The following is a 57,671-nucleotide window of genomic DNA, read 5'->3' as shown; positions in this document are numbered from 1 at the left end:
CCGTATTGCCGTACATGTACAGATTGATGGCGGCACTCTTGATCTCCCACAACAGCAATATACGGTATTTTTTTCATTTGTGCTTCTCTGATTTTATAGCCGAGTTTTTCATCGCGCTGATCGAGCTCAGCCCGGATACCCGCTTTCTTCATTTGCAGGTGCACCTGTTCTGCGCAGTCCCGGTGTGCGGTGTTTGATACTGGGATGATTTTTGCCTGTACCGGTGCAAGCCATAAAGGGAACGCTCCCCCGAAATGTTCTGTAATGATTCCGAGAAATCTGTCGAGAGATCCGAATACCGCTCGGTGGATGACAACAGGACGGACTTTTTGGTTTTTTTCATCAATATATGTTAAATCAAATTTCTCCGGCATTTGAAAATCCAGTTGGACAGTGGCGCATTGATGGCTCCGGTTCAGCGCATCTTTTATATGAATATCAATTTTCGGTCCGTAAAATGCGCCATCTCCCCGATTAAACCGAAAACGATATCCCTGTTCTTTTAATACTTTTTCTAATGCGCTCTCAGCCCTGTCCCACAAGCGTTCGCTTCCCATGTAATCTTCCGGTCTTGTTGACAGCTCAATATCATAGGAAAAACCAAATGCGGTGTACACCTCGTGAATCAGCTGCAGTGCCGAAGCGATCTCACTCTCGATCTGATCCTGCGTTACAAAAATGTGTGCGTCATCTTGGCAAAAAGATCTGACGCGGAGCAGGCCATTAAGCGCCCCGCTGAATTCGTGACGGTGCACCTGACCGAACTCAGCCATCCGAATCGGAAGATCACGATAAGAACGAAGCTTTTCTTTAAATATGAGCATGTGGCCGGGGCAGTTCATCGGCTTTAACGCGAAGCGCTGATGATCGGCTTCTGAGAAATACATATTCTCTTTATAATGATCCCAGTGGCCGGATTGCTCCCAAAGACGCTGGTTCATCATCATAGGGGTACGCACTTCCTGATAATGATAGGCATCCTGCTTTGAACGCAGAAATGATTCAAGCGTGTTTCGGATAAACTGACCGTTCGGCAGATAAAAAGGCATACCCGGCGCCTCTTCCGAAAACATAAAAAGTTGTAACTCCGCTCCCAATTTCCGATGATTTCTCATCTCCGCCTCTTTCAACAGCTGAAAATGTCTGTTCAGCTCCTTTTCTGAGGAAAATGCTTTCCCATAGATGCGCTGGAGCATTTTTTGGTTGCTGTCGCCGCGCCAATAAGCCCCTGATACATGAGTGAGCGAAAAAGCTTTTATCTGTCCGGCAGACGCCAAGTGCGGACCCCGGCATAAATCAATGAATTCGCTCTGGCGGTATATACTGATTGTATCAGTCTGCGGAATACCCGCTAAGAGCTCAAGCTTCAGCGGTTCATGAGCAAACAGCTGCTCTGCCTCTTCTCTGGGGATTTCTTCTCTGATAATTTCCGGATTTTCCGAAATGATTCGGTTCATCTCTTTTTCAATGACGGCCAGGTCTTTTTCAGTAATCGTTTCATCCATATCAAAGTCATAATAAAAGCCATTGTCAATAACGGGTCCGATCCCTAAACAAACCTTCGGATACAGACGTTTTACCGCTTGCGCCAATACGTGTGCTGCTGTGTGTCTCATCACTTCCAGTCCTGCTTCAGACTGAAAACTGCACAGTTCAATCGCCGCATCCTTATGAATGCTTCTTCTAAGGTCATATAACGATCCGTTTACCTTTCCGGCGGCAGACGCCTTTTTCAGACTCGGACTGATTGATTGAGCGATCTCTTCTAACGTAACGCCTTTCCGGTATTTTTTTTGTTTTCCATCAGGAAAAGTAATCACAATGTGTGGCTTCTTCACGGTCTGATCTCTCCTTTATTTTTAATAAAATAAAAAACACACTCATCCCAAAGAAAGGGACGAGTGTGTGTCAGACCCGCGGTTCCACCCAAATTCCCGCCACTTTAAGTGACGGCTCATTTTTGCCGTAACGCGGCTATACGGTATCGGCTGCTTTCGTTCACCGATACAGCTCAAAAGGCGGTAAGCTCATTCTTCGTGCCGGGAAGGTCTCAGCCGCGCCTCCCCTCTCTGTATGGCCGGTTAAAATGTCTCATGTCCTTTATCATTGCCATTTTTCTTATATAAACATAAAAACACACTCATCCCAAAAAAGGGACGAGTGTGTGTCAGACCCGCGGTTCCACCCAAATTCCCGCCACTTCAAGTGACGGCTCATTTTTGCCGTAACGCGGCTATACGGTATCGGCTGCTTTCGTTCACCGATACAGCTCAAAAGGCGGTAAGCTCATTCTTCGTGCCGGGAAGGTCTCAGCCGCGCCCTCCCTCTCTGTATGGCCGGTTAAAATGTCTCATGTCCTTATCATTGCAGATACTTTATCCGAAAAACTTTCTTTTATTATACATAAATTTTCCGAAAAAGAAAGTTTTTTTAAGAAAAACCAGAACGAAAAAAATTGGCGTACACAGCTGTCCTGTTTTCTCATCTTCCGTTCGGTAATGCTTTTAATCCATTCAGCAGTTCTTCAAACGCCGATGTCAAAAATAAATCACTCCGGTAGATGAATGATATATTCATATTCCGAAAATGTTCAGGGAGCTCATGAAGAAAAAGATTTTTCCTGTTTTGAAAATAACGGACGGCTGATGCAGGCAGAAAGGAAACCCCCATCCCCGCCTGCACCGCCCCAATAATGGCTTCCAACGTACCGAATTCAATGATTTTATGTGCGGGCACTGCCTCTTCTTTCAGTATGTTTTTTATTTTGCGGCGGTGCGAACAGCCCGCGGCAAAATAAAGAATCGGCTCTCGCAACAAGTCTTGCAAACTGCCTTCCCGCTCATTTGAGACCAAGACCAATTCTTCTTGAAATACAGCGACTTGCTCAAGATCTTCGTATTCGACCGGTCCATAAACAAAAGCGCCGTCCAGCTCATAATGTAAGACGCGCTGCACTAAGGTATGTGTATCACCGGTTGACAGAGACAGCTGTACTTTCGGGTAACGGCTGCAATACTCCGTGAAAAATTGAGGGAGATGGACGGCTGCCGCCGTTTCAAGAGAACCGATTCGAAGCGGGCCGTTCGGATCGCCTGCCTCTTGCGCCGTTTTTTGCGCCTCATGCAGCAATTGAAGGATTCTGTCTGCGTCTTTCAATAAGTTTTCACCTGCGGGCGTCAGCGTCATCCCCCGATTTGTGCGGTAAAAAAGCTGTGTTTGCAATTGCCGTTCCAGCTGCTGAATCCGGTTTGTCACATTTGATTGAACATAATGCAGGCTTTCTGCCGCCTTTGAAATACTTCCTTTGCGGGCGACAGCCTGAAAAATCTTTAAGTCTCCGCTTTCCATGTAAGGACACCTTCTTGTTATGATTTTTATTGATAGCCGGCTATCAATTTTCATTTATTTACTGCAGCTGATACAGCCTGTAAAATCTTTCTCATCAATTATAAAGGAGAGAAGAATGATGAATGCCCTTATCATACACGAAAATGGCTTTGATTTCAGGCAGGCACCTGACAAACGGCCGGGAAACGGCGAAGTAAAAATAAAGCTGAAAACAGCCGGATTAAACCATCGCGATTTGTTTTTAATGAAAAAACACAAAACCGGAAACCATGAATTTACTCTCGGTTCAGACGGCGCGGGAATCGTAACCGAAATAGGACACGGCGTCCGGTCTCATTTACTGCATGCAGAAGTCATCATCAACCCGGTGCTGAATTGGAAGACTGTTGAGGACGTACCAGCCGTCCCTGATATTTTAGGTGGTCCGAGCGACGGAACATTTTCACCTTATGTCATCGTTCCTGAGGAAAATGCCGTTTTAAAACCCGAACACCTGACTTGGGAGGAAGCGGGCGTGCTGCCGTTATCAGCATTAACCGCTTATCGCGCCTTATTTACAAAAGGACAATTAAAAAAAGGCGAACACCTTATCCTTCCGGGCATCGGAAGCGGCGTGGCAACATATGCCTTATTAATGGCAAAAGCTATCGGAGCGACAGTCAGCGTCACTTCCCGCAGCGAAAACAAAAAACAAACCGCACTGTCATACGGTGCAGACCGGGCAATTGACAGCTACGGTGACTGGAATGAGGCGCTGAATGGCGAAAAAGCAGATATCATACTTGACGGTGTAGGCCCCGCCTTGTTTCAACACTATCTTGACATTATGAAACCGAATGGCCGGATCGTAACATTTGGCGCCAGTTCAGGCGATCAGCTCGGATTTCCTATTCGCTCGCTGTTTTTTCCGCAGATTCATATTCTCGGTACATCAATGGGAAGCAATGAGGAATTCGCGGATATGCTGGAATTGATAAACCGCTGCGGCATCCGTCCCATTATCGACCGCATGTACCCTCTCAGTGAAGCAGCTGCCGCTTTTAACAGAATGCGGGAAGGACGGCAGTTCGGCAATATCGGCTTTCGTTTGGATGTCTAAAAAAGAGGAGCGGACCCGTCCGTTTCCTTATGTGTTTATAAGCGTTTCCGCTTGAAATTCAATATGTTTTTCTTCATCAATTAAAATCTGCCCGCAAATCGACTGCAGACATACAGAGCCCGTCACGTTTTTTAAGGCGTCACAATAAACGGCTCAAGGCTTGCAAATCGTCTCAGTTTGCGGAAGAAAACAATCTCTCCACTCTGTAAAACAAAAATCCATATGTTATCTTCCATGTTACCCTTATATGACCAATACAGGAAGAAGGAGGTTTCATTTCAATACGAAAAACCGGCTGATCCCAGCCGGTTTTATAAATAAACCCCTTTATTTACGGTAAAACAGTGCTCCCCATTAAATAACTGTCGACTTCGCGCGCTGCTTCCCGGCCTTCATTAATCGCCCATACAATCAGGCTTTGGCCCCTTCTCGCATCCCCTGCGGCGAAAACACCGTCAACATTCGTTTTATAATCCCCATATGCCGCCTGAATTTTATGATTTGCCGAATCGACACCGAACTGTTTCAATAATGGCTGTTCTGTCCCTTCAAAACCGATGGCGATGAACACCAGCTGAGCAGGCCATACTTTTTCTGTACCGGGCAGTTCATGAAATTCATACTTTCCGAATTCGTTTCTGACTTTTTCCATTTGAATGGTGTGAATCTCTTGTAAGCGGCCCTGCTTATCGGCCACCATTTTTGTCGTCTGAATTGAATATTCTCTAGGGTCTTTGCCGAACTTTGCCTGCGCTTCTTCATAGGCGTATTCAAGGGTAAAGACGTGCGGCTGTTCAGGCCACATATTGTCGTTCGTGCGCGTTTGAGGAAGTTTAGGATGTTTCCCGAACTGATGCACGCTGCGCGCTTTTTGACGCAGCGCGGTTGCCACGCAATCAGCTCCTGTGTCTCCTCCGCCGATTACGATGACGTCTTTCCCTTTAGCGTCTATAAATTGTTTGTCTTTGAAGTTGGAATCTAAATAGCTTTTCGTCGCCAGTGTTAAATAGTCCATCGCATAATGGACGCCTTTTGCTTCCCGGCCTTCAATCAGCAGATTGCGCTGCTTTTGGGCGCCTGTGCACAAAATGACGGCATCAAATTGTTCTTTCAGCTCATCTGCTGTTATGTCAACGCCGATTTCGGTATTTGTCACAAAATCTATACCTTCCTGCGTCAAAAGCTTTATACGGCGTTCGACGACATTTTTCTCAAGCTTCATGCTCGGAATGCCGTACATCAGCAGGCCGCCGGCTCTGTCGGCACGCTCATAGACTGTTACGGAATGACCGGCTTGATTCAGCTGATCAGCGCTTGCCAAACCTGCCGGGCCTGAACCGACGACAGCGACTTTTTTACCTGTGCGTTTCGCTGGAATTCTCGGCTGAATCCATCCGTTTTCAAACCCTTTGTCAATGATCGTCCGCTCGATGTTTTTAATTGAAACAGCCGGATCTGAAATGGCCAGCGTACAAGATCCTTCACAAGGAGCGGGACAGACCCGCCCTGTGAATTCAGGAAAGTTATTCGTTTTCAGAAGGCGCTCCAAGGCTTCTTTCCAGCGCCCCCGATAGACGAGGTCATTCCACTCCGGTATCAGATTATAAATCGGGCAGCCGGAGGTAAAACCGTTGATATCAGCGCCGATTTGGCAAAACGGTGTGCCGCAATCCATACACCGCGCCCCCTGCCGCTTTGACGCTTCATCTGAAAATGGAGCCGAATACTCTTTCCAATCCTTTAAGCGAGTGAGAGGGTCCCGCTCAGCCGGTTTTTCTCGTTTTTCTTCCATGAATCCAGTTGGTTTCCCCATGTTCCTCTCCCCTTTCTTACTGTACTACCGCTTGTTTATGGTCTTTGGCAGGCGTTTGGTGAACCTTTGTATTGGCTTCAAAAGCATACATAATTGCGTCTTCTTCTGATAAACCCGCCGCTTTTTGTTCTTCGATGCTGAGGAGCATTTGTTTATAGTTTTTCGGAATGACTTTGATAAAGGTTTCTGCGGCTTTTTCCCAATTGTCCAGGAGATCTGCGGCTTTTTTGCTGTTTGTCAGCGCCGCGTGCCGTTTGACCATTTCTTGCACTTCTTTGATCTCAGCCTCATCCGTCAGCTTTTCAAATGAAATCATTTCCATGTTGCATTTGCGTTTAAATGCTTTGGCATCATCACTCAGGACGTATGCGATACCGCCTGACATTCCCGCCCCGAAGTTTTTGCCGACTTCGCCGAGGACGACAACCCGGCCGCCTGTCATGTATTCACAGCCGTGGTCTCCGATACCTTCTACAACGACATTGACTCCGCTGTTACGGACTGCAAAACGTTCACCGGCGCGCCCGTTAATGTACGCTTCCCCGCTTGTTGCTCCGTAAAATGCGACGTTCCCGATAATAACGTTATCGTGTGTTTCACAATTGAAGGCATCAGGCGCTTTCACGATGATTTTTCCGCCTGAAAGCCCTTTGCCTACGTAGTCATTTGAATCGCCGTTCAAATGAAGCGTCATCCCTTTAGGGACAAATGCTCCGAAACTCTGTCCGGCTGATCCGGTAAAATGAAGTCTGATTGTATCATCCGGCAGGCCTTCAGCTCCGTAGCGTTTAGAAATTTCACTTCCCGTCACGGTTCCGGCTACACGATTTGTATTATTGATCTTGATTTCAGCTTCCGCTTCCTGACCGGCTTCAATTGCAGCCTGCACCGCCGGAAGAATAACCGTCATATCAAGCGACTCGTCGATTTTATGGTTTTGCGCCGTACGGAAAGTACGTACGCCTTCAGGCTGGTACAGCAGTGTGGATAAATCAAGCTGGCCCGCTTTCCAATGCGCTTTTGCACGTTCACTGACATGAAGAACGTCTGTCCGTCCGATCATTTCATCAAGCGTCTTAAAGCCTAATTGCGCCATATATTCACGCACTTCTTCTGCGACAAACAGCATGTAATTTACGATATGGTCAGGATCGCCCATGAATTTCTTGCGGAGCTCCGGATTTTGCGTCGCGACACCTACAGGACATGTATCTAAATGGCAGGCGCGCATCATGACACAGCCGAGAACGACAAGCGGCGCTGTAGCAAAGCCGAATTCCTCCGCACCGAGCAAGGCGGCCATCACGACATCTCGGCCTGTCATCAGCTTACCGTCCGTTTCCAATACCACGCGATCCCGTAAACCGTTCAGCATCAGCGTTTGGTGAGCTTCTGCAAGACCAAGCTCCCACGGAAGACCCGTATGTTTAATACTTGTTTTCGGCGACGCGCCCGTTCCGCCATCGTAGCCGCTGATGACGATGACATCCGCAGTGCCTTTTGCCACACCGGCCGCAATCGTGCCGACACCGGCTTTTGACACGAGCTTGACGCTGATTCGCGCGCTTCGATTTGCATTTTTCAAATCATGAATCAGCTGCGCCAAATCTTCAATTGAATAAATATCATGGTGAGGAGGCGGTGAGATCAGCCCTACACCTGGTGTAGAACCGCGGACATCCGCGACCCAAGGATATACCTTGTTGCCCGGAAGCTGACCGCCTTCTCCCGGCTTCGCCCCTTGCGCCATTTTGATCTGCAATTCATCCGCATTGACGAGATAATGGCTCTTTACACCGAAACGGCCGGAAGCGATCTGTTTAATCGCACTTCTTCTGTCGTCGCCATTTTCATCCGGAACGAAACGTTTCGGGTCCTCGCCGCCTTCTCCGCTGTTGCTTTTTCCGCCAAGCCTGTTCATCGCTATCGCTAAAGCCTCATGGGCTTCCTTGCTTAATGAACCGAATGACATCGCTCCTGTTTTAAAACGTTTCACAATGGACGCAGCTGATTCAACTTCCTCTAATTTTAAAGGCTTGCGGTCTTCTTTGAAGGCGAACAGATTGCGTAAAAATCCGATTCGTTCTTCATCCGCTGCATGAGAATACTGCTTAAACAGGCTGTAATCATTTTTGCGGCAGGCCCATTGCAGGGTATGGATGGTTTTCGGGTTGAAAGCGTGGTGCTCTCCCCCGTTCCGCCATTGGAATTCACTTCCCGGATCAAGAGTTTGGCTGTAATCATCCTTGTACGCCGCTTGATGGCGCTTCTTCGCTTCTTGCGCAATCGTCTCGATATCGATTCCGCCAAGCTGAGATGCAGTACCGGTAAAGTATTTGGCGATAACGTCTTCACCGATGCCGACCGCTTCAAAAATTTGGGCGCCCCTGTAACTTTGCACAGTTGAAATTCCCATTTTTGACATCACTTTCACGACGCCTTCTGTTACGCTCTTTCCGTATTTGCTGACAGCTTCTTCATACGGAATATCAAGCCGGCCTTCATCGATTTCCTGCTTATACGTAGCGTAAGTCAAATACGGATTGACAGCATCGGCACCATATCCGATGAGAGCCGCAAAGTGATGAACTTCACGCGCTTCCCCGGATTCAACGATAATGCTTGCTTTTGTTCGCAGACCTTGGCGGATCAAATGCTGATGCAGCGCACTGACGGCCAAAAGCGGCGGAATCGGCGTCAACTCTTTACTCATTGCCCTGTCAGATAAAATTAACAGAGATACACCTTCCTTGATCGCTTTTTCCGCCTGCTGAAACAAATCCTTCAGGCCTTTTTCCAGGTCATCGGAAAACAGCGTGCGGATGTTCTGGCTCTTAATGTCAGGGTGCACAAGTGTTTTCAGCGCATAAAACTGTTCGTTTGATAATACAGGAGTATACAATTTTATGCGGCGTGCATTTCTTTCACTCGGATGCAGCAGATCGCCTTCAGCTCCAAGCCATGTCACCGTAGAGGTCACAAGCTGCTCGCGGATCGCGTCAATCGGCGGGTTTGTGACTTGCGCAAACAGCTGTTTAAAGTAATGAAACAGTGATTGGGCGCGATCGGATAAAACGGCGAGCGGCGAATCATTCCCCATAGAGCCGAGCGGGTCCTTGCCTTCTTTAATAACAGGAATTAAATACTTCTGAATATCTTCATACGTATAGCCAAACGCTTTTTGACGGACGAGAAGATCATCGAATTGTTCCTCTTCCCGGATTTCCGGGTCAGGATTCACTTGAACCAATTCTTCTTCAAGCCATTTTTGATAAGGGAATTCATTGGCAATTTCTGTTTTCACTTCTTCATCTGAAATAATCCGGCCTTCCTCTAAGTCAATGAGCAGCATTTTTCCGGGCTCCAGACGTTTTTTATGAAGAATGTTCTCCTGCTCTACTTCAATAACGCCGACCTCAGATGAGAAAATAATATGCTCATCTTTTGTCACATAGTAACGTGCCGGACGCAGACCGTTACGGTCAAGGATGGCACCGATTTGTTTTCCGTCCGTAAACGAAATGGCGGTCGGCCCGTCCCACGGCTCCATTAAAGAGCTGTGATATTCATAAAAAGCCCGTTTCGCTTTAGACATGTGAGTGTTTTCTGTCCATGGTTCCGGAATCAGCATCATTGCCGTATGTGCCGGTTTCCGCCCCGCCATCACGAAAAATTCAAACGCATTATCAAGAATGGATGAGTCACTGCCCTCATCATTTAAAATCGGCAGTACTTTGTGAAGATCGTCTCCGAAGCTTTCTGAAACGAACTGCTGCTCCCTCGCTCTCATCCAATTGATGTTGCCCCGGAGCGTATTGATTTCTCCGTTATGAATCAGATAGCGGTTCGGATGGGCACGTTCCCAAGTAGGAAAGGTATTTGTGCTGAATCTTGAATGCACGAGTGAAAATGCAGATACGAAGGTTTCATCCTGCAAATCCAAATAAAAAGCGTCAACCTGCTCAGGCGTTAACAATCCTTTATAAACAATAGTCTGGTTTGACAAGCTTGCGAAGTAAAAATCAAGCTGTTCTTGAACGCCCCAATTTTCCGCCTGCTTCCGGATGACATACAGTTTGCGTTCAAAAGCAAGGCTGTCTTTCAAATCGTTTGCGGCGCCGATGAATACTTGACGCACATACGGGCAAGTGCTTTGTGCCACTGTTCCGATTTTTCCGACATTTACAGGGACGGTTCTCCAGCCGAGAACGATCTGTCCTTCCTGCTCAATGAATGCATTCACCTGTTTTTCGATCTTTTTTCTTTCCTCTTCATTTTGCGAGAAAAAGACCATTCCTACCCCGTAACGGCCTTTTTCCGGCAGTCTCATTTCTCCGCACTCTTTCTTAAAAAAAGCATCAGGGATCTGAACCATCAGGCCGGCGCCGTCACCCGTATTCGGATCACTGCCCTGTCCTCCTCTGTGATCCAGCTGGCAAAGCATCTTCAGTCCTTTTTTGACAATGTCATGTGAAGGTTTCCCTTTTAAATGGGCATACAAGCCGATTCCGCATGCATCGTGCTCAAATTCCGGACGGTAGAGACCTTGTGCTTTCGGCATTTGATTGTAAGTCATAATTCCTCTCCCCCGATCAGTTTCCGTTAATTATCGGTCATAAAATCTGACAACTTTAAATTAATTGTAAGTTTTCAAAACAATATAAACAATATATAATTTAGATCAAATACATCTCAAAATGAGATAGATGGGTGTGAACGCAATGGAATTACGCCAGCTTCGGTATTTTATGGAGGTAGCAGAACGGGAACATGTGTCAGAAGCGGCTGATCATCTGCATGTCGCACAATCCGCCATCAGCAGGCAGATTGCAAATCTTGAAGAAGAGCTGAAAGTCACTTTATTTGAACGGGAAGGCAGAAATATTAAATTAACGCCGATCGGCAAGCAATTTTTAGAACATGTTAAAACGGCGATGAAAGCAATTGATTACGCGAAGGAACAAATTGATGAATATCTTGATCCGAATCGCGGAACCGTCAAAATAGGATTTCCGACGAGCCTTGCAAGCCAGCTTTTGCCGACGGTGATTTCGGCATTTAAAGAGGAATACCCGAACGTTGAGTTTTTGCTCCGTCAGGGGTCTTATAAGTTTTTAATTGAAGCCGTAAGAAACAGGGATATAGATGCGGCGCTGCTCGGCCCCGTTCCGACGGAATTCCCCGACATAACAGGTCATATCTTATTCACGGAAAAGATTTACGCGCTTGTTCCGCTGCATCATCCGCTTGCCAAACAGAAAAATATTCATTTAATTGATCTGCGCGGCGACCAATTCGTTTTATTTCCTGAAGGGTTTATTCTCCGAAACATGGCGATTGACGCTTGCAGACAGGCCGGCTTTGCGCCGCTAGTATCGACGGAGGGCGAGGATTTAGATGCCATTAAAGGGTTAGTCTCCGCGGGGATGGGAGTGACTTTATTACCTGAAAGCACCTTTGCAGAAACCACACCCCGGTTCACGGTCAAAATTCCGATTGAATTTCCTCAAGTGAAGCGCACCGTAGGCATTATTAAACCAAAAGGAAGGGAACTGGCTCCGTCTGCAAATGATTTCTATCATTTTGTCATTCAATTTTTCTCCAAACTTGAACAATATCAATAAAAAACAAACCCGAGCTTCAAAACGAAGCCTCGGGCTTTTTCATATTTTTATAGATCTTTCTCAGCCGATCGGAATGGATAGTTCAACGTGGCAGACAAATGCTTCCGGATCAATGACTGATTGATCGCCCTGTTTATGCGGCGTTTCTTTAAATGTCTTCAGCTGGGCTGAGGAATAGTTGACGATGCCGAGTCCGAGCTCTTCTCCCTGCTGATCAAGCAGCCTGACAACCGCTCCGCTGCTGAATCTGCCCTTAATCTGCTCGATGTCCTGCGGTGACAGCTCCATATTTCCGTTCGCGACATCGCGGCTGCTTTCTTTTTCCATCACAATTTCACCTTCGGGGCCGGAATTAAATGCAAGCCATTGTTCTTTGTGGTTTAACGGCAGGGTTCCTTCCGCTTCAAAATAAGTTCCTTCAGCCGCCTCATCTACCGCTTGAAGCAGAATGTCCGGAATGTTAGCCTGCCCGAGAAAGCCTTTAATACCGGAGGCCATCACAATTTTAAAAGCATCCAGTTTCGAACGCATTCCGCCGGTTCCCATTTCACTCCCGGCATCTCCCGCGCTTGCTTCTATTTCCGGAGTGATGTCACTTACATGTCTGATTCTTTTCGCCTTCGGGTTGCTGCGCGGATTATCATCATATAAACCGTCAATGTCTGATAAAATCACAAGCATGTCGGCATCAATTAAACCTGCCACCTTCGCTGCGAGTGTATCGTTATCTCCGAATTTCAGCCGGTTGACTGTGACCGTGTCATTTTCATTAATAATCGGAATAATGCCCCGTTCCAAAAGGACGTTCATCGTATTGCGCACATTATGGTAGCGGTATTCATCGGAAAAGTCGCTTCTTGTAATTAAAATTTGTGATGCGACATAACCGTGCGCTAAAAACAGCTTTGAATAAGCCTCCATTAATAATCCCTGCCCGATGGAAGCGGAAGCCTGTTTTTCAGGGAGGCTTTCCGGTTTCTGAATAAATCCGAGCTTCCTATAACCTGCCGCCACTGCGCCGGAAGATACTAAAATCACTTCATAGCCGCTGTCTTTCAGCTGTGCGATTTGATCCACCAATGCTTCCAGCTTTCTTCTGCTGATTTCCCCGTGCAGGCTCGTCAGTGAGCTGCTGCCGATTTTCACCGCGACTCTTTTGATCTTCGTCCGAGACGTCACTGTATCACTCCTGTTTTTTAACGATTATAGTGCTGCCGTTTTTTCAATTGTTTTGCTGATCTCAATAGAACGTTCGGTCGCGTGTTTAATGGCTTTGGCAATGGCTTCTCCGCCGCCTTCTGACCTGAGCGCATCGAGGCCGGCTTCCGTCGTGCCGTTTGGAGAGGTGATGTTTTCCCGAAGCACATCCGGTTTTTCACCCGTTTCCATCAGCATTTTAGCTGCGCCCAATAACGTTTGCGCGCCGATTTTGCGGGACAGTCGTTTGTCTAAGCCGGCTTCTTCACCTGCTTTTTCAATAAACTCCATTAAATAATAAAAGTACGCCGGTCCGCTGCCTGCGATGCCGGTGAAAATGTCCATCTGATCTTCCTTGATCACGTATACTTCCCCGAGGCATTCCAAAAGGGATACCGCGGTTTTTGCTGAACCGTAAGAGACATGGTCTCCGAAAGCCGCAGCTGTTGCCGATTCGCCGATCATGCTGGATGTGTTCGGCATCACTCTTACAACCGGCTGACGGTCATGTAATGATTGTTGTATAAATGAGGTTGTTATGCCTGCCAGAACAGACAGGATGATTTGATGAGGTTGAATACGCCGTTTCAGCGTAGCAAGAGCGATTTCAGCATCCTTCGGTTTCATGGCTAAAATAAAGACATCAATGTCTTCGGTTTTCATGCTGTCAAAAGCAATGCCTTGAATTCCGTATTGATGTTCCAATTCAGCGAGTCGCTCTGTATTGCGGCGGTTTGTCACGCAGATGTTTTGGTTGGGAATTTTTTTTGCGCGGACCATGCCTGATATCATTCCTTCAGCCATTGATCCTGCTCCGATAAAAGTAATTTTCTTTTGATCTAAGATCGGTAACATCTCCCTTGTTCGTATTTTGTTCGTATTTTTCACACGTTTTTTATGTTACCACTTCAGGAGTCGATGTCAAGTTTGAAGGTTTTATTGATGTGTATTGTTCCGAGCCTGTTATTATGTATAATGAATCACAAAACAAACCTTACAAATCTTTTGAGCCCGGGAGGCCGGGTTCGTTCCGGCCGGATTTAAAAATTATCTGAAATGGCTTTTTCTATCAGCTTTTTGCAGCGGTCAAGCTCTGTCTTCAGCTGTTTTTTGTAAAGCTTCGCAGCTTCATAGTCTTTAAATTGATAGAGAACGACTTCCTGGAGTTTGGCTCCCTCTTTTTTCACTTTTACTTGCTTTAAAATCCCGTCATCCAAAAGTTCGTGAAGTGAACGGTACACCTCGGTATGATTCGGCTTAAAACCGATGGGTTTAAATTCCGAACGCAGCACCTCGAGAAGCTTCAGTCCGTAAAGCCGTTCCTGCTCTGTCATTGTAATCATGTAAAGCTTTAAAAAAGCTCTTTGTTTCACTAAAAAACCGGTTGAACTTCTTTTTTCTTCTTTCAATATGTGCACACCCTTCCTTCTAACAAATTATTCCATGTACTAAATATTCTCTTTATATCCCGTTTTCCCTTTTATCGTTCGGACAGTTTGATTTGTATTGATTTGTTTTTTGGAGGCGGGGAAAATAATTTTAATGAACATTTGGTACATAGTTTATTTAGTTTAATTATAACTGATATCGGTTTCTTTTTCACTCTTTTTTCTGCAAAAACGGATCTTTATGCCTATTTATTCGGGTTGCGGAAACAAAAAAAAGACCCGTCACGAAGACAGGTCCCCTTTTGTTTAAGGATTAGTTGACCACAAACCGGCAGTTTTGATGAAAATGCGCGGATGTAATTTCAATTGAGCAACCATATATTCTGCAAGATCCTCAGGCTGCATGACTTTTTCCGGATTGCCGTCTGTCAGATTTAATTCAATAGACATGTCGCTGGCAACCGTGCTCGGAGTCATTGCGCTGACACGGATATTGTGTTTTCTGACTTCCTGCATGAGAGATTCGGTCAGACCGAGAACGGCAAATTTAGAAGCGCTGTACGCACTTGTCGCCGCGGCGCCTCTTTGGCCCGCCGTAGAAGAAATATTAATGATATCTCCTGATTTTCTCTCAATCATTTCAGGAAGAACGGCGCGTGTCACGTGGTATACACCCATTACATTAACTTGAATGATGTCTTCCCACTCTTCAGGCGTAAGATCCAAAAATCCGCCGAATTTGCTGATTCCGGCATTGTTAATCAAGATGTCAATCTCACCGAGTTCTTCTTTAATAGAGGAGACGGCTTGCTCAACCTCTTTTTGGTTTTTTACATCGGCAGCAGCGAATGATGCCTTTACACCAAGGGCTTTCACTTCTTCCGCAACCTTTTCGACATTTGCTTCTGTGCGGCCGATTAAACCGATATTGACTCCTTCTTTGGCTAAAGCGATAGCGGCGGCGCGGCCGATTCCTCTGCCCGCACCCGTGATAAGAGCCGTTTTGTTTTGTAAGCTTTCCACGTCTTTCACCCTTTCTGAATGTCCTTATGTACGATTTCACATTATAAGCAGAAAAAAAACAATTAGCAAATAAAATGATTCAACACGATCCGTAAAGGGTATCAACTGAAAAAAGGAGTGAAAAGAAGATGATCATCATTTTGTATATCAGTGCTGCCGTTGCGGCTGCCGCTTTAATTTATGCAGCCGTATCCGCCGTGCGTTTTAAAAGAAACACAGCGCCTGATATAAAGAAAATTAACGCCGCGACAGCGTCCATGCAGACGGCCGTTGATGAAATCAAAACAGAAACCGATCTGTTATCGCAAAAGCAAAAAGAACTGCAGGAAGATTTTCTCACTAAAAAAACAGCCGTGCAAACGACGGCGGCCGAAGTTAAAGGAACGCCTCACGTCTTAAAAATGCTCTGGAACGCCGGTAAAAGTGATGTATGAGCCTGCATGTCATCCGACGTTTTTGATGACACTAAGAGAAACCGGCGGATTCAAGGAGGCATAACATGATTTGCGATCGTGAGCGGCTTGCGCGTTTTTTGCAGCAGCTTAAATCACCATCTTCTTCGGGAGGGTTTACAAAATCGGATTTGCTGACTCCGGCTTTCCATTTAGCCAAGGACGGAGATCTGGATTTGTATTATTCGCCTCATAATGAATATATTAACCCTCATGCAGTCGTTGCCATTTCCGGAATCACACCCGGTTTTTTTCAAATGCAGCTGGCTTACAAAAAAGCGGCACAGCTTTTAAAAAATGGCGAAACGCTTGAAACGATAGCGTATGAAACAAAAAAAGTGGCCGGACTTTCCGGTTCAATGAGACAGAACATCATCGAAATGCTTAATGAATGCGGTCTGCCGGCCGCGCTTCACGTTGAGGATTCATCCCGGTTATTTGATTCAAAACGGGAGCTTCTTCATACAACGTCCGTTATCAAACACCCTGTTTTTTATAAACAGAAAAACTATACGGGACATCGGCCGGCAATCAGCAGATCAGCTCTTCTCAGCCGTTACGCGCTGACATGTTTTCCGGATGAAATAGAAATGATAGAAAAGAACATTCTGCTTATCCCTCTCGGCAAAGCAGCAGAATCAGCCTGCCGCATGCTGAAGAAGAACGGCAGAATGGGGCATGCGGTCATTCTGGAAGGCTTCCCGCATCCGTCCGGAGCAAACGGACATCGTTTCAAACAATTTCACGAAAACAAACAATCGTTACGTGAACAAATTCAGCGCTTTGCCGGGTTTCTTCAGCAGCTGTAAAAAAACGCCCCGAATTTTCGGGGCGCTGCTGTTAAGAAGCGTATTCAGGCAATGCTTTATTGTGTTTTGCCGTTTTCTCTTCAGGTATTTTGATTTGATTTGTCAAGATTGCACTTACGAAATAGAGCGCTGCGAAAATCCATACAACTCCTTGTGCGCCGACAAGTCCGATGAACGCCCAGGCAAGCGCGGGGCCGACAAATGCCGACAGGCCCGCAGCCAGATTTAACACAGACATGGCAGCACCTTTATCGCTGCCGGCCGCCGTCGGCACGATAGCCCCGATCGGAACGAACCCGGCGAGGAGCCCTCCCCATATAAAACCGACAATGCTGACGAAAAGCAAGTTCCCATGTGATACAACAGGAGCATAATATAATAAAAGAGTAAAAATGCCGCAGCCCACTCCCCCGAACCACATGACAGTCTTTTTCCAGCCGAAGGCATCACCGACTGCGCCGAAGATTAAGTTAAAGACGATATTTCCGAGAAAGATCGTTCCCCAAATTTGAAGCCATACATTTGTAGAAATGCCGTGCTGCGCCATATGCATCGGAAGAAATACCGGAAATCCGTATGTACCAATGCTGTTAATGATCCGAATGATCCCCCCAGAGAGCACGCGCGGATTTTCAGCAAGGATGGTGATTCCCTTCATTAATTCCTGCGCTTTTTCCCGCTTATCTGCCTTTTTCTTTTCAAAGCGGTCCCTGTTTAAAATCAAAGCAAAAAACGCGCCGAGGCAGACCCAGAAAATTGAACTCCACAGTGTATTCAAATAGCCGAAGGATTTGATGGCCCAGCTTGAATACCAAGCACCGAATACAAACATCCCGCAGCAATATGCAATCCAGAACCAGCCGACCGCCGTACTGAGCCTGTTTTTCGGCGACCGGTAAATCACCCATGTCAAAAATGAATAGGCAAACAGCGGATAACCCAGCCCTTTAATAAAATACGTGACATACATCACCGGCAAATTAAGATTTTCAAATCCGTATGCGATAAACGCGGCTATGCCGATAACGTAAAACAACAGCCCCATAACCATCGTCCGCTTTGCGCCGAAGGCTTCGAGGCAGACCCCTGAAAACCAAGACGCCACAGCGAGAGAAATACCGTAAACCGTAAACAGGGATGCTGATTGCTGTACCGTCAGCCTTGTTCAAGGCCGTCCCCCATCATAAACAGCACGACCCCTAAAAATCCCCAGGCGAGCTGTTTCGGAATTCCTATTTTATTAAGCATTTTTGTTCCTCCTCAGCAATCTCTCATGTTGTCATCTCATCCCCAATCAGGCTTTCACCGCCGGCTGAAAATGAGTAAATAATTTTTGCGTATATTTCCATTCTTCATATAGGAAGAGATCCGTCTGATCCGCTTCCGGCTCAATTACCTTCGTGCGGCTCGAAAGCTCTGCTTTCACACCGAGAGCTTCGTTGCAAATCATCGCCGCTCCCATTGCGGATGCCTGGCTGAACCCCTCTCTCTTATAGATTTTCTTTTGGAGAAGGTTAGCAAGAAACTGCGTCAAAGCATCACTTTGGAAACCGCCGCCGCACACCTTCACATAATCTTGTGAAAAGGAAGCCACCTCTGTTAACGCCTCATAGTTCCATTTGATTGAAAAAGCGATTTCCAGCAGTGCGGCTTTGACAAAATGGGCTCTGCTTAAGTTTTGGGACAGCGGGGCGTCAAAAATAAATCCGCCTTTTGCCAGTGCGTTTTTCTCTGGCGATAAATAGGAGCCTAACGCAGAAATACAAGCATGATCATGTTTCGGCAGACTTGCGATTTCCCGTTCCATGACGCCGTAGGATTCATTCGGATAAAAAATGGATTTTAATTTTTGATAATTGAGTCCTGTTACACCCGGATTCGTTTCAAAGAGCCATTGACCTTCTTCTGTATGGCAATTCAGCCATGCATTCTTTAAACTTTCAGTTCCGGTCTCAGCTGTTATCTTTATAATCGGCGTCGTCGTGCCGGATACGATGACGATATCTCCCGGCTTTGCATCTGCACTTTTGATGGCAAGCTGTGTGTCTCCCCCGCCTGCAATCACAGGCACTCTTTCAGAAAGACCGAGAACCGCCGTTTTCTTAAACGTTAACATTCCGACAACCGTCCCAGATCGGACGAGTGAAGGAAGAATGGCAGAAGGCACACCGAAGATGTTGCATAATGTCTCTGACCACGCCTTTTTCCTTACGTCAAACAGCAGTGTTTCAGCAGCCTGTGACGGTTCATAGCTTAAAATACCGCTCAGCTCAAATGTCACCCAGTCACTGATGCTTGTGATGTACTTCACTTCTTTCCATAAAGACGGCTGTCTAGCTTTTAATCCGACAAGTTTCATGGCGGAAAATAAAGCGCTCGGAAGACGTCCGGTTTGCTGATGCACTTCTTCTTTTGCCTCAATCCCGTCTTTCCATTCACGGCCTCTGTTATCAATGTTGGGCAGACCGAGAAATGCCTTTTTATCTTTATTGATCAGAACAATTCCCTGCCTCTGGCTTGTTGAGGTGATTCCGATTAATGTAATATGAGGGCTTTTGGCAATAACCTTCCTTGCCATAGCGCTGATTTGCGTCCATAGCCCTTCCGGTGAGAAATATCGTCCGTCCGGATAAAGCGGATCCGTCACATATTCAATGTCTTCCCTTTCAAGCGCGGTCACTTCACCGCCGGCTGTCACGACCGCGACTCGCGCATTCCCCGTTCCGATGTCAAATACAAGGTAGCCTTTTTGTTCAGCCATTACAGCCTCCTCCTTCCGTTTCAAGTTCTCTTTTGTTATAAAGTTCACGTATTGAGCAGGTTTGGTCATGTTTCCATTTGAAAAGCGCTCCATTTAAAATCATCACATGATGATCTTCCACTTCAAATGTTGCACCCGCTAAATGGGGAGTCGCTAACACATTCGGCAAAGAGATCAATTCATAATCAGAAGATTCAGGCGGCTCGTGATAAAACACGTCAAGGATCGCTCCCTTAATCCGCCGTTCTTTCAGCACCCGCAGCAGCTCTTCCCTGTCTGTAACCGCCGCTCTTGACGTATTGACAAAAACAGCTCCCTGTTTCATCAATTGAAAGTGCCGGGCGCCGATAAGGCCGATGGTTTCTTCTGTGCGCGGCAAGTGAACGGAAACAATATCACTTTCAGAAAATACCCGTTCAATCGTCGTTTTTTCATACTCCCGGTTTTCATGACGGACAAATGGGTCATAGTAAAGCACCTTGCAGTCAAAAGCGGCCAATAGCCGGGCGATTCTCTGTCCGACAGCTCCGAAACCGATAAGGCCGACTGTTTTCCCCGTCAGCTCATTTCCTCTGAATTTGACGTAAGCCTGCAAATAATCACCATTCCACTTCCCGTCCTTCAGCCACTGATGGGAAGAATACGTATGACGCAAAAATGAAATCACATTTCCGATAAACATTTCAGCAACAGCCTGGGCATTGCGGGCCGGTGTAAAGAAAACGGGGATTTTTCTTTTAGTCGCCGCCGCAATATTCACATTAGACGGCATTCCTCGGCAGACACCGATAAAAGCGGTATCGGGCAATATGTCAATAACACGCTCAGACACCTCATCAAGTTCAGTAATAAGCCCCGACGCGTTTGTCTCTTGAATCATTCGGATCAATTCATCTTCCCGATAGGCCCGGCCGTGCTTCTTCCACGGCCGGTGCACAGTCCGGCCGAACAGCTCAGTCAGCTCCTTCAGCCCCTCGTCGTGATATGGTGCGGTAATTAAAACCGTCATGGTGCAAAACATCCTTTTCACATAAATTTTTTCATAAAAAAATCTCTTTCCCCAAAGAAGGAAAGAGATTCATATACCGTCTTTATGCGCTTGAAGCGCACAAATATGTATAGATCATCCTTTCCTATCTTTCAAGCATACGCTTGCTGGAATTGGCACAATAAATGTTGCCGAGGTTTCGTAGGGCCAGTCCCTCCACCTCTCTGGATAGAAAATAAAATGATGAAATTGTCAGGCTGTTTAAAAGAATAAACTCATCATAGAAAAGTCTTTCCGTGATGTCAACACTTTTTTTCTGAATTGACGTTCGATTTTGAAATGTTATAATGCTTACAATATAAACAAAGAGGAGAAATGGGCTATGAATTCTGCTGCAACACAGCCGAACGGGGTCTTTAAGTCGGTATGCTCACTAGACTGTCCCGATCAATGCGGCTTGCTTGTGACAAAAAAAGACGGAAAAATCGTTAACATTCAGGGAGACCCCGATCACCCGGTCACATCAGGGAATATTTGCAACAAAGTCAGACACATGGCTGAGCGTATTTATGATGAGAAGCGCGTAACCGTTCCGTTAAAACGGATCGGTAAAAAAGGTGAAGCCGCGTTTGCGCCTATTTCCTGGGAGGAAGCGATCAATACGATCAGTGCGCGCTGGAAAGAGCTTATTGCCGAAGAAGGAGAGGAAAGCATTCTTCCGTACAGCTTTTACGGCAATATGGGAAAACTGGCGGCAGAGGGAATGGACCGCCGTTTTTTCCATCGTCTCGGAGCGAGTCATCTCGAACGGACGATCTGCAGCAAAGCCGGTTCTGAAGGCTATAACTATACAATGGGTGAAGGAGCGGGTACTGATCCGGAGGAGACCATACATGCAAAGCTCTTTATTTTTTGGGGGATCAATGCCGTCAGCACGAATATGCATCAAGTCATGATTGCTCAAAAAGCCCGGAAAAAAGGAGCTAAAATTGTCGTTATCGATGTACATAAGAACCAAACCGGCCGGCTTGCCGATTGGTTTATTTCCATTCGCCCCGGCACAGATGCCGCACTCGCCCTCGGTATCATGCATGTCTTATTCGACGAAAACCTTCACGATGAAGCATTTCTCACAGAATACACCGAAGGCAGTGACGAATTAAAAGCGCATGTTAAACACTATGATCCGGAAACGGTTTCTGCTATTACAGGCGTTAAAGCCGACGATATCAGACGTCTTGCGAGAATGTACGGGGAAACCTCCCCTTCCCTTATCAGGATCGGAAACGGCATTCAGCACCATGACAACGGCGGAATGATCGTCCGCACCGTCGCCTGCCTTCCGGCTGTTACAGGACAGTGGCTCAACACCGGAGGAGGCGCAATCAAGCACAACAGCGCGGTATTAAACTATAACAGACAAGCGCTCCAGCGGCCTGATCTGCTTTACGGCAGGAAGCCGCGATCATTTAATATGAACAGGCTCGGAAGCGTTCTTTTAGAAACAAAACCGCCCGTACGCTCCCTGTTTATTTACGGTACGAATCCTGCAGTGGTTGCGCCGGAAGCGAATAAAGTCAGAAAAGGCCTGCTGCGGGAGGATTTATTTACAGTCGTTCACGATCTATTTTTAACGGAAACCGCCAAATATGCGGATATCGTGCTCCCTGCTGCATCCGCATTTGAAAACACAGATTTTTACACGTCTTACTGGCATCATTTTATTCAGCTGCAAAAACCGGTGATCGAACCCTACGGGGACAGCAAATCGAATACGGAAGTGTTCCGTTTGCTTGCCGGAGCAATGGGATTTACCGAGCAGGAGCTTCAGGATTCCGATGAAGAGTTGATCAGACAGGCGCTGGACTTTCCCGACAATCCGTATATCGAGGATATTGATTACGAAGCGCTCTCACGCCATTCCTTCATGAAAGCCAAACGGAAAAAACCGCTTTTTCCGGGAAAGCTCAAGACACCGAGCGGAAGAATTGAATTATATTCGGAAAAGATGAAACAGGACGGTTATCCGGCGCTGCCGACACACATCCCTCTTGAGAGCGATGATGATTTTCCGCTTTTATTTGTCCCGGGACCGAATCATAATTTTTTAAATTCAACATTTTCGAATAATGAAAAACACGTAAAATTAGAAAAAGCGCCAAAGCTTTTTATTCATACAGAGGATGCTGTACGCCGGAACATAGAAGACGGGGAAACCGTTAGAGTTTGGAATCACCGCGGCGAGTGTGAATTAACCGCTTCGGTCGGCGAACAGGTGCTTCCCGGCGTTGCAGTCAGCCAAGGTCTTTGGGCCGATATGGATGATAAAAAACAGCTTGTCAACTCGCTCACGCCCGATCGGCTGGCGGATATGGGCGGAGGCGCTGTTTTCTTCTCCGGAAAGGTGCAGGTGGAAAAGCTCAGCAATAAACGCCGGGCGGTTTTGATGAAGGCTGAATCCTTTCAGCCGGCTTCACCGTATAAAAAGTGATAACGTTTATTGGAGGTTTGCTGTATGGATATCATTACCGGCATCGGAATCGCTTTAGCCGGATATTTCATCGGAGACGGATTGAAAAACTTTAAATCACCTGATCCTCATGAACACACTGACCACATTCTCATTAAAGAAAAAGATCTGCACTTCTATATTGGTTATTATTTAGGAGTTACGAAGGAAGAAGCAAAACAAATCGTGCCCGACACCTCTGACATTCCGCATATCACGAGAAACGGAAAGCGGTATGTGCAGAAGAATACATTAAGAGAATGGCTGACTTCTATGCTGGAAAAAGAATAACAGCTGCCATGAAAAGCGGGAAGAGTTTTTCTCTTCCCGTTCATCAAGATACGCCGCCCTGCCTCTCTTCAACCCCAAACATACGAAGGATATCGTTCTTACTTAACGAAACCTCCCCTTCTTTAGATTTCAAATAAAACCCTTTCTTATATAACCGTATGACTTCCTCATATGTAAGCTCATGACGAAGGAGCGCCATTAAACGCCCGTCTTTTTCATCCTGTTTATTGAACCATTCATACTGTTCTGACCAGTTCACTTTCTGCATGTCAAACACCTTCTCACTTTGGATTAATGCCCTTTTCGCATTTATTATACTTATTTCCCCTTTTGTAAACACTCCGACTGCCTGTGACATTTTTGAAAACAGCCGCACCCGCTACTATTAGTCACCACGTTGACTTATTTTCTATTTCGATGTATATTGTAATTGTCAACATGGTGACAATTCAGATAGGAGATACCTTATGGATATTAATTTACTAATGAAGGAACTGCATGTTATGCAACAAAGTTACGCATCATTATTTTCGGTTGTCAATAAAGTGCAGGCTCGGGGGGACGAATACTTAGAACTGTTGACTTCCCGACAGCACATGACTCTTATTGCTATTGCCCATTTACCGACGGAAGATACCACACTTATGAATATCGCTAAAAAGCTGGGCACAACAAAACAAACCGCTAACAAATTAATTTCAAGCCTCGCGAAAAAAGGATATGTTCACACTGTGCCAAGCAAACTGGATAAACGTGCAATCAATATTGAGATTACCGCTGAAGGAAAAAAAGCGTTAATTTCCTGTTCAGAAAAATCCACCTATTTTTTAGCGGATATGTTTCATGACTTCACAACTGATGAAATTGAAACATTCTGGAGGCTATTGCAAAAACTTTATCGTTTTGATGGTGAAGAAGAGGATGGTTTTGAAGAAAAAGCACATTTGAAAGTTGAAGATCAGGCACAATTCATCTCAGATGACTATGAAGAAAAAATCATGGCTGAATTTTCAAAACGGCGATATGGGAGTGCGGACGATGAATAATATGCTTTATCGAAAAGTAAAAGAAACAGAGGATAAGATGAAGGAAAAATGCTATGAGCTGAAAGATAAAATTGATCAATTTATTTCTCATGCTAAATATAAAATTCATTGCAAACGTAAACTGGACCGAGCCGGCAATTATATATCAATTGCCATTGGACTCTTTATCCTAACTGCCTCATGGCTGACCGCAACACAATGGCTGCTTTGGATAGGCGCGGCGAGTATTTTGAGTAATGCCTGTTTGCTCATTATAAAGCCTGTTAAAAAATTGAAAACCTAAAAAAAGCTCTCTAAAAGAGAGCTTTCTTTTATTAATCGTCCCAGTCTTCATCTTCTTCCCAGTCATCTTTCGCTTCCTGAATCTTATTATAAAAAAATTCGATAAAGCTTTCTGCAGCGATATCTTGATAGCCAATTATCCTATCCCATTCCACTACAGGGCATTCTCCGTCTTTCATTTTATTCGTATCTAGACAGTAAGCAAAGAAATCAACATCTTCTATGACAACAAGACCATCAGCAAGTCCATAATGTTGTTTATATTCTTTGGTTTTATCTGCAACTGACGCATGATCGAAGTTATAGCCTAAAACTAAAACCCCGAATAAACCACCAGCACCGTATTTTTCTAAGAACCATTTATAGCTAATAGGAAGTTCGCATTGGAGGATTTCTTCAATGCGAGTTATGTTTTCATGGCTTGCACCCTCTGTGAATATAGCATTTTGCTTGTTTTCATTAATAAAGTTTTCAACCTTTGAATAAATCATTTAATTTAAACACCTCAATTCTCATTCTCAAATTGTTTCGCTCTCCACTTCCAATATCTCTTTCGAAAGCTTTCATATTGTGCTTTTAAAACTTTATCATTTCTAAAACTTTCACCATCAGTCTTAAGCTTATGAATAACATCACTATATTTTGTATGTAAACTGTTTGGGATTTCAAGCATTGGGCCAGGTTCTTCTTGAATCAAGTGATGTAAATTAATCTGTGTGCCATCTTTTGCATAAGGAGCATTACCGTTTTTCATAAGCTGAAGATTTGTTACGCCAAATTCTGTTTTTTGGTTCATATCAATATCTTTCATAGTATACACTCTGCGGCTTATGTCTTTAACTTTTCCCTTTGCTTTTACCTTGCCCTTAACCTCAAAGGCATCATACTTTTCTTTATTTAACCAAGGAAGGTTTATTTCTTGACCAGTAAACGGCTTTCTCGTTCCATCCGGGATTTTCTTTGCATTGGTCAAAAGTTCATTTTAAAGGTTTTGGCTGTCAACCACATTGTATGGTACGTTATCAGCCAGAGCAAGATCATACTTAGAGTTATAAGGAAGCAAATCTGAAATCTTAATGTCCTTAATTTTCTGACCTGCCTGTCCTGCCTTGTTTATGACCTTCCCCGCCGCATCAGCTTTGTTAACGGCTCCTGCGCCTTTCGTTCCGACGACAGCCACAGCCACTGAACCGACCGCATATGTCACCCATCTTGATCTGGAATACGCATCTCCATTTACCATATCTTTTTGATACGATTCCTCAATTGCTGCTGAAACAGCATCATATGTTTTAACAGGATGAAGTACTGCATTCCCCAGTGCTGACAGCGTTTCCCCCGGATCGGTTATGAAGTCCCATAGACCGGTTACCGTGTCTTTCCCGACATCATATAAACCAACGCCGGCTCCTTTTAAAATATCCCAAGTCACTTCTCCGGCTTCTTCCAGCTGTTTTGCTTGTTCAAGCTGCGTCACATACTGCCGCTGGGAAGATTCAAGGTTTTCATAGCCGATCTTCTTAGCAATTTCCAAATATTCATCCGGATCGGTCACACCGTCGGCGAGCTTTTTCTTGAGATCCTTGATTTCCCGCTCTTTCGCTTCTTCCTTCTTAATCGTCAGATAAGCGTCTGAGTGTCTTGTAATCTCGCCTTTTTTCTTATGTATGTCACTTTCTCTGTACGCCTTGGCGTTATAGTGAAGTGGTGTTGCATTTTTCCCTTTACCTGTAGCATTTTGGAGCTGCTGAAAGTCAGCCTGAATGAAATGTTCATTTGCCTCGGTTTCTGCGTATTCTTTCGTTAGATCGTGATCAAGCTTTCCGAGCTTATGTATGATCTCATCCCGTTTTTTATCTGCTGACTCAAGCTTTTGATCGACATCCTCTGTCGAGAAAACATCAAGATGGACAATATCGCTTATCTCGTTAAGAATATCCCTCATTTCATTTCGTTGCTCCTGCATGATGGCTTTTGATTGATTCTTCGCATGAATCAACTCATGTTCTAAAAATGACTCTTCCACAAACGAATCGGCTAATCCGGCATCAGCTACTTTTCCTGAAATACTGTTAAGAAATGCGATTTTCATGTCGATCAGATCAAGCCAGCTGTCAGTAACGCCGGCGTGGTCTTGGAAAAAGGCTTTAATGTTGTCAGCGCCTTTACCTGAAAACTCACTGTCATCCAAGTCAGCCATTCCCTGAAACGCTTTTCTGAGATTGATAAATTGTTCTCTAATCTGATCGTATTCTTTTGCTCGTTTCTCCGCTGCTGAAATGAACGAGGATGCTTCAAATACTTTCATTTACGTCTCCTTTCCGCTTCTTTCTGTCTAAATTTTACCATAGGATATAAGATTAGATGAATCTCTTGCATTTGTCGAACTGCTTTATTTAAGATCATAAAATTTCGAACAAAACCTTACACGAAGGAATCTGGGATCGGCAAAACAAAGCCAGATATAACATATGTTAAAAAATCTCTTGCATTTCCACACCCGCCATGCTATATTAATATAGCGATGAGCTGAATTGTGTAAGCCGATGCACATGCCCTTGCGGCACACACGAATGTGGCGTGTGGTGTATCGCCTCAATACGCAAAAGACGTTTGCTTCTGCAAACGTCTTTTTTTATTATCCGATTTTCGTTCCATTCGGTACTGTCTGCTCTGGCGTAAGCAGGACAACATCTCCTTTTTCCGGGATGCCGCCGAGAACGAGAACTTCTGACTTAAATCCGGCGATCCGCCGCGGCGGAAAGTTGACAATAGCGGTAACCTGTCTGCCCGTCAGATCACCCGGTTCGTACCGTTTTGTAATCTGAGCGCTTGATTGTTTCATGCCGATCTCTTCGCCGAAATCTATTGTCATCTTAATGGCCGGCACCTTTGCTTCCGGGAATACTTCCGCTTTTACGACCGTTCCTATTCTAAGATCAAGCTTGATAAAATCTTCGATGACTGCCATATCAAAAACTCCTTTTTTACAATCATGATACCAAAAAAAGAAGCAGTTTATTTAACCGATTTTCAGGATTATTTATCAGATTGAAAGGTGTTTCGGAAGACGCGCGGCGTTATTCCCTTATGTCTGACAAACCATCTGGTAAAGGACGACAAATTTTGAAAGCCGACCTCCTGACTGATGTCTGTCAGCCGGCATTTTGTTTCAATAAGCATTTGTTCCGCTTTCTTCATACGGAGCTCAGCAATATAAGCTTGCGGGCTTTTTCCCGTCTGCTTTTTAAACCAGTCGGAATAATACGCCGGGTGGTAATGTTCCATTGCGGCAAGCTCTTTAATTGTAAAAGTCTTTGAGAGATTTCGGCGGATATACGCAATTGAATTATTCGTACGGTTTTCTTGTATCTTTTCAGCAATATATTCTGCAAGCAGACTCAATGAATGAGCCGACTGCTGCTTTGTCTCTTCTGTCAGCAGAAACCGAATCGATGTCCAAAAAGGATCAAGCTTATTCAGAACGCCGGGGTCAAAGGAACCTTTGAAAAAATATGCCGGTATGTCGAGAACGAGACATTCATTTCGCTCCAAAGAACGGAACCGATGTTCATGCCCGGGCGGAATATACAGCATTTGATCAGGTTTTAATCTGATTTCACGTCTTTCTGTCTCCAGGTCCAGCTGTCCTTCGAGCGGAAAGAGCATTTGGCAGTATGTGTGTGCATGAGAATCAAAAATATGTGAATAGGTGCGCCGCTCACAAATGATATGTTGTAACGAATCCATTTGTCCCTCCTTTTTACATGATGCGTCTTTTTATTTAGTTTACATAATAATATTATTGTTCACTCGACTGCAAACCTCTTAGGAACGCAACAACTGCAAACTTCCGGCTTTCCTTAATTGATTCGGTTAATTCAAATGCACTCTGTTTTCTCAACACGGCAAATCCGTGAAGAAGGCTCCTCAGTCCTCTCGCAGCATGAATCGCAGTGTCAGACTGTGCATAACCGTTCGCTGTCAGCTGCCTGACAACAAGCTCTACAAGCAGGTTTGACAGATTCTCAATCCGGCCGTCTTTTATCTTTTGAAATGTTGCGTCATATAATCCGGAATTGGCTTCTGCGAAATTGATATAGGCATCGGCAAGAGCGAGCAAAGCCGTTTCACCCGTCAGTCCTTCTGCAGAGGCCGCCATTTTTTCATATAACATAGTTAAACCGGAGACAGCCAGCTCTGTTTTAATTCCTTGAAGGCCATTGACAAAATTGTAAAGGGAAGGCGGTTTTACGTTTAAGGACTTTGCAACAGCCGCAAGCGTCACTTCGTTCAGCCCTTTTTCGTCAGCGATGCCTGCTGCGGCTCTCAATATCATGTCAAGGCTCATTCCGACTCTCGGTGACATTATGATCGGCCTCCCGGCAGGCTTCGTTCGGCTTCCTCAACAGCCTCAGCCATCATTTCAACGGGATTGCAGAGAACATTTCCATGTCCGGCGGCCAGACTGCTTGGTTGATGAGCGATAAGCGTTCTTGCTGTTTTTACAGCTTCTTCTTTATTCCACGTAGCAAAAGCCGGAAACGGAAATTTCCATTTCAGCTTCCCTGAAACAGCAAGGCCGCCCCGTACTTGAAAGGCATCTCCGACGATCAGCATATCATTTCTCATATCTTTAAAAGCGAGGCTTCCCGGCGTATGACCGGGAGCGGGAATGACAAGTAAAGATCCGATCCGCTCGCCGCCTTTCAGCAGGCGATCAGGTTCGGTCTGAACATTTTTCGGCACTCCCCCCTTTATCGGCGTTTGTGCTTCATGCTCAAATAATGAAGTGTCACCTTTCAGCAAGAAAGAATCCCGCTCAGAAATACAGACGGAAGCATCCGGAAATTCCGCAGCTAATGAGTCAAGCGAACCGATGTGATCCCCGTGCGCGTGGGTGAGTAATATGTCATTCAGCGGCTTCCCAAGCTGCCGCAATGCTTGCTTGATTCCTTTATGACTGTTAGGCAGTCCGGCGTCAATCAGGGTTACTCCTTCTTCTTCTTCAACCAAATAACAATTCACCGGAAAAAGCGCTGGAAAAAAAGTCAGCTGCCAAACGGTTCCGTATTGTAAGATTCTCATCAACATCCCCCTAAAACTAATATCATTAGTTTTATTATAACTAATGCTGTTAGTTTATCAAGAGTTTTCTGTTTAAATCCTGAAAAAGGCGCGGGCGCTTCTCTTATGCAAAAAAAAGAAACGCGCATACTGTGATAAAAGATGCTTTCAGCCTGCGAATAAATCAGACTACTAAAACCAGCCGGATAAGCATACACTACTCAACGGAGGGGGAGTTCCACACCATGCATATCACACTTCAAAGCATCTGCCCTGTCTTAATGATTGCCATTTTTCTGTATAAAAAGGTGAAACGGTCCGTCGGCTTTCAGCCTTTGAAACCCCGCTGGCTTTATACCAGAATGATTTTGTTTTCATTGCTGGCCGCAGCTCTGGCGTTTTTCAGCATCACACACCCGGCTTTATACGGCCATCTTATATTCGGCACTTTTTGCGGCTGGCTTCTGGTCCTGTTTGCCAAACGGAACATTTCTTTTGAAGAACGCCGCGGAAAAATGTATTTTCGCACTCACCTATGGATTGAACTTATTCTATTAACGTTATTCCTATCGAGATTTGTTTATCGCGTTATTGAAATTTACCGGGTCACAGCGGACTTTACCCATCCGGAGGCATACAGCCAAACGGTCGGGGCCGATCCGCTGACCATCAGTATCTTTTATTTCATCGCAGTGTATTACAGCGGCTTCTCTTTTTATGTTTTAAAAACGAGCAGAGACCAAACCAATAACAGTCAGTACGGCTGACATCCCTGTCTAAAAAGCAGGGATGTTTTTTAATCGTGCCGCGTATGGTGAATCATTTGCTGAAGCACATCTAACACATGTTCATCCTCAGGAGAATAATAGATGGATGTTCCTTCTCTGCGTGATTTGACGAGGCGCAGATTTTTAAGAAAACGCAGCTGATGAGAAACGGTAGACTGCAGCAAATTCAGCTTTTCTGCGATATCATTTACCGCGTGCTCACCCTGTGACAGCAAATGGAGAATTCTGATTCTGGTCGGATCAGACAGCGCCTTAAAAGTCTGGGCAACCAAAAATAAAGTTTCCTCATCTAAATCGACAGCGGGGTCATTCGTGTTTCCGGATTCGTGAAATTCAGTCATATACCTCACCCTTCTTTTCTCAAGTAGCCCAATTATACCAAATGTCAATTGATGCAGATACATCCTGCGCCTGACAAAAGAACCGTTATTTTAAATTTATGTTTCAAATACGGGTTTCCGCTTGGTTTCGCGCATTCATCTGTGTCATAATGAAAAAGTCATAATGCTCCTGAAATTGAGGGTGAAACACAGTGGAGAAAAAGAAAAAAGGCTGTTTCGCTGCCGCGGGTCTTATGATGATATGTGTTTTTGTCATGGTTTCCTTCTTCCTCATTCTGTTATTTTCAAATAATGAATTGCTCAAAAGTCTTCCGTTTGATGTCAAACCGATCGTCCTTGAACGGCTGACAGATTACAAACCGCTTGTTGAAGACGAGCTGGATGAAAAAGGACTCACCAAATATACATCGCTTGTACTCGGCATGATATATCAGGAGTCAAAAGGAAGAGGAAATGATCCCATGCAGTCTTCAGAATCTCTGGGTTTAAAGCGAAATGAGATTAAAAACCCTCAAACCAGTATCAAACAGGGAATCAAACAATTCACTCTCATGTACCAAACAGGCAAGAAAAAAGGCGTAGACTTGGATACGATTATACAAAGCTACAACATGGGAGCCGGCTATATTGATTTTGTGGCTGAACATGGAGGATCACATACTGAGGAACTGGCAAAACAATACTCCGAGCAGCAGGTCAAAAAGAATCCGAAACTTTACACTTGCGGAGGGAACAAAGACAATTTCCGTTATCCCTACTGCTATGGTGATTACACGTACGCAGAAAAAGTAAAAGCAAAAACAAAAACCGTTGAACAATCCTTAAATGTAACAACACTTGAAACGCTTGAAGAGTAAAAGGCGCCCTGATGAGGCGCCTTTTTCAATCAATAGAAAAAAGCCGCGCAGAGCACGGCTTTTTTTAATAATACGGCGATATCATTAAGTATACAATGACACCCGTCAGACTGACATACAGCCAGAGCGGCATCGTCCATCTGGCGATTTTTTTGTGGCGCTCCACCTGCATACTGAATCCTCTGATCAGCGTAAACAGCGCAAGCGGCACGATGATGAAGGAAAGGCAAATATGCGTAATTAAAATAAAGAAGTAAATCCCGCGCATGATGCCGTGGCCGCCGAATAAAGTATTCTCAGCTATCGAGTGGTACACGACATAGCAGATCAAAAACAGCAAAGTCGTCGTAAACGCCGCTAAAATAAAACGTTTATGCGCTTGAATGTTTTTTTGCTTAATCATAAAGAGCGCTGCCAGCAAAAAGATAAAAGTAAAGCTGTTAAAAATGGCATTTAACATCGGCAGAATATGAATATTAGCAATGCTGACCTGTCCCGATTTCGGCATAAAAAACAGTACCGCAATTAACCCGTTGATCAGAACGGTCAATGTCAGCACGATACCGGTATAACTTTTAGGTTTGTTTTCTGTCTGATTCATCTTATGACCTCTCTCAATTTTACTGACTATCCAAATGGTATGAGAATTCAGCTTTGATGTCAACGGTTTCGTCCGCTTCGTCAGAAATTAGACAAACTTAAGCCCTAAAAAGACCGGGTGTTTGAGACCCGGCCTTTCGTCATATTATGCTTCCTTCAACAGTTCTTCTATCACCTTATGCTCGTTTTCATTCAACAGATTTTTTGGAATGATCCGATCTATCGGTTTATTCATATGCTGATCGAGAATATCGGCTGTTTCTTTGTCCCCTGCGATTACGAGACGCTCCCATTGGTGTGAAGCGGCCTTTTGATCAAGGTTTGAAGCCAATCGTTTATACAGCCTGTTTTGGTTTTCTTCGACGTGGGCTTTGGCGGCGTCTTCGTCCATTGAGGCGGAGCTTCCGCTTACATCCTGCGGTTTCCACGATTCATTGATGACGTCGTATTGATAATGCTCCACCCCTTCAATTTTTCCGAGTACGGTTTCTATAATCTTCACTTCATTCTGCTGGGTGAGAATAAAAGCCGTGCTCGGAAATTGTTCACGGAGAAGTTCTAATTGATCAAGGACAGCCGTTTCTTCCCAATAAAATCGTGTTTCGACAGGCACCTGCAATTCAATCGTCTCCCAAATACCGCCTTCTCCCGATGCAAAAAATACGAGACTTCGCGGCATCTCTTTACCAAGCCCATCGATATATTGATAGACACGTTCCATGATGCGGACGAGAGATTTTTCTTCTTCCGGATCACTGGCAGACAGATACTCTTTTAATCTCCGAAAACCGGTTTTCAAGGCGATTTTCCACTCTCCCCCCTGCTGATCCGGATTTCTCATATCCGTATTTACATATAAGGAAAGCATTTTATCAGGAGATTCCGTCATTACGTACTTCAATTTGCCGATGAGTGAGTCAATTGCCATTATAGATTCCTCCTTTTTCCGCTGCTCACTGTTCCTTTCCCTATCCGCACCGCCTTAAAAACGTCAATCCACATATAAACGGCAGACTTTTCTAAAAAAGTTTTTGCAAAACCCATTTACAAACCAAGACATCATTTACTACAATGGATACTTGTGTTTAACTAAGACTTTTACGCTGTGAAAGGAGTATGATTTTGTTTACTGCAGAAGAAAGAGATCAGAAAGAGCTGGAAAAAGAGCTTCATAAACTTGAATTTCAGATTTTCAGAATGCGGGAAAATCTGATAGATGTATCAAAAGACGCGCGAGTGCTTGGTATTGATCAATCGAACAATGACGATTGGATCATTGTTTCCTCGATTGATGATGGCCAAACATGTAAGATTATGCTGACTGATTGTGAGTCAGCATACCGGGGAAGAGGCTGTTTTTCACTGATCGCCTCTTATTATGACAATGCCATTCATATCGGGGACATTAAAGGCCCGCCGAACCACGGCTACGGCTCGATCTGCATGAAATTTTTAAAACATATCGCCAGAGAGCAGAATATCCCGAAAGTGACGGGCGACATCGCTAAGCGTGATTGGGATCATGTCGACAGACTCGTTCATTTTTATGAAAAGCATCAATTTGATGTCTGGATTGACAATGATACGCAATCAGGCGGCATTAAATGGGTCGACTTGTAAAAAAATAATAGAGAAACCCTCTTTTATATGGTGTAATAGATTAAACCATATAAGGAGGGTTTTTTTTGTATCCGGAAAAATTGAAAAAAGGTGACGGCATTCGTATTGTGTCTCCGGCCACAAGCATGTCCGTTATGTCAGATGAAAATATAAATGCCGCAAAGTCAAAATTGGAGGAGCTCGGCTTTCGTGTCTCTTTTTCAGAGCATGCGAAAGAAATAAATGAATTTGATTCATCATCCATTGAATCGCGTGTACAGGATCTGCACGAAGCTTTCGCTGATCCTGACATCAAAGCGATTTTGACGACACTCGGCGGGTTCCAATCAAATCAGCTGCTTCGCTATCTTGATTATGAAAACATCAAGCGGCATCCGAAAATCCTTTGCGGCTATTCAGATATTACCGCTCTCGGCCATGCCATATATCAAAAAACCGGCCTTATTACATATTCCGGTCCCCATTTTTCTTCATTTGCCATGAAAAAAGGGCTGGACTATACGATTAACTCTTTCTTGGCCTGCTGTGCTTCTGACAACCCGTATGAGATAAAGCCTTCATCCGAGTGGAGTGATGATAAATGGTATTTGAACCAGGAGGACAGACGTTTTTATCGGAATCCGGGACCGCTCGTTATTCAACCCGGATATGCGGAAGGAACACTGATCGGAGGAAATCTATGCACGCTGAATCTTCTGCAGGGCACGGAATACTTTCCGGAGATGGAACAAGTGATTCTGTTTATAGAAGATGATCATATGTCGGACGTTCATATGTTTGACCGGGATTTGCAGTCACTCATCCACCTTCCCGCTTTTTCAGCTGTGAAGGGAATTGTCATCGGACGTTTCCAGCATGCTTCAAATGTGTCTGAGGAGGCTCTGCGTGCCGTCATCCGTACAAAAGAAGAACTGTCATCCATGCCTGTTATCGCAAATGCTGATTTCGGCCATACCTCCCCTTTGATGACATTCCCGATCGGAGGAACAAGCAGGATAGAAGCCGGCTCAGAAGGCGTAAGGATATGGATCGATCGGCATTAATACATAAAGACGGGAAAACCGCCCCGTCTTTTTATTTTGACGCCTTATGTCGCCGCGTGCGCGGAGCGATCATAATTCGTCCGCCAGCCGCTGCCGTCACCCATACGGAAGCTCCTTCATAAAAACGGCTGATCTCTTCATTATATACGGCATGTGTCAGTTCACGTTTATCATGCGTTCCGTCTTGGTTTTTTACGTTTAAAATAAGCACAAGCTCGTGCCTGCCATTCTTCATCACACCAGTACGTCTCACCTTTTCAATAACGGCTGGCCTTCCTCTCCCTCTGTCAAGCGCCTGAAACAGCCTGACAGCCGGCATAGACAGTCCGATAACGATCACAACGGCCAAAGCGGTACAGATACATGCTTGAAACACCGGTGATTCTGTGAAGGCATTCCATAAACATATAAATTCCGGCTCCATCAGATTCATACACCCCTTCTGATTCCGTTTTCACATCCATTCCTTCTATATAGTATTAGAGAAACGCTTTTTCTTTTTCCGCATATAACGATTATATACAGTCAAAAAAGGGAAGAAAAAAAGAACACAAAGCATTTCGCCTTGTGTTCTTCATCTCTATATGAAACTAGTCTAATACTTTAACATTTACTGTTCTGACGCCCCAGTTGTTAGCGTCACTTTTCTTTGCAACAAATACGTCAATTTTATTTCCTTTAATTGCGCCGCCTGTATCTGCTGCTGTTGCCACTCCGTAACCTTCAACATAAACCTTAGAGCCAAGCGGAATGACACTAGGGTCTACCGCGATGACTTTTGCATCAGGGTTTTTGTTTAAGTCAACACCGGTTGCCGTTACACCGGAAATGCCGCCGTCGTTAGCAGAGTAAGCAGTTGCAGTCATTGTCAGCTGCTTTTTAGGCTCTTGTTGGTTTGTATTTGATTGAACAGGCTGCTGTTTTGCTTCGACAGCCTTCGCTTCTTGTTTAGGTTGTTGTTCTTGAACAGGTTCTTGTTTAGGCTGCTCGTTTTTGACAGCTTCTTGTTTAGGCTGTTCTGTCTCAGCAGCTGGTTTTTGTTCAGTTTGCGGCTGGCTGGCTTCTTGAGCCGGCTGTGCAGCCTGAGCCTGACCTTTCACATTTAACGTTGTGCCTGCGTAAATTATATCTGATTGCAAGTTATTCAAGCTTTTCAGATTGCCGACTGATGTTCCGAATTTCTGAGCAATTTTCCAGAGGCTGTCGCCCTGCTTCACTGTGTACTGCCCAGATGTGGTTGTTTCTACTGAAGAAATAGTCAGTTTCTCTCCTTCAATGATTAAATCAGAAGATAACTGATTCCATTCTTTTAAGTCCTTTAGGTTCACTCCGTTTTTTTGCGAGATCCCCCAGAGCGTGTCACCCTTTTGCACCGTGATTTCTTTAGCAGAAGCGTGAGCTCCAAATGCAGTTGTTGAAATTGCTGCAACTGCGACAAAGGACATAATCGTCTTCTTCATAAGTAAATCCTCCCTTGTTAGCTTTTTATTGGCGGCTAACAGGTGATATCGTAACATATGAAAATGTCAGTTCAATAACAAAACGATTTGAATTAGATTACAGTTCCTTTACATGAAACATTTCTCTCGCTTGGTAAGTCTTGCTGAAACCTTGATACAGCAAGGGTTTTCAAGCTTCTGATTTTTCCGGCGCCAATGAAAAACACAATGTGCAAATTTCTAAAAAAACTTTTTTTCACTCTGTTTCTCTTACATAATTTCGGATTTCTTCTAAAAAAACCGCTCCGTATTTCAATCTTTTTTGTTCCCCGACCCCTTTTACGGAAAGAAGATCCTGATCTGTTTTCGGAAGTTTCGCTGACATTTCTTTTAACGTCTGATCTGAGAACACGACAAATGGAGGCACACCCTGTTCAGCTGCAATCTCTTTGCGGAGACGCCGGAGAAGCTCAAATAATTCATCATTTTCAGTAACGGCGGCGGCCTGTAAGGCTTCTTTTCTCGAGACTGCGCTTTTTCCAAGCAGAACGTCCCTGCCTTTTTGGGTGACCATAAGCGTCGGAAATGTGCCGTCCGCCATTCTGATATATTCATCTGAAATAAGGAATTCGATAAAATCACTGATTTCCGCTGCGGATTGATGCTTCATAATGCCGTAAGTGGACAGGCTGCTGAAGCCGTTTTCCAGCACTTTTTTATTTTTTGACCCGCTAAGCACCTGCGCCACCATCGTTTTTCCGAAGCGCTCATTCATTCTGATGATGCATGACAATACCATCTGCGCTTCTTTTGTGACGTCATGGGCGGTCCTTGTATCAGTGCAATTGCCGCATGCTTCGCAAGCTTTCGCCTCATTCTCGCCGAAATACTTCAGAATAAACCGCTGCAGGCAATCTTCCGTATGACAGTAATCCACCATCTGTCTCAGTTTTTTGAGATCCTGCTTTTGTTTTTCTTCTCCGGCGGCCGATTGGTCTATTAAAAAACGCTGCACCATAATATCCTGCGGCGAAAATAAGAGCACACACTCGCTGTTAAGGCCATCGCGCCCGGCCCGTCCGGCTTCCTGGTAATAGCTCTCCATATCTTTCGGAATCTGCGCGTGCAAAACGAACCTGATGTTGCTCTTATCGATTCCCATTCCGAAAGCGGACGTAGCTACCATCACTTGTATCTGATCGTTAAGAAACCGCTCCTGCTGGTCTTTTCTGTCATCATCCGCCAATCCGCCGTGATAACGGCCGGCATTGATGCCGCTGCGTTTTAATTTCTCATATAAACGGTCGGTTTCTTTTCTTGTCGCTGTATATATAATGCCGGCTTCGTGTTTATTTTTTTCCAGATACCGCTCGATAAACCGATCTTTGTTTTCGCCCTTTACTACTTTAAACGTTAAATTCTCTCTGGCAAAACCGGTATATACAGTTTGTTCTTTCTTAATATGAAGCTGCTTACAGATGTCATCATGAACCTCAGGCGTAGCCGTCGCCGTTAATGCGATGATGACGGGCGGTTCTTTTAATTCATTAAAAAGGATTTCGATATTCCGGTAACTCGGCCTGAAATCATGTCCCCATTGCGATATACAGTGAGCTTCGTCAATGGCGACAAGAGGAACCGTAATATTCTGCAGGATGTGAATGAATTCAGAAGAAGTCAAACGCTCCGGTGTGATGTAAAAGAGCCGGTAAGCCCCTTGTTTCAAACCGGTCAGGCGCTCATGAATGTCACGGCTTGTCTGGGTGCTGTTAATATAAGCTGCCGCGATACCCGCTTCTTCAAGCGCGTCGACTTGATCTTTCATTAAGGAAATAAGAGGGGAAATAACGATTGTGGTTCCTTCAAACAGCAGTGCGGGAATCTGATAGCAGATTGATTTTCCGCCCCCCGTCGGCATAATGCAGACCGTGTTTTTTCTCTCCTCTGTAACTGATTGTATCGCCTGCTTTTGGCCCGCGCGAAGACTGTCGTAGCCAAAATAATGCGCCAGAAGGGATTGGGCTTTATCCAGCATAAGTTGTAAAACCTCACTTTGTCTTTGATTCTTTCATTTTATCATACAGATAAAGTACGCTGCTCAAGGGCAATTCAAAATAAAAAGCCATCTCCGCAAGGGAAATGGCTTTCGCTACGTATGCCGTACGCAAGTAAGAAAGTTTTAAACCACCACTCCTCAAAGTGGGTGTTTGCAGAAGCGTTCCTGTCGTCCTCTGCAATGGAGGCATGACATTCCGGCTTCGATATAAAACTCCCTATTACAGCTTAAAGGTTAAAACTTAATTAACAATACGAACAATGTAGCTTCTCTTATATCCTACACCATCAGTCGTATTTTGGCAAGAGGGTTAATTCTTTTACAGAAAACCTTTTTTCTTTGTGAAAAATGCTTTATTCTACATAAAAATTGTTTTTTCGACAAAATATCAATATATCAATATAAGATCAGATCGAAAGCTGCCGCCAGTTTCTTCTATAATAGAAAAAACTCTCACACCCTGTATGGGCGCAAGAGTTAATGGAAATTAGAATTTTGCAGCCAGATCTTTCGCTTCTTGCAGTCCTTTTTCAATGATCGCTTGAGCGTTATCCGGTGCAGCATTATGGCCTTCAACGACAACAGTGTGAAGATCTTGGACACCCCAGAAACCGAGAACGGTTTTCATGAAGTTTAATGACATTTCAAGAGATGCCATCGGTCCTTCAGAATATACGCCGCCGCGTGCGTTTAAGAGCGCTACTTTTTTATCTCCCATCAGACCTTTAGGGCCTTCAGGCGTGTATGTGAAAGTAACTCCTGCGCGAGACAGGTAATCAACATAAGTATGAAGCACAGCAGGCACTGTGAAGTTCCAAAGCGGGAATGCAAACACGACTTTGTCAGCTTTGACGAATTGATTTAAGTAAATGTCAGCAGTTGACGCTTGTTTTTTCTCTTCGTCTGTCATTTCAATTCCTTTTGAAGCTTTGAATGTTCCGTTAATCATATCTCTTCCGAGGTAAGGAAGGTTTTCTTTATGAAGATCAAGTTCGATCACTTCATCATTCGGATTGTTTTCTTTATAAGCAGCCAGAAACGCTTCGTATAATTTTACGGATACGCCTTCTTCAGCCGTACGATCACTTGATTTTACAAATAATACTTGAGACATTCTAAATTCCTCCCGGTAATCTTTTAATATTTACTTACAAATAGTATGTTACTTTCTTTTTTATATAAAGTCAATGATTTTATTTCGATTCTGAGATTTTTTATGGAATAAAAAAACAGGTACATATGAATGTACCTGCTGCTATTATTGTGAATCCTGCTCGCGATCCAGGATTTCGTAAGTTTGTGAGCTTTTTTGATCAACGGTTTCTTTATTTGAGAGGTCTTTCACCTGCTCGTGAAATTCCCTTTCATATGACGGAGCGTCTGTTTCCACATCCCCTTCTGTTTCTCGCTGCGCTTCGACGGTCATTCTGGCGTACGGCACGGCTTCAAGTCTTTCATAAGGAATTTCTTTTCCCGTTTTCTCGCAAATCCCGTATGTTCCTTTATCCATTCGTTCAAGCGCGGCGTGCACCTCATCTAAAAGATTCTGATCGACACCGTCCAGCGTCTGATTCGTGACCCTGTCCAAATAAATGCTTCCGTGATCAGCTAAGTGATTATCTACTCCGTTCGACAGTTCTCCTGTGTCTTCGCTCATTGAATGATTTTCTTTTGATTCTCCCTGAAGACTTTCCTTTAAATCGATTAATTTATGATAAAGGCTGTCCTGCTGTTCTTTTGATAATGACATATTCATCATCTCCTTTTTCGTCTGTATTCTTCGCTGCATCTGTTAATACATACCCTCGAAAAAGGAGGCTGAAACAACGGGGTCAATGCTTTCTTCCCCTGATGGTGACATTGGGTGTCTGCTGCTTTGTCTGGCTTTTTTCTTTCGCAGCATCATTTTGCGGGTTGTCCCGACATTCTTCAGCGCAGGCTTGTTTGAGCCTGTGCACCGGTGTATGGTAAGTGGCGCCGATATTCAGCATACCGCTCAGCTCTTCTATACTCAGCTTTTCAAAATCAATATTGTATTCAACCTTGTCCACTTTGACGTGCTCAATATGGACATATGTTTTTTCCCCTTCAACCGTTTGCGGCTCAAAATGACACTTATCCTGAAGCTCATCAAGCTGTTGTTCCACTTTCTTAAGCCGGTCTAATTCTTCTTCACACACTTTTTTGAAAATCTCTTTCATTATTTTTTTCAAAGAAAATCACTTCTTTCCCCGTCACTCTTGGAAAGTTCTATGCGTCCCGCATTGCGAATATATAAACATGATATACAAAAAGGAGGCGAATCATGATGTTTTTTCCATCCATTATCAACTTTGAGTATATAAAAATGAACGGAATCAGCGGCGGAGCAGCTTTTAACACCGGCTCTTCCGTTATGGTGAGAAACACAGCAGCCAATAAAAGAAATGAAGGGTACGGTGAACAAAACGGTGATTGCACCGTTGTCGTCATCCCTATCATGAGTATCGATGATTCAGATCTGATAGATGGCACAGCAAACAAGATCAGCCTTCGATAATGATCTGGCTTGCATCCCCCAGATGTTTAGCAATCGATATATATAAAATCCCGTCTTTGAATACCGCCTGCATTCCCTTCGTTCCCTGAGCGGAATGCGGAAGGTCGAGTTTTTTTTCAAAATCGCCGTATTTTCCGGTCTTCTGTTTAAAATCCTGTTCATTAAAAAAGGATTTTCTCGTGCCTTTTACGACGATATATTCTCCGTAGGACAGCAGCTGAACATCTTGTTTCCGGTAGCCGGGCAGATACAGCAAAAATTGGAGCTCATCATGGGTTTCCACAATATCTATAAGAGGAAAAGCATCCTCATTTCTTCTCATTTGCCCATCTCCCTGTTGAAAGGGAAAATGAGAATGGCCGTTTTGAAATGATTTCAGTTGTTCATCATCAAAAACGTTTTTCCAAAAGTCGCCGCCGGACATGTTTTGCGCCATTTCCATCCATTGCTTCATCTTATCGAAATCCATTTTTATCGCCCCCTGTCTAAGCATACGGTCATAACAGCCGGCATACACCTGTATTAAAGGAGGTTTGCCTGTGGTTCAACCAACTCCATATATCAATATTAATATTTTCATGTTGAAAATTAATTCCTTTGAAAATGCTTCAGCGGTGAATGTCGGACAAAATTTACTGGCGGAATGGCAGAATTCTGATAAAAAGAATCAGGGATATGGACAGAACTTCGGAGATGCAAGCGGCTTCATCGGCACGAACGGCAAAGTGGATGACCGGGATCAAATTGATTCTCCATCTGCCTTTGAGTCTGCATGCGATAAAATTCCTGCCGGAAAAGGAGGCCCATTATGATGTTTTCGCCGGTTTTGGTAAATGTAGGAGGCTTTAAAGTAAATGCAGTCGACCGCGGTTCTTCCATTACGATCGGCCCGTATCAGCAAATCGATTATTTTTTATCCAATAAGATCAACTACGGATTCGGTGAAGAAAATGGTGATTTGGCGCCGATTTATATCCCCATCAGTTCTATTGCTGATCCGGATCTCATTGATTCGAACTCCGGAAAAACAAGCATTATATAATAAAAAGGCCATCCGCATGCATTCGGATGGCTTTTATGTGATATTTAACTGCATAAGTATTTTGTTAAGATGGCTTGAACCTCAGTCAAGTCCGTTTCTTTTGCAAATTCCAATTCGAAAGTTTTTCCCCTTGTCATTAATACAAGCCCGGTATCGGGATCAAACATCCCCGCTTCTTGAATGGCGAAGCTTTCAATTGTTTTATATGGAAGAAATACGCGCACTTTCTTTTTGGAGAACATTTTATTATCAAAGAAAATCACTCGTTTATTCGTAAAGCATATTTGGTCAACCCGCAGTTTATAAATCGTTTCGATCCGTTCTCCCTCAACGAGCAAAGCCTCCAGCTTTTTTGTGTCGGTTGATCTGCTGACAGAAAAAATTCCCAATGAAGAACCCCACTTTCTGCTTCTATACTATTGTTTTATTACAATCATAAAAAAATAAGTTCTTTATCCCTATATAAGAATACGACATAGACGGCATTTAAACCATTACGAACAGATTACATTTTTAGAACGTTCATCAAAAAAGCCCTTCGCGAAAGGTGCCGCTGTTATGAAGTAATACGGTTCAGCGGAAGAAAAGGTTTCAAGAAAACGATATTTTTTTCGAAAAGTCAGTTTTTTATTTCCGCCATAAAAAACCGCGGCTTCTCCAATGCCGCGGTTTCAACAAAACATCAACGATCCGTATCTTCAATCGTTCCTTCTTTATAGGTATCTGAAATTTGTTCCATCGTCGTGTCGGTGCCTTCTTCAGGTTGCACTTGCTGAAGCTGATCTGATGTTTTATTTTGTTTGTCTTGCTCTGTGTTTTTCATTTTGCAGCCACCTTTTATATGTAGTCTTTTTTAGTATGGCTCAGGCAAAATAAATTCATTCAGCTTTAAACTTCTTCAAAATACTCTTTGTAGAAGCCTCCGACTTTGTTTGTATTGTCTACAACAAAAATGAATTCTTCTGTTTCATTTTTGACTTCATACTCTTTACCCGGCGTCAGCACATTTTTAACAATGTATTTTTTCGCATCTGTATGTACGCATTTGACCTTTTTGACGCTTTCTTTTATCTGCCAATTATTATGAATCATTTATAAAACTCCTTTTCTTAATCGATAAGCTTATTGTAGCCGTTTTTTCTTGTGAATTGCAATAACGGTTATCGATTGATTTTACCGGAGGTGTTATTATAGAATGACTGTATGCGCTTACTTTGCGCGGACATCAAGATGCTCAAAACAGACCATAAAAAAATTTCGGGAGGTTTGTTACGAATGAGTTCTTTAACGATGCAGATCACAAAAAGGCTGGAAACATTTTTACAGGGCACGAAGAAGCTTTATATTGACGGAAAATTTGTTCCGAGCGCTTCAGGATCAACATTTGTCACACCGAATCCGGCAACCGGGGAAACGCTGATGACGCTTTACGAGGCACAGTCAGAAGACATTGACAGTGCAGTGAAAGCGGCACGCAAAGCCTTTGATCACGGCGAATGGCGCACTATGCCGGCCGCTTCCAGAAGCAGGCTGATGTATAAGCTTGCCGATTTAATGGAAGAGCACAAAACGGAACTCGCGCAGCTTGAAACACTTGATAATGGAAAACCGATTAATGAAACGACGAATGGGGATATCCCGCTCGCAATTGAGCATATGCGTTATTATGCCGGGTGGTCTACAAAGATAACCGGACAAACAATTCCGGTCGCCGGCTCATATTTTAATTACACCCGCCATGAGCCTGTCGGCGTCGTGGGGCAGATCATCCCTTGGAACTTCCCGCTCCTTATGGCGATGTGGAAAATGGGCGCCGCCCTTGCCACAGGCTGCACAATCGTTTTGAAACCGGCGGAACAGACACCGCTGACTGCCCTCTATTTAGCGGAATTAATAGATCAGGCGGGCTTCCCTGACGGCGTCATCAATATTGTCCCAGGGTTCGGCGAAACGGCCGGGGAAGCGCTGACCAACCATGACGATGTCGATAAACTCGCTTTTACCGGTTCTACAGAAATCGGCAAAAAAATCATGGAAAAAGCCGCAAAAAAAATTAAACGCGTGACACTGGAGCTTGGCGGAAAGTCACCTAACATCATTTTGCCTGACGCCAATTTGAAGAAAGCCATTCCCGGCGCTTTAAACGGGGTCATGTTTAATCAGGGGCAGGTATGCTGCGCAGGCTCCCGTGTCTTCATTCACAAAGACAAATATGATGAGGTCGTCAGCGAAATGGTTTCATATGCGAAATCGCTTCAGCAAGGCGCCGGCCTTCACCAGGATACACAAATCGGCCCGCTCGTCAGTCAGGAACAGCATGAGCGCGTGCTTTCATATATTGAAAAAGGAAAAGCGGAAGGAGCCAAAGCTGTCGCGGGCGGCAGCTGCCCGTTTGAAGAAGGGTATTTTGTCTCCCCGACTGTATTTGCGGATGTGGATGACAGCATGACCATCGCAAAAGAAGAAATTTTCGGCCCGGTTTTAGCCGCCATTCCGTATGATACGGTAGATGAAGTGATTGAGCGGGCGAACCGCTCGGAATACGGCCTTGCAGCCGGACTTTGGACTGAGAATGTCAAAAACGCCCATTACATTGCTGACCGTCTCCAAGCCGGCACCGTTTGGGTCAACTGCTACAATGTTTTCGATGCGGCATCTCCTTTCGGCGGCTATAAGCAATCCGGCCTCGGGCGGGAAATGGGCTCTTACGCTCTGGATAATTATACAGAAGTGAAAAGCGTCTGGATCAATCTGGAAGATTAATCAAACAAGAAACTGCTGCCTGTCAGCAGTTTCTTTCTTTTGTCATGCCGCCTTTTACATATGAATATATATGCTTCTGAAGGAGTTGAGCGAGTGTGAGCACAATTCATGAAAACGTCAGAAGCCGCCAAAAGAAAACCATCTCCCTATTAAGAGAAACGCAAAATGCGGACGGCTCATGGTCATTTTGTTTTGAAGGACCGATTTTGACAAACGCCTTTCTGATCCTCCTCCTCACTTCTCTTGGAGACAATGATAAAGAACTGATCGCTGAGCTTGCAGAAGGCATTCGCGCTAAACAGCGCCCGGACGGAACTTTTGCCAACTATCCTGATGACCGGAAAGGAAATGTGACCGCCACTGTACAGGGCTATGCCGGCTTGCTGGCTTCCGGTTTATATAGCCGTTCTGAGGCGCATATGATTCAGGCCGAACGCTTTATCATCTCAAATGGCGGCTTGCGCAACGTACACTTCATGACAAAGTGGATGCTTGCGGCAAACGGCCTTTATCCATGGCCCGCGCTGCATCTGCCATTATCTTTCTTAGTCATTCCCCCATCCTTCCCGCTGCATTTTTACCAGTTCAGTACATACGCCCGTATTCATTTTGTACCGATGGCCGTGACACTTAACAAAAGATTTTCGCTGAAAAATCCCAACGTTCCGTCTCTCGCGCATTTAGATCGGCATATGACTAAAAATCCGTTTACATGGCTTCGTTCCGATCAGGATGAGAACAGAGACCTCTCTTCTCTTTTCGCGCACTGGAAGCGGCTTTTGCAGATTCCTGCCGCTTTTCACCAGCTCGGTCTGCGTACGGCCAAAACGTATATGCTTGACCGGATTGAAGAAGACGGCACATTATACAGCTATGCGAGTGCCACTATTTTTATGGTGTACGGCCTGCTCGCTCTCGGTGTATCGCGCCACTCCCCCGTTATCAGAAAAGCGCTTGCCGGCACGAAAGCTCTGCTCACGTCTTGCGGCAATATACCGTACCTGGAAAATTCAACGTCGACCGTTTGGGATACGGCGCTTCTCAGCTATGCGCTTATGAAAAGCGGCATCCCAGATAACGATCAGATGATAACCAGCGCCGCCCGGTTTCTGCGTGAACGGCAGCAGACGAAAGTCGCTGATTGGGCCGTTCACAACCCGCATGCTGAACCGGGAGGATGGGGTTTTTCAAACATTAATACAAATAATCCTGATTGTGATGACACAGCCGCAGTGCTCAAAGCCATTCCGCGAAAACTTTATCCCGCCTCATGGGAACGCGGACTGAGCTGGCTTTTGTCCATGCAAAACAGTGACGGCGGCTTCTCTGCTTTTGAGAAAAATGTCAATCATCCGCTGGTCCGCCTGCTGCCGCTGGAATCGGCTGAGGAAGCTGCCATCGATCCTTCAACAAGCGACTTAACCGGACGGGTGCTGCACTGTTTAGGAGAAGCGGGGCTTTCTTCTGATCACCCTCAGATTGAAAAAGCCGTCCAATGGCTGATCCGCCATCAAGAAGAGGACGGATCGTGGTACGGCAGATGGGGTGTCTGCTATATTTACGGCACATGGGCGGCGCTGACAGGGATGAAGGCTTGCGGCGTGAGCCAAAACCACCCGGCCGTAAAAAAAGCGATCCGCTGGCTGAAGTCCATTCAAAACGAGGACGGAAGCTGGGGGGAATCCTGTAAAAGTGCAGAAGAGAAAACCTATGTTCCGCTTTCTTACGGGACGCTTATACAGACGGCTTGGGCGGCCGAAGCTTTGCTGCAATACGAAAAACCTCATCATCAAGCCGTCACAAAAGGCATATCTTTTCTTATTGAAAACCGGCATTACGAAGGAGCCGCTTTCAGCTATCCGACTGGAATCGGCCTGCCGAAACAGTTTTACATCAGATATCACAGCTACCCGTATGTGTTTTCTTTGCTTGCGCTCAGCACTTTTATGAAAATGAGTGAAAAGGAGGAAGAAAAATGAAACGGCACGCTTATCAAACCGAGATGCTGAATTGGTGTGAAACCTTGAAGGAACAAGTCATTCAACAAGGTCGGTTCGATCGCTTCGCGGCACAAATCGACCGGATTTTTCACACCCTTCAGGATGATGGATTAACGGAGGCGGAATGGTACGAACAGGCATCAGCACTTTACCGGGACATTACTGAACCCGAAGAGCCGGATGAGCGCAGAGCCTATGTGCCGATCGGCAAGCATGTCCTCCCTAAACTGCCTTACAGTTATTCCGCACTGGAACCGTATATTTCAAGAGAGATTATGAAACTCCACCATACCAAACACCATCAGAGCTATGTTGACGGTCTGAATAAAGCAGAACTGGAGCTCAAAAAAGCGAGACAGACGAAACAGTACGACTTAGTGGCACATTGGGAGCGGCAATTGGCGTTTCACGGCGCGGGCCATTATTTGCACAGTATTTTCTGGTTTTCGATGAATCCAAACGGAAAAAGACGGCCGACGGATGCGCTCTTTCAAATGATTGATGTGTCATTCGGAAGCTATTCCGCTTTTAAAGAGCAATTTTCTCAAGCGGCGAAAAAAGTCGAAGGAGTCGGCTGGGCTATCCTAGTCTGGGCGCCGCGCGCCGGGCGGCTGGAGATTTTGGCCGCTGAGAAGCATCAGCTCTACAGCCAGTGGGACGTCATTCCTTTGCTTCCGCTGGATGTGTGGGAACACGCTTATTATTTACAATATAAAAACGACCGCGCGGCTTACGTGGATCAATGGTGGAATGTCGTTGATTGGCGGGAGGCGGAGAAACGGTTCGAGCAAGCGCACCGCGTGATATGGCCGCTTTATTAAAAAAGCCCCCGTCTTGAACGGGGGCGTGCTTCTTTTGGTTTAAAAAATACCAAGCACGTGCAGAAAAACGATAATAATGGCTACAGGAGCCACATAACGGATTAATAGGAGCCAGACTGCAAACCATTTTCGTTTTATACCGGAACCGCTTTTCAGTTCGTCAAACAACATCTGTTTCGGAATTTTCAGCGGTACGAAAACGGCAATTAAAAGCGCGCCCAGCGGCATTAAGACATTGCTGACCAGAAAATCCGCAGCGTCAAAAATACTGCGGTGAAAAAGAGAAACATCACTCAAAATTCCGTACGACAGCGCCGAAGGGACCCCGACAATAAATATAGCAAGTCCCCCGATCCATGCATACCGCTTCCGTTTTGCCGAATCGCCTTTTGACAAAACAGCAACTAAAATTTCAAGCATTGAAAAAGCCGATGTCAGCGTCGCAAATAAAAACAGCAGCAAAAAGGCGAGTAAAAACACGATGCCCAACGGCATTTGGTTAAAGACGGTCGGCAGCACGTTAAATAAAAGCTGCGGGCCTTGATCCGGCTTGAGGCCGAATGCAAACACCGCCGGAAAAATCGCCACTCCCGCCATCACAGCAACAAGGACATTTAATACCGTCACCGATACGGCGGATTGAACAATATTTTCTTCTTTTTCTAAATATGCGCTGTATGTAACCATTACGGACACTCCGACGCTTAACGAGAAAAATGATTGTCCCATCGCATATAAAATGGTATTGGCATCCATCGCGCCAAAATCAGGCATGAAGAAGAATTTTAATCCCTTCGCTGCATCATGCAGCGTAACGGAGCGGATCATTAAAAGAATAAACAGAATAAACAGAGCCGGCATCAGCACCTGGCTTACCTTTTCGATGCCGCTGCTCACCCCTTTTGCCACAACTAAAATCGTCAGCACGATAAACAGCAGCTGACCGAAAACCGCTGCATAAGGATTTGAAATGGTATCGATAAATAACGTATCAAACCCCGAAGAAAGCGATAAACCGCCTGTAAAGCCTTTTATAATGTAGATTAATATCCATCCCCCCACTACGCTGTAGAAGGATAATAGAATAAAACACGTAATGATTCCGAGATATCCGATCCAGTGCCACTTTTTCCCCGGCGCGAGCGCCTTATAGGATTCAACGGCGTTTTTTTGTGTTTTTCTGCCGATAATAAATTCAGCAAGCAAAAGCGGCAGTCCGATTAAAACAGTAAATAAAATAAAAACAAGCAGAAAAGCGCCGCCTCCGCTGGTTCCCGCTACGTAAGGGAACTTCCATATTGCGCCGAGCCCGATTGCAGAGCCGGCCGTAGCTAAAATAAATCCCAGCTTAGATGACCATTGATTAGCTTCTTTCACTTCAGCACTCCCAATTCATTTCAGTATAAAAATCAATTGTAAGAATATATGTCTGAATAGTCAAGAAGATGTTAGTTTACATAATAATTTTATTGAAAACTTATGTTTAATATTGAATTATTCAGAAAATTATTTATAATGGAATACAGAAAAGTCAGTCATATTTTCTGACTGATTGATTGAATGTAAAAGGAGCTGTGTTTATGGAATGGCTGAAAAAAATAAGCGGGTTTGCGGGCCAAACCTTTGGCTTGTGGGTTATCGTCTTTGCCGGTTTAGGATTCGCCTGCCCTGATTTGTTTTCTTGGATCAGTTCTTATATGACGATTTTCCTTGGTATTATTATGTTTGGGATGGGGCTTACTCTTCAAGCAGACGATTTTAAAGAATTAATCAGAAAGCCTTGGCATGTCGTGATCGGAGTCGCTGCCCAGTTTACGATTATGCCGCTTACGGCTTTCTGTTTATCAATCGGGCTCCGCCTCCCCGCAGAAATCGCCGCGGGCGTCATTCTGGTCGGATGCTGTCCGGGCGGTACGGCATCAAACGTCATGACATTTTTGGCGAAAGGCAATACGGCGCTTTCTGTTGCGGTCACCACGATCTCAACATTGCTTGCTCCTATTGTAACGCCGGCACTTATTATGCTGTTTGCGAAAGAGTGGCTCCCCGTTTCTTTCGGCTCACTGTTTGTTTCCATAATGCAAGCCGTGCTTTTGCCGATCGTCCTCGGGGTGATTGTGAAGCTGTTCTTCAAAAAACAGGTCGGACAAGCCGTGCACGCGCTTCCTCTCGTGTCGGTAATCGGCATCGTAGCGATTGTATCCTCTGTCGTCAGCGTAAATCGTGAGCATCTGCTTCAATCAGGACTGCTGATTGTGTCTGTCGTCATCTTACATAACGGAATCGGATATTTGTTAGGATTCCTGACTGCAAAGCTGTTCAAAATGGATTATGCTTCACAAAAAGCGATTGCGATCGAAGTCGGAATGCAAAACTCCGGACTGGGCGCAGCGCTTGCGACAGCGCATTTCTCCCCTTTGTCAGCCGTGCCGAGCGCAATTTTCAGCATATGGCACAATCTGTCGGGGTCTGTTCTTGCCACCTACTGGTCTAAGAAAAAAGAGAAAAACAGCGCCGAGGTAGAAGAAACGGCAAAGATTCCGTTTTCATAACTGAACAAGGATAGGATAGACTGGCCGCTCCTATCCTTTTTTATTCTGCAGATCACGAAACAGACGCAAAAGCGCTTTTTTCACATCCCCCTGAAATAGACCTCCATGATAACAAATCAATTGGCGGATATCGTAATCGAGCAGCCGCCGCACAGAACGGACCGCATCATCCATATGTAACGTATAGCTAGGATTAGCAAGGTTCAGCTTTCCGTCTTCAATGACGACCGCATCACCTGTGACCATTGTTTTTTCGGCAGGCAGATAAAGACTGATATGGCCGGGTGTATGACCCGGCGTGGCTACAACGCGAATGCCTCCGCACCAAGGCAGCAGCTCGCCGTCAGTAACTGTCCGGTGAACTGGAGCCGATTCGACTGATTGAAGCGAGCGGATGAACTGTTTTGCATAAGGCTTTGCATCCTCTGGCAATGAACAAAACGTTGATTCAGCCTGCTCAAGCCGTAAAGATTTTTTAGAGCCATCAATATACGGCGCTTCACGCTCATGTGCTGTCACGCTGACATCCGGATGCAAACGGTATAATGCAGCGAGTGAGCCGATATGGTCTATGTCGTGATGCGTTACAATAATTTTTGTCAATGAATGAAGCGACATTCCATGCCGGGCGGCAGCATGTTGAAGATGGTTTGTAAAACCGGGATATCCGCAGTCTATTAATATCGTGTCATGTTCGTCTTGCAGAAGAACCGGAGTGATAGAATGCAATTCTTCATTATATTCAAATTCGATCTCAAGCGGATAACAGCTTTGCATATAAATTCTCCCCTTCTCTCAATAAAAAAAGTACACTGCTTGTAAGGGCAGTGTACTTTTTGTCTGTCTCAAATTATCCTTCCAGCAACAGCTGTTCCGGATCTTCAAGCAGGTTTTTAATGGTGACGAGGAATCCGACCGCTTCTTTACCATCTACAATTCTGTGATCATATGATAAAGCGATGTACATCATCGGACGGTTTTCAGAGCGCTCCGCATCAATCGCTACTGGGCGCAGCTGAATTTTGTGCATACCTAAGATCCCAACCTGAGGGCTGTTTAGGATCGGTGTTGACATAAGCGATCCGAATGTACCTCCGTTTGTGATCGTGAAGGAGCCTCCTTGCAGCTCACCTAATGTTAATTTATTGTTTCGCGCTTTTTTCGCAAGTTCGCCGATCTCTCTTTCAATGCCGGCAAACGTCAGGCGGTCAGCGTCACGCACGACTGGGACGACAAGCCCTTCTTCAGCCGCGACAGCGATACCGATGTCATAGAATTTTTTCACGATCAGCTCATCGCCTTGAATTTCAGCGTTAAGGAGCGGGAATTTTTTCAATGCAGCCACGACGGCTTTTGTAAAGAACGACATGAAACCGAGTTTTACATCGTTTTGCTCAAGGAATTGGTCTTTGCGGCGTTTTCTTAGATTCATAACGGCCGTCATGTCAACTTCGTTAAATGTAGTCAGCATCGCAGAAGTCTGCTGCACTTCAACCAATCGTTTCGCGATCGTCTGTCTGCGGCGGGACATTTTTTGCACTTCGACAGGTTTGTCAAAGCTTTGCTGTGTTTTTTGAGCCTGCTGTTTCGGCTGTGCCGCAGGTTTTGAAGCCGGTTTTTCATAAGATTCCACATCTTGCTTGCGCACGCGGCCGAGCGGGTCCCCCGTCGGAATTTGTGATAGATCAATTCCTTTTTCCCTTGCCAGCTTGCGTGCAGCCGGAGACGCTATCGTTCTGGATTTCGCTTCTGATTGTGCTTCCTGGCTGACTTCTTGTGCAGCAGGTTCAGCTTTTGCTTCCTCTTTCGTTTGTTCATTGGCTGGAGCACTTTCTGAAGGGGCGGGTGCAGAACTTTCGCCAGCGCCTTCTGTAATAGTACCGATAATTTCTCCTACTTGGACGGTATCACCCGAATCTTTCAATACCTCTTTTAGAACACCCGATTCTTCTGCTGTCAATTCAACATTTACTTTGTCCGTCTCCAGTTCAAGCAAGTACTCACCCTGTTCTACATAATCACCGGGCTGCTTTAACCATTGGGCTATCGTTCCTTCTGAGATTGATTCTGCTAATTCAGGTACCTTAATTTCCGCCATTTTTTCATTTCCCCCTTAGTTTTTGCGAGTCAAGCTATCAGATACAATGCGTTCCTGTTCTTTTTTGTGGACTGTCGGATCTCCTTCTGCGGGACTGGATCGTCTTCTTCGGCCGATGTATTGGACATTTACTCCTTTTGGCGCGATTTCCGTCAGATACGGGCTGATATAACTCCATGCCCCCATGTTCTGCGGCTCTTCCTGAACCCAAACGATCTCTTGCAGGTTCGGCAGTTTGGCGAAAAGCTCCTTCGTATCTTTTGCCGGGAACGGATACAGCTGTTCGATTCTGGCAATATGAAGCCAATCCTTATCGCCTTCCATTTTGTTGAAGTGATCGCTGATATCAATTGACACTTTTCCGCTTGATAATACGACGCGAGTCACTTTTTCGTAAGCATGGGAAAGTCCGGACTGCTCATAGACAGGCTTGAATCGGCTTTCGCTCAGTTCCTGCACTTCAGATACCGTATTCGGGTTGCGCAGCAGGCTCTTCGGCGTCATGATCACAAGCGGGCGAATTTCCTCACGAAGCAGCATTTTCGCTTGTCTTCTTAAAATGTGGAAATACTGAGCCGCACTTGTCAGGTTGGCCACCGTCCAGTTGTTTTCCGCCGCCAGCTGCAGGAACCGCTCGACGCGGCCGCTGGAGTGTTCAGGGCCCTGCCCTTCGTAACCGTGAGGCAGCAGCATGACCAGGCCTGATTTTTGTCCCCATTTTGCCCGTCCTGCAGATATAAATTGATCAAAATAGACTTGAGCCGCATTGGCAAAGTCCCCGTACTGCGCCTCCCACATCACAAGCGTTTCAGGCGAATACACGTTGTATCCATATTCAAAGCCGAGAACCGATCCTTCAGAGAGCGGGCTGTTATGCACCGTAAATGAAGCAGCGCAGTCGTCTAAGTGATGGAGGGCAACAAATTCTTCTCCTGTTTCGCTGTCATGCAGCACAAGGTTTCTTTGAGCGAACGTTCCGCGCTCTGAATCCTGTCCGGTCAGCCGGATCGGCGTGCCGTCTTTCAAAATGGAAGCAAACGCAAGCGATTCAGCCAATGACCATTCAACTTTACGGTCATCATCAAACGCTTTTGCACGTCTTTCCAGGATTCTTTTCAGCTTGCCGAACACGTTAAAAGATTCCGGCCAGTTGATAAGTTCGCCGTTCAGCTTGCGGAGAACATCAAAATCAATGGCTGTGTCAACGTCTGGAAAACCGTTGGACACCGGTTCCGGCAATTCAATTTCCCGTACGGCGTCTTCTTTTTTGGCGGGCACCTTTTTATAGGCGTCTTCAATACGTTTTGTCACTGCCGTTTCGATGTTTTGCGCTTTTTCCTCGCTGATCAGTCCTTCACTTACGAGTTTTTCCGCAAAGATCCGCTTGACAGTCGGGTGTTTTCTGACGGCGTCATACAGCATCGGCTGTGTCGTTGACGGCTCATCCATTTCATTGTGGCCGTACCGTCTGTACCCGATTAAATCGATTAAGAAATCTTTATTGAACCGCTTCCGGTATTCAACCGCAAATTTAACGGCTGACAGGCATGCTTCCGGATCATCCGCGTTGACGTGAACGATCGGGATTTCGTAGCCCTTCGCCAAATCACTGGCATATTTCGTGGACCGTGATTCATCGCTTTCTGTTGTAAAGCCGATCATATTATTGGCGATGATATGAATGGCCCCGCCGACCTGATAGCCTTTCAGAGAGCTTAAGTTCAGCGTCTCGGCGACAATGCCTTCTCCCGGAAACGCTGCGTCACCGTGAATTAAAATGGCGAGCGATTTTGTTTCGTCTTGAACCGGGTACCCCTTTTGCGTTCTTGTTTCCTGTGCCGCCCGCGTGCTTCCTTCCACAATCGGATTGATGAATTCCAAGTGGCTCGGGTTATTTGCAAGCGTAATCCGCGCGCTTTTGGTTTCAGCATCCTGAAGCTGTCTGTCTGCACCGAGGTGATATTTTACATCGCCCGTCCAGCCGTAGCTGATGCCGGTCGATCCTTCAGACGGCACAAGGTCTTTATTCGGCGCGTGCTGGAATTCCGAGAAAATAATCTCATACGGTTTGCCGAGCACATGCGCAAGCACATTTAAACGGCCTCTGTGCGCCATCCCGATATTGACATTGGTTGTGCCCGCTTTCACAGACTGGGCGATAATGTCGTCAAGAACCGGCACAAGCGCGTCTAATCCCTCAATTGAGAAACGCTTCTGACCGACGAATGTCCGGTGTAAAAATTGTTCAAATCCTTCTACTTCCGTCAGTCTTTCTAAAACGGCTGACAGTTTTTCCGGTGAATTTTTCCGGAACAGTTCTCCGGATTCGACCATTTTTGTAATCCATGCGCGCTCTTCGAAATCATGCACATGGTCAAACTCGAAGGAGATGGTTCTTTTATAGGTATTGCGTAAATGCTGGATGGCTTCTAAGCCGTTTGTTATATTGGCAGGTGCGTCTTTACAGATGACAGACGCGGGTATTGCTTTCATTTCTTCTTCTGTAAGCCCGTACTCGGATAACGGAAAGAGCTCGCTCTTTTTCGGATCCTTTCTGAGCGGATTGACGGAAGCGTTCAGATGGCCATAGGTTCGAATATCTTCTGCAAGTTTAACTGCTGCTGCGATCTTTTGAATCAGATCTGCGGTGACGCGTCCCTGTTCCTTTGTTCCCGATGCCTCTTTTATTTGGCTTGGCGGAGCGCCGAGTTCGTCAAACATGTCTTTCAGATCCGGATCAATGCTGTCTGGATCTTCAGCATATTGGTCGTACAGCTCCAGTGCGTAGCCGAGGTTCGGTCCGTAAAAATCTTCCCAATTCATTCTTTGTTTCATATTATTTTGAAACATTTGAATATTACCCCCAACCTAGATAATCAAGTGATCAATTCACTATCTTGAAATAACTTTTGAACGCTGTGCCCAAAATTATGTAATAAAAACGCTTCCAAGGATATTTTACCACTGATTGCGTTTGGATTCTACCTTGATTGTTCACAAAATAGTAAAAAAAACAGATCAATACCGAAAAAATTAAATCATTTTAAAATAAAAAGCGAAAAAGCATAGGAAAAAGCCTATCCTATGCTTTTATGAAGCAGTTTTTTCAAGAGCGGATACAGCACATCGGGCAGCTGATCGACATCCGGAACAAAAATACTGTACTTTCCGTACATATCCTGAATGGTTTTCATCTGTGATTCTTCTATCGCAGTATTGGACAGAAAAACATTTATGACTTCTATCTCTTTTTTTCTCGCTTCGATGACAGCCTCGCTCGTATCGACGATGCCGTTTTGTTCGTATCCGAATGCTGCCGGCTCTCCGTCTGAAAACACGATTAAAAATTTTTGCGCCTCACTCCGCCGCATCAGCTGTTTCGTCATTTGTCTGATGGCGTATCCGTCTCTGTTATCTTCTTCAGGCGCAAGCTGCATGATCAGCGGACCCGCCGCCTGCAGCAGCGACTCTTCAAACGGAATGACGGTATTGAAGAAATTCGGCTGGCTCGTTTCGTTCGCTTCGTTTGTATCCTCCCAAAACCCGACGATCTGGTGCGGTACGGACACTGATTTCAAGGCTTCATGAAAAAGAACGATCCCTCTTTTTGTTTCATCCATTTTGTCGAACATGCTGGCCGAACAATCGACAAGCAATGTAAAAACGGCGTCAATGTCTGAAGACGGGTCCTGCTTTTTATAGAAAAGGCGCGGGTTCCGCTCCGTAAAATAGCGGATCAGTTTGCGATTCAGCCGGCCTGCGTGAAGGTCGGTCCGCGGGAGCGTTTTTTTGTGCTCAAGTGTTTTTTGTATCATCTGCTTCAGGCGTTTTTGATATGATTCTATCGTTTTTGCCTGTTCTTTATAAGACTGCTCCTCTTCAGGAGACGCTTTATGAGGCGTTTGATAAACCGGGAAGGCAAATTTGTTTTCTTTTCCGTCAGCCAGCCCCGCGCCCTTATGTTCATCCTGAATGGATTCAAGCGCTTCCAGTTTGGAGTAATCCTCTCTTTTCGTCTGACGTGCGGAACCTTGAACGGAGCCGAGCGCCTGGTCACCGTCATCGCCTTCTCTGGCCGCGTCTTTCCCAAGATCTGATTTCGCGCCGTGCTCAATATCAAATTGAAGGAAACTTTTTGACGGCGCTTCGGTTTCCCGGTGCCACGTATTCATTTTCTCTTCAAGGATTTCTTCATCTCCGTCGGAAGACTCAGGGAGCGTGAGATCGTCACTTAACGAAGGCGCTTTTTTTACGCTTTCGAATAAAGGCTCTTCAGCCGCTTTTTCGTAATCAAGTTCCGGCAGAAAAAAGTACGTGTTCAGCATATCTTTCTCAAGCACTTCATCAAGGCCTTCCATGAGGTCTTCCGTTATTCTTGCAATTTGTTCCGTAGAATCCGCCTCATACACCCGGATGAGCTGACGTTCAATATACGGTATCATCATATCAATATGTTCATGCATGGAAGGAATGCCTTCAAGCGGAGACTCAGCCGTCAGCTTGACAAACATCGCGCAATACAAAGCGTCGGTGAAAATGCTCCGTTCTAAATTCAATGTCAGCTGCGTCGTGAAATACTTCCTGTACATCTCCCTCCGCTTCTGAAAAACACGTTTCGTTCCCGGCCGTTCTTTTTTGATCAGCTCTTCAATTCTGATATCCTCCAGCAGCATAAACAGCTGCTTGGCAAAGCTTTGGCGGGTGAAGTGCCGGTGAACGTCATTTAAAAACCCCGCAAATTCCCGAAATGAGCTGCTGCGTGTTCCGACAGCGCGCAAATAGACATCGCTTTTCAGGCCGGCTTCCATATCCCCGGCTGATCGGTCTTTCCAAAAGTGGCTCATGTAAATTTTCTTTTCAAAGGGATTGTAGTAAGACTGCACGCCGTATTCCACTTCAACTTCACTGCTTCTGGTCAGTGTTTTGGCCAGGTCAGTCAGCATCATGAACAAAAACGAATCAATCGTGCTGTCGTTAAATTTGATAAACTTCATTGTATATCCCTCATTCGAACAGCGTTTCTGCAATATTTCTGACAGCGGCTTTTTCCCTGTCGTCGTCAAGTTTTTCTACGATGCCTCTTTCAATCGCCCGTTTCGGCGGGATGTACGCAGCCAAGTCGCACGTATCAATGAGAGCCCTGATGGACGCCGCTTCTTCTGACACTTGTCCGTTATGCGCTTGTGCGATTAAATCAGAAGACAGCGTCATAAAGCGTTCAATTAATTTCTCATCTTTTAAGACAGACTGAGAGGTCAGCACCTGTTTCAGGAGGCTTCCTTTAATATACGGAACATCAATGATGACAAAACGGTTTTTAAGGGCTTCGTTCAGCGGAACGGTGCCGACGTAGCCTTCATTAATCGCGGCGATAACACCGAATCCTTCGCTTGCCTTAATCACTTCTCCTGTAAA

The 57,671-nt window shown here is 45.2% G+C and carries 54 protein-coding genes, 1 other RNA gene, 2 pseudogenes, 1 riboswitch and 2 other annotated features (2 of these 60 running past the window's edge); of the genes and pseudogenes, 19 read left to right on the top strand and 38 right to left on the bottom strand.

What is annotated here, in order from left to right:
- Window positions 1-1,838 carry the 5' portion of a threonine--tRNA ligase gene (gene thrS / locus ACNFN4_RS18555; protein ID WP_014418080.1) on the bottom strand. Its footprint begins 97 nt before the window's first position, so only the first 1,838 of its 1,935 coding nucleotides appear in the window; its start codon is at window positions 1,836-1,838; its stop codon lies beyond the left edge, outside the window.
- Between the two features lie 52 nt (window positions 1,839-1,890).
- Window positions 1,891-2,116, bottom strand: a binding site (T-box leader).
- Window positions 2,117-2,149: 33 nt separating this feature from the next.
- Window positions 2,150-2,374, bottom strand: a binding site (T-box leader).
- A gap of 107 nt (window positions 2,375-2,481) precedes the next feature.
- Entirely contained in the window at window positions 2,482-3,348 is an 867-nt protein-coding gene (locus ACNFN4_RS18550; protein ID WP_448200379.1) for a LysR family transcriptional regulator, read from the bottom strand.
- A gap of 118 nt (window positions 3,349-3,466) precedes the next feature.
- Between ACNFN4_RS18550 and ACNFN4_RS18545 the strand changes: the two genes are divergently transcribed.
- Window positions 3,467-4,447 (top strand): zinc-binding dehydrogenase, encoded by a 981-nt coding sequence (locus tag ACNFN4_RS18545; protein ID WP_448200378.1) that lies wholly within the window; start codon window positions 3,467-3,469, stop codon window positions 4,445-4,447.
- A 331-nt stretch (window positions 4,448-4,778) separates the two neighbouring features.
- On the opposite strand, the gene gltD is transcribed toward ACNFN4_RS18545, so the two are convergent.
- Both gltD and gltB read right to left on the bottom strand, forming a co-directional pair.
- Window positions 4,779-6,260: a glutamate synthase small subunit gene (gltD, locus tag ACNFN4_RS18540; RefSeq protein ID WP_003153838.1), complete on the bottom strand. Its 1,482-nt coding sequence runs from the start codon at window positions 6,258-6,260 to the stop codon at window positions 4,779-4,781.
- A 16-nt stretch (window positions 6,261-6,276) separates the two neighbouring features.
- Window positions 6,277-10,836, bottom strand: a complete 4,560-nt coding sequence (gene gltB / locus ACNFN4_RS18535) for a glutamate synthase large subunit (protein ID WP_448200377.1) — start codon at window positions 10,834-10,836, stop codon at window positions 6,277-6,279.
- Between the two features lie 145 nt (window positions 10,837-10,981).
- Here gltB and ACNFN4_RS18530 point away from each other — a divergent pair, with 145 nt between their 5' ends.
- Window positions 10,982-11,884, top strand: coding sequence for a LysR family transcriptional regulator (locus ACNFN4_RS18530; protein ID WP_014418086.1), 903 nt, complete (start codon window positions 10,982-10,984; stop codon window positions 11,882-11,884).
- 60 nt (window positions 11,885-11,944) lie between these two features.
- Here ACNFN4_RS18530 and proB read toward each other — a convergent pair whose 3' ends face one another.
- From proB to ACNFN4_RS18510, 4 genes are all read right to left on the bottom strand, one after another.
- On the bottom strand, window positions 11,945-13,063 hold the full coding sequence (gene proB / locus ACNFN4_RS18525; protein ID WP_014418087.1) for a glutamate 5-kinase: 1,119 nt from the start codon (window positions 13,061-13,063) through the stop codon (window positions 11,945-11,947).
- Between the two features lie 24 nt (window positions 13,064-13,087).
- Window positions 13,088-13,936, bottom strand: a complete 849-nt coding sequence (gene proC, locus ACNFN4_RS18520) for a pyrroline-5-carboxylate reductase family protein (protein WP_448200376.1) — start codon at window positions 13,934-13,936, stop codon at window positions 13,088-13,090.
- Between the two features lie 185 nt (window positions 13,937-14,121).
- A complete protein-coding gene (gene rtp, locus ACNFN4_RS18515) occupies window positions 14,122-14,490 on the bottom strand; it encodes a replication termination protein (protein ID WP_003153833.1) in 369 nt (122 codons plus the stop codon).
- A 285-nt stretch (window positions 14,491-14,775) separates the two neighbouring features.
- Window positions 14,776-15,492 (bottom strand): 3-ketoacyl-ACP reductase, encoded by a 717-nt coding sequence (locus ACNFN4_RS18510; protein WP_007407344.1) that lies wholly within the window; start codon window positions 15,490-15,492, stop codon window positions 14,776-14,778.
- A gap of 128 nt (window positions 15,493-15,620) precedes the next feature.
- Between ACNFN4_RS18510 and ACNFN4_RS18505 the strand changes: the two genes are divergently transcribed.
- The gene (locus ACNFN4_RS18505) at window positions 15,621-15,926 is read left to right on the top strand and encodes a DUF948 domain-containing protein (protein WP_025650368.1); all 306 of its coding nucleotides are present in this window, start codon (window positions 15,621-15,623) and stop codon (window positions 15,924-15,926) included.
- 65 nt (window positions 15,927-15,991) lie between these two features.
- Window positions 15,992-16,753, top strand: a complete 762-nt coding sequence (locus ACNFN4_RS18500) for a hypothetical protein (protein ID WP_448200375.1) — start codon at window positions 15,992-15,994, stop codon at window positions 16,751-16,753.
- 31 nt (window positions 16,754-16,784) lie between these two features.
- Here ACNFN4_RS18500 and ACNFN4_RS18495 read toward each other — a convergent pair.
- The 3 genes and pseudogenes from ACNFN4_RS18495 to ACNFN4_RS18485 all read right to left on the bottom strand — a co-directional run bounded on the left by ACNFN4_RS18495 (window position 16,785) and on the right by ACNFN4_RS18485 (window position 20,523).
- Window positions 16,785-18,001, bottom strand: a pseudogene (locus ACNFN4_RS18495) (RbtT/DalT/CsbX family MFS transporter).
- Between the two features lie 46 nt (window positions 18,002-18,047).
- A complete protein-coding gene (locus ACNFN4_RS18490; protein WP_448200374.1) occupies window positions 18,048-19,514 on the bottom strand; it encodes an FGGY-family carbohydrate kinase in 1,467 nt (488 codons plus the stop codon).
- Complete coding sequence (locus tag ACNFN4_RS18485) at window positions 19,507-20,523, bottom strand: 2-hydroxyacid dehydrogenase (protein ID WP_021494178.1); 1,017 nt, start codon at window positions 20,521-20,523, stop codon at window positions 19,507-19,509. Before ACNFN4_RS18485 ends, ACNFN4_RS18490 begins: the two co-directional genes overlap by 8 nt.
- Window positions 20,524-20,644: 121 nt before the next feature.
- Window positions 20,645-20,737: riboswitch (SAM riboswitch) on the bottom strand.
- 147 nt (window positions 20,738-20,884) lie between these two features.
- Here ACNFN4_RS18485 and ACNFN4_RS18480 point away from each other — a divergent pair.
- The gene (locus ACNFN4_RS18480) at window positions 20,885-22,993 is read left to right on the top strand and encodes a molybdopterin oxidoreductase family protein (protein WP_021494179.1); all 2,109 of its coding nucleotides are present in this window, start codon (window positions 20,885-20,887) and stop codon (window positions 22,991-22,993) included.
- Between the two features lie 24 nt (window positions 22,994-23,017).
- A complete protein-coding gene (locus tag ACNFN4_RS18475; protein ID WP_014418096.1) occupies window positions 23,018-23,302 on the top strand; it encodes a hypothetical protein in 285 nt (94 codons plus the stop codon).
- A gap of 43 nt (window positions 23,303-23,345) precedes the next feature.
- Here the strand turns inward: ACNFN4_RS18475 and ACNFN4_RS18470 are convergent, their stop codons facing one another.
- Entirely contained in the window at window positions 23,346-23,570 is a 225-nt protein-coding gene (locus ACNFN4_RS18470) for a hypothetical protein (RefSeq protein ID WP_031304185.1), read from the bottom strand.
- Between the two features lie 199 nt (window positions 23,571-23,769).
- Here ACNFN4_RS18470 and ACNFN4_RS18465 point away from each other — a divergent pair, with 199 nt between their 5' ends.
- Window positions 23,770-24,348 (top strand): MarR family winged helix-turn-helix transcriptional regulator, encoded by a 579-nt coding sequence (locus ACNFN4_RS18465; protein WP_448200373.1) that lies wholly within the window; start codon window positions 23,770-23,772, stop codon window positions 24,346-24,348.
- Window positions 24,341-24,631, top strand: coding sequence for a hypothetical protein (locus tag ACNFN4_RS18460; RefSeq protein WP_448200372.1), 291 nt, complete (start codon window positions 24,341-24,343; stop codon window positions 24,629-24,631). Before ACNFN4_RS18465 ends, ACNFN4_RS18460 begins: the two co-directional genes overlap by 8 nt.
- A gap of 31 nt (window positions 24,632-24,662) precedes the next feature.
- On the opposite strand, the gene ACNFN4_RS18455 is transcribed toward ACNFN4_RS18460, so the two are convergent.
- The 6 genes and pseudogenes from ACNFN4_RS18455 to ACNFN4_RS18430 form a co-directional block, all read right to left on the bottom strand.
- Complete coding sequence (locus ACNFN4_RS18455; RefSeq protein ID WP_014418100.1) at window positions 24,663-25,121, bottom strand: SMI1/KNR4 family protein; 459 nt, start codon at window positions 25,119-25,121, stop codon at window positions 24,663-24,665.
- 14 nt (window positions 25,122-25,135) lie between these two features.
- Window positions 25,136-26,938 (bottom strand): annotated as a pseudogene (locus ACNFN4_RS18450) (T7SS effector LXG polymorphic toxin).
- Window positions 26,939-27,268: 330 nt separating this feature from the next.
- On the bottom strand, window positions 27,269-27,601 hold the full coding sequence (gene csaA, locus ACNFN4_RS18445) for a chaperone CsaA (protein WP_007611940.1): 333 nt from the start codon (window positions 27,599-27,601) through the stop codon (window positions 27,269-27,271).
- Window positions 27,602-27,669: 68 nt separating this feature from the next.
- Window positions 27,670-28,380, bottom strand: a complete 711-nt coding sequence (locus tag ACNFN4_RS18440) for an AraC family transcriptional regulator (protein ID WP_025649764.1) — start codon at window positions 28,378-28,380, stop codon at window positions 27,670-27,672.
- 52 nt (window positions 28,381-28,432) lie between these two features.
- Window positions 28,433-28,999, bottom strand: a complete 567-nt coding sequence (locus ACNFN4_RS18435; RefSeq protein WP_448200371.1) for a TetR/AcrR family transcriptional regulator — start codon at window positions 28,997-28,999, stop codon at window positions 28,433-28,435.
- Complete coding sequence (locus ACNFN4_RS18430; RefSeq protein ID WP_020955928.1) at window positions 28,999-29,718, bottom strand: MBL fold metallo-hydrolase; 720 nt, start codon at window positions 29,716-29,718, stop codon at window positions 28,999-29,001. The genes ACNFN4_RS18435 and ACNFN4_RS18430 overlap by 1 nt, the downstream gene beginning before the upstream one ends.
- 224 nt (window positions 29,719-29,942) lie before the next feature.
- On the opposite strand from ACNFN4_RS18430, the gene ACNFN4_RS18425 reads away from it, so the two are divergent.
- Entirely contained in the window at window positions 29,943-30,464 is a 522-nt protein-coding gene (locus ACNFN4_RS18425; protein ID WP_429774175.1) for a kinase, read from the top strand.
- A 29-nt stretch (window positions 30,465-30,493) separates the two neighbouring features.
- Here ACNFN4_RS18425 and czrA read toward each other — a convergent pair whose 3' ends face one another.
- Window positions 30,494-30,826 carry a Zn(II)-responsive metalloregulatory transcriptional repressor CzrA gene (gene czrA / locus ACNFN4_RS18420; protein ID WP_007407993.1) on the bottom strand — a complete coding sequence of 111 codons (333 nt, stop codon included), beginning with the start codon at window positions 30,824-30,826 and terminating at the stop codon, window positions 30,494-30,496.
- Between the two features lie 191 nt (window positions 30,827-31,017).
- Between czrA and ACNFN4_RS18415 the strand changes: the two genes are divergently transcribed.
- A complete protein-coding gene (locus ACNFN4_RS18415) occupies window positions 31,018-31,683 on the top strand; it encodes a lysozyme family protein (protein WP_017417956.1) in 666 nt (221 codons plus the stop codon).
- Between the two features lie 64 nt (window positions 31,684-31,747).
- Here ACNFN4_RS18415 and ACNFN4_RS18410 read toward each other — a convergent pair whose 3' ends face one another.
- Window positions 31,748-32,284 (bottom strand): DUF420 domain-containing protein, encoded by a 537-nt coding sequence (locus ACNFN4_RS18410; protein WP_007611945.1) that lies wholly within the window; start codon window positions 32,282-32,284, stop codon window positions 31,748-31,750.
- A 144-nt stretch (window positions 32,285-32,428) separates the two neighbouring features.
- Entirely contained in the window at window positions 32,429-33,211 is a 783-nt protein-coding gene (locus ACNFN4_RS18405; protein ID WP_017417957.1) for a VLRF1 family aeRF1-type release factor, read from the bottom strand.
- A gap of 188 nt (window positions 33,212-33,399) precedes the next feature.
- On the opposite strand from ACNFN4_RS18405, the gene ACNFN4_RS18400 reads away from it, so the two are divergent.
- Both ACNFN4_RS18400 and ACNFN4_RS18395 read left to right on the top strand, forming a co-directional pair.
- Window positions 33,400-33,903, top strand: a complete 504-nt coding sequence (locus ACNFN4_RS18400) for an N-acetyltransferase (protein ID WP_014305189.1) — start codon at window positions 33,400-33,402, stop codon at window positions 33,901-33,903.
- A 65-nt stretch (window positions 33,904-33,968) separates the two neighbouring features.
- The gene (locus ACNFN4_RS18395; protein ID WP_280145170.1) at window positions 33,969-34,946 is read left to right on the top strand and encodes a S66 family peptidase; all 978 of its coding nucleotides are present in this window, start codon (window positions 33,969-33,971) and stop codon (window positions 34,944-34,946) included.
- Window positions 34,947-34,977: 31 nt separating this feature from the next.
- Here the strand turns inward: ACNFN4_RS18395 and ACNFN4_RS18390 are convergent, their stop codons facing one another.
- From ACNFN4_RS18390 to gerPC, 7 genes are all read right to left on the bottom strand, one after another.
- On the bottom strand, window positions 34,978-35,370 hold the full coding sequence (locus tag ACNFN4_RS18390; RefSeq protein ID WP_448200383.1) for a hypothetical protein: 393 nt from the start codon (window positions 35,368-35,370) through the stop codon (window positions 34,978-34,980).
- Window positions 35,371-35,536: 166 nt separating this feature from the next.
- Window positions 35,537-36,406 carry a 3D domain-containing protein gene (locus ACNFN4_RS18385; protein ID WP_007407985.1) on the bottom strand — a complete coding sequence of 290 codons (870 nt, stop codon included), beginning with the start codon at window positions 36,404-36,406 and terminating at the stop codon, window positions 35,537-35,539.
- 235 nt (window positions 36,407-36,641) lie between these two features.
- A complete protein-coding gene (gene recQ / locus ACNFN4_RS18380; protein WP_215797161.1) occupies window positions 36,642-38,420 on the bottom strand; it encodes a DNA helicase RecQ in 1,779 nt (592 codons plus the stop codon).
- Window positions 38,421-38,527: 107 nt separating this feature from the next.
- Window positions 38,528-38,713: non-coding RNA, 6S RNA (ssrS, locus tag ACNFN4_RS18375), on the bottom strand.
- 215 nt (window positions 38,714-38,928) lie between these two features.
- Complete coding sequence (locus ACNFN4_RS18370) at window positions 38,929-39,555, bottom strand: FMN-dependent NADH-azoreductase (protein ID WP_003153791.1); 627 nt, start codon at window positions 39,553-39,555, stop codon at window positions 38,929-38,931.
- Between the two features lie 144 nt (window positions 39,556-39,699).
- Window positions 39,700-40,191 carry a TraR/DksA family transcriptional regulator gene (locus ACNFN4_RS18365; RefSeq protein WP_215797160.1) on the bottom strand — a complete coding sequence of 164 codons (492 nt, stop codon included), beginning with the start codon at window positions 40,189-40,191 and terminating at the stop codon, window positions 39,700-39,702.
- Window positions 40,192-40,273: 82 nt separating this feature from the next.
- On the bottom strand, window positions 40,274-40,654 hold the full coding sequence (gene gerPC, locus ACNFN4_RS18360; protein WP_014418112.1) for a spore germination protein GerPC: 381 nt from the start codon (window positions 40,652-40,654) through the stop codon (window positions 40,274-40,276).
- Window positions 40,655-40,746: 92 nt separating this feature from the next.
- Between gerPC and ACNFN4_RS18355 the strand changes: the two genes are divergently transcribed.
- Complete coding sequence (locus ACNFN4_RS18355) at window positions 40,747-40,980, top strand: hypothetical protein (protein WP_215797159.1); 234 nt, start codon at window positions 40,747-40,749, stop codon at window positions 40,978-40,980.
- Here ACNFN4_RS18355 and ACNFN4_RS18350 read toward each other — a convergent pair.
- Window positions 40,967-41,449 (bottom strand): Hsp20/alpha crystallin family protein, encoded by a 483-nt coding sequence (locus ACNFN4_RS18350; protein WP_003153787.1) that lies wholly within the window; start codon window positions 41,447-41,449, stop codon window positions 40,967-40,969. The two genes, ACNFN4_RS18355 and ACNFN4_RS18350, sit on opposite strands and share 14 nt — an antisense overlap.
- Before the next feature lie 70 nt (window positions 41,450-41,519).
- Between ACNFN4_RS18350 and ACNFN4_RS18345 the strand changes: the two genes are divergently transcribed.
- Window positions 41,520-41,792: a hypothetical protein gene (locus ACNFN4_RS18345; RefSeq protein ID WP_014418114.1), complete on the top strand. Its 273-nt coding sequence runs from the start codon at window positions 41,520-41,522 to the stop codon at window positions 41,790-41,792.
- Window positions 41,789-42,022 (top strand): hypothetical protein, encoded by a 234-nt coding sequence (locus ACNFN4_RS18340; protein WP_003153785.1) that lies wholly within the window; start codon window positions 41,789-41,791, stop codon window positions 42,020-42,022. The genes ACNFN4_RS18345 and ACNFN4_RS18340 overlap by 4 nt, the downstream gene beginning before the upstream one ends.
- A 44-nt stretch (window positions 42,023-42,066) precedes the next feature.
- Here the strand turns inward: ACNFN4_RS18340 and ACNFN4_RS18335 are convergent, their stop codons facing one another.
- The 3 genes from ACNFN4_RS18335 to ACNFN4_RS18325 form a co-directional block, all read right to left on the bottom strand.
- A complete protein-coding gene (locus tag ACNFN4_RS18335) occupies window positions 42,067-42,411 on the bottom strand; it encodes a PH domain-containing protein (protein WP_003153783.1) in 345 nt (114 codons plus the stop codon).
- A 293-nt stretch (window positions 42,412-42,704) separates the two neighbouring features.
- Window positions 42,705-42,845 (bottom strand): DUF4025 domain-containing protein, encoded by a 141-nt coding sequence (locus ACNFN4_RS18330; RefSeq protein ID WP_072177749.1) that lies wholly within the window; start codon window positions 42,843-42,845, stop codon window positions 42,705-42,707.
- 65 nt (window positions 42,846-42,910) lie between these two features.
- Entirely contained in the window at window positions 42,911-43,114 is a 204-nt protein-coding gene (locus ACNFN4_RS18325; RefSeq protein ID WP_022553228.1) for a DUF6501 family protein, read from the bottom strand.
- A gap of 183 nt (window positions 43,115-43,297) precedes the next feature.
- Between ACNFN4_RS18325 and ACNFN4_RS18320 the strand changes: the two genes are divergently transcribed.
- The 3 genes from ACNFN4_RS18320 (at window position 43,298) to ACNFN4_RS18310 (ending at window position 47,606) form a co-directional block, all read left to right on the top strand.
- Window positions 43,298-44,785, top strand: a complete 1,488-nt coding sequence (locus ACNFN4_RS18320) for an aldehyde dehydrogenase family protein (RefSeq protein WP_017417962.1) — start codon at window positions 43,298-43,300, stop codon at window positions 44,783-44,785.
- A gap of 95 nt (window positions 44,786-44,880) precedes the next feature.
- Window positions 44,881-46,764 (top strand): terpene cyclase/mutase family protein, encoded by a 1,884-nt coding sequence (locus ACNFN4_RS18315; protein WP_014418116.1) that lies wholly within the window; start codon window positions 44,881-44,883, stop codon window positions 46,762-46,764.
- Window positions 46,761-47,606, top strand: coding sequence for a superoxide dismutase (locus tag ACNFN4_RS18310; protein WP_179156063.1), 846 nt, complete (start codon window positions 46,761-46,763; stop codon window positions 47,604-47,606). Before ACNFN4_RS18315 ends, ACNFN4_RS18310 begins: the two co-directional genes overlap by 4 nt.
- Before the next feature lie 39 nt (window positions 47,607-47,645).
- On the opposite strand, the gene ACNFN4_RS18305 is transcribed toward ACNFN4_RS18310, so the two are convergent.
- Window positions 47,646-48,983, bottom strand: coding sequence for a sodium-dependent transporter (locus tag ACNFN4_RS18305; RefSeq protein WP_061862282.1), 1,338 nt, complete (start codon window positions 48,981-48,983; stop codon window positions 47,646-47,648).
- 203 nt (window positions 48,984-49,186) lie between these two features.
- On the opposite strand from ACNFN4_RS18305, the gene ACNFN4_RS18300 reads away from it, so the two are divergent.
- Window positions 49,187-50,158: a bile acid:sodium symporter family transporter gene (locus ACNFN4_RS18300; protein ID WP_017417964.1), complete on the top strand. Its 972-nt coding sequence runs from the start codon at window positions 49,187-49,189 to the stop codon at window positions 50,156-50,158.
- Between the two features lie 30 nt (window positions 50,159-50,188).
- Here the strand turns inward: ACNFN4_RS18300 and ACNFN4_RS18295 are convergent, their stop codons facing one another.
- From ACNFN4_RS18295 to ACNFN4_RS18275, 5 genes are all read right to left on the bottom strand, one after another.
- Window positions 50,189-50,935 (bottom strand): MBL fold metallo-hydrolase, encoded by a 747-nt coding sequence (locus ACNFN4_RS18295; RefSeq protein ID WP_053284880.1) that lies wholly within the window; start codon window positions 50,933-50,935, stop codon window positions 50,189-50,191.
- A 73-nt stretch (window positions 50,936-51,008) separates the two neighbouring features.
- Window positions 51,009-52,256, bottom strand: coding sequence for a 2-oxoglutarate dehydrogenase complex dihydrolipoyllysine-residue succinyltransferase (gene odhB / locus ACNFN4_RS18290; RefSeq protein ID WP_280157048.1), 1,248 nt, complete (start codon window positions 52,254-52,256; stop codon window positions 51,009-51,011).
- 15 nt (window positions 52,257-52,271) lie between these two features.
- Complete coding sequence (gene sucA, locus ACNFN4_RS18285) at window positions 52,272-55,106, bottom strand: 2-oxoglutarate dehydrogenase E1 component (protein WP_022553224.1); 2,835 nt, start codon at window positions 55,104-55,106, stop codon at window positions 52,272-52,274.
- Window positions 55,107-55,333: 227 nt separating this feature from the next.
- Complete coding sequence (locus ACNFN4_RS18280; protein ID WP_448200370.1) at window positions 55,334-57,250, bottom strand: VWA domain-containing protein; 1,917 nt, start codon at window positions 57,248-57,250, stop codon at window positions 55,334-55,336.
- 10 nt (window positions 57,251-57,260) lie between these two features.
- Window positions 57,261-57,671: the final stretch of an AAA family ATPase gene (locus ACNFN4_RS18275; protein ID WP_003153758.1), read on the bottom strand. Its footprint extends 480 nt past the window's final position; 411 of the gene's 891 nt are visible here — the last part of the coding sequence; the start codon falls outside the window, past its right edge; the stop codon is at window positions 57,261-57,263.

Source organism: Bacillus sp. N1(2025), from assembly GCF_053470005.1.
The sequence above is the reverse complement of the archived record's forward strand: the minus strand, read 5'-3'. Positions and strand labels throughout refer to the sequence as shown.

Bases quoted from the DNA above. Each gene is read 5' to 3' on its own strand.
- ACNFN4_RS18550 (WP_448200379.1), bottom strand. From the start codon at position 3,348: ATGGAAAGCGGAGACTTAAAGATTTTTCAGGCTGTCGCCCGCAAAGGA.
- ACNFN4_RS18545 (WP_448200378.1), top strand. From the start codon at position 3,467: ATGAATGCCCTTATCATACACGAAAATGGCTTTGATTTCAGGCAGGCA.
- gltD (WP_003153838.1), bottom strand. From the start codon at position 6,260: ATGGGGAAACCAACTGGATTCATGGAAGAAAAACGAGAAAAACCGGCT.
- gltB (WP_448200377.1), bottom strand. From the start codon at position 10,836: ATGACTTACAATCAAATGCCGAAAGCACAAGGTCTCTACCGTCCGGAA.
- ACNFN4_RS18530 (WP_014418086.1), top strand. From the start codon at position 10,982: ATGGAATTACGCCAGCTTCGGTATTTTATGGAGGTAGCAGAACGGGAA.
- proC (WP_448200376.1), bottom strand. From the start codon at position 13,936: ATGTTACCGATCTTAGATCAAAAGAAAATTACTTTTATCGGAGCAGGA.
- ACNFN4_RS18505 (WP_025650368.1), top strand. From the start codon at position 15,621: ATGATCATCATTTTGTATATCAGTGCTGCCGTTGCGGCTGCCGCTTTA.
- ACNFN4_RS18500 (WP_448200375.1), top strand. From the start codon at position 15,992: ATGATTTGCGATCGTGAGCGGCTTGCGCGTTTTTTGCAGCAGCTTAAA.
- ACNFN4_RS18490 (WP_448200374.1), bottom strand. From the start codon at position 19,514: ATGGCTGAACAAAAAGGCTACCTTGTATTTGACATCGGAACGGGGAAT.
- ACNFN4_RS18485 (WP_021494178.1), bottom strand. From the start codon at position 20,523: ATGACGGTTTTAATTACCGCACCATATCACGACGAGGGGCTGAAGGAG.
- ACNFN4_RS18480 (WP_021494179.1), top strand. From the start codon at position 20,885: ATGAATTCTGCTGCAACACAGCCGAACGGGGTCTTTAAGTCGGTATGC.
- ACNFN4_RS18475 (WP_014418096.1), top strand. From the start codon at position 23,018: ATGGATATCATTACCGGCATCGGAATCGCTTTAGCCGGATATTTCATC.
- ACNFN4_RS18470 (WP_031304185.1), bottom strand. From the start codon at position 23,570: ATGCAGAAAGTGAACTGGTCAGAACAGTATGAATGGTTCAATAAACAG.
- ACNFN4_RS18465 (WP_448200373.1), top strand. From the start codon at position 23,770: ATGGATATTAATTTACTAATGAAGGAACTGCATGTTATGCAACAAAGT.
- ACNFN4_RS18460 (WP_448200372.1), top strand. From the start codon at position 24,341: ATGAATAATATGCTTTATCGAAAAGTAAAAGAAACAGAGGATAAGATG.
- ACNFN4_RS18455 (WP_014418100.1), bottom strand. From the start codon at position 25,121: ATGATTTATTCAAAGGTTGAAAACTTTATTAATGAAAACAAGCAAAAT.
- csaA (WP_007611940.1), bottom strand. From the start codon at position 27,601: ATGGCAGTCATCGAAGATTTTATCAAGCTTGATCTTAGAATAGGAACG.
- ACNFN4_RS18440 (WP_025649764.1), bottom strand. From the start codon at position 28,380: ATGGATTCGTTACAACATATCATTTGTGAGCGGCGCACCTATTCACAT.
- ACNFN4_RS18435 (WP_448200371.1), bottom strand. From the start codon at position 28,999: ATGTCACCGAGAGTCGGAATGAGCCTTGACATGATATTGAGAGCCGCA.
- ACNFN4_RS18430 (WP_020955928.1), bottom strand. From the start codon at position 29,718: ATGAGAATCTTACAATACGGAACCGTTTGGCAGCTGACTTTTTTTCCA.
- ACNFN4_RS18425 (WP_429774175.1), top strand. From the start codon at position 29,943: ATGCATATCACACTTCAAAGCATCTGCCCTGTCTTAATGATTGCCATT.
- czrA (WP_007407993.1), bottom strand. From the start codon at position 30,826: ATGACTGAATTTCACGAATCCGGAAACACGAATGACCCCGCTGTCGAT.
- ACNFN4_RS18410 (WP_007611945.1), bottom strand. From the start codon at position 32,284: ATGAATCAGACAGAAAACAAACCTAAAAGTTATACCGGTATCGTGCTG.
- ACNFN4_RS18405 (WP_017417957.1), bottom strand. From the start codon at position 33,211: ATGGCAATTGACTCACTCATCGGCAAATTGAAGTACGTAATGACGGAA.
- ACNFN4_RS18400 (WP_014305189.1), top strand. From the start codon at position 33,400: ATGATTTTGTTTACTGCAGAAGAAAGAGATCAGAAAGAGCTGGAAAAA.
- ACNFN4_RS18390 (WP_448200383.1), bottom strand. From the start codon at position 35,370: ATGGAGCCGGAATTTATATGTTTATGGAATGCCTTCACAGAATCACCG.
- ACNFN4_RS18385 (WP_007407985.1), bottom strand. From the start codon at position 36,406: ATGAAGAAGACGATTATGTCCTTTGTCGCAGTTGCAGCAATTTCAACA.
- recQ (WP_215797161.1), bottom strand. From the start codon at position 38,420: ATGCTGGATAAAGCCCAATCCCTTCTGGCGCATTATTTTGGCTACGAC.
- ACNFN4_RS18370 (WP_003153791.1), bottom strand. From the start codon at position 39,555: ATGTCTCAAGTATTATTTGTAAAATCAAGTGATCGTACGGCTGAAGAA.
- ACNFN4_RS18365 (WP_215797160.1), bottom strand. From the start codon at position 40,191: ATGTCATTATCAAAAGAACAGCAGGACAGCCTTTATCATAAATTAATC.
- ACNFN4_RS18355 (WP_215797159.1), top strand. From the start codon at position 40,747: ATGATGTTTTTTCCATCCATTATCAACTTTGAGTATATAAAAATGAAC.
- ACNFN4_RS18350 (WP_003153787.1), bottom strand. From the start codon at position 41,449: ATGGATTTCGATAAGATGAAGCAATGGATGGAAATGGCGCAAAACATG.
- ACNFN4_RS18340 (WP_003153785.1), top strand. From the start codon at position 41,789: ATGATGTTTTCGCCGGTTTTGGTAAATGTAGGAGGCTTTAAAGTAAAT.
- ACNFN4_RS18330 (WP_072177749.1), bottom strand. From the start codon at position 42,845: ATGAAAAACACAGAGCAAGACAAACAAAATAAAACATCAGATCAGCTT.
- ACNFN4_RS18325 (WP_022553228.1), bottom strand. From the start codon at position 43,114: ATGATTCATAATAATTGGCAGATAAAAGAAAGCGTCAAAAAGGTCAAA.
- ACNFN4_RS18320 (WP_017417962.1), top strand. From the start codon at position 43,298: ATGAGTTCTTTAACGATGCAGATCACAAAAAGGCTGGAAACATTTTTA.
- ACNFN4_RS18310 (WP_179156063.1), top strand. From the start codon at position 46,761: ATGAAACGGCACGCTTATCAAACCGAGATGCTGAATTGGTGTGAAACC.
- ACNFN4_RS18300 (WP_017417964.1), top strand. From the start codon at position 49,187: ATGGAATGGCTGAAAAAAATAAGCGGGTTTGCGGGCCAAACCTTTGGC.
- ACNFN4_RS18295 (WP_053284880.1), bottom strand. From the start codon at position 50,935: ATGCAAAGCTGTTATCCGCTTGAGATCGAATTTGAATATAATGAAGAA.
- odhB (WP_280157048.1), bottom strand. From the start codon at position 52,256: ATGGCGGAAATTAAGGTACCTGAATTAGCAGAATCAATCTCAGAAGGA.
- sucA (WP_022553224.1), bottom strand. From the start codon at position 55,106: ATGTTTCAAAATAATATGAAACAAAGAATGAATTGGGAAGATTTTTAC.
- ACNFN4_RS18280 (WP_448200370.1), bottom strand. From the start codon at position 57,250: ATGAAGTTTATCAAATTTAACGACAGCACGATTGATTCGTTTTTGTTC.